The organism is Treponema sp. R6D11 (genome assembly GCF_054786075.1).
Map to the genome: position 1 here is coordinate 1 of NZ_BDHD01000001.1, position 55,789 is coordinate 55,789.

Consider the following 55,789-nt stretch of genomic DNA (forward strand, 5'->3'; position numbering starts at 1 on the left):
AACCCCCCTAAAGGTACCAGGAAGACTACCTGGTCGATAGGTTGGAGGTCTAAGCATGGTAACATGTTCAGCCGACCAATACTAATCTGCCGTGAGGCTTGACCATATTATTGTTCCATGCAAAAACCCCACAGGGGTTTTTGCTTAGGAGTTTGCTTCGCAAACTCCACACAGCTAATTGTATTTACAAATTTATGTGAGTACGATTAGTTATAAAAGAGTATTATTGCCCGGTGATTATTGCGGAGGTGGCACACCCGTTCCCTTTCCGAACACGGAAGTTAAGCCCTCCCGCGCCGATGATACTGCCTCTCTAAGGGGCGGGAAAGTAGGTCATTGCCGGGCTTTTTTATTTTAAATAACTGGCGTGGAGTTTTGCCTAATGCAAAAAGCTACGCTTTTTTTTACCCCCTAACCCCCTTGGGGGGTATTTTTTTTTAAATCATGTATAATGAATATGATGAAAAAGTTTACTATATTTGCTGTGTTTATTTCCCTTCTTCTTTTTTCAGCCTGCACACGGCAGACTGCTCTGAAGGACGGGCTTTTAATCGCCCTTAGCATACAGCCGCAAGCCTGGTTTGTTTCGCAGATTGCAGGCGACAAAGCGACTACCATCACGTTCCTTCCGCCGGGACAAAATCAGCATACTTTTGAGCCTACCCCGAAGCAAATACAAACGCTTGCGTCAGCCGACGCTTGGATACTTTCAGGTGCTGAGTTTGAGATAGGCTTGCGTCCGAAAGTGGAAAAAGTTTTTCCTAATTTGCTCATCGTTGACGGAGCGGAAGGCGTGAAATTCAGGCTTATAACGGAAGATGAAAGCGGCGGTCTTCATAATTCTCTTGAGCTTGACAGGCACACATGGCTTGGCAGAGAACCTGCGAAAATACTTGCCGCTCATGTTAGAGACACTCTTTGTATCTTTGATAAAAAGAATGCGAAATATTATAACGAGCATTACAAATTAACTATTGATTTAATTGATAAAGAATTTGAAAGTTTGGAAATAACATTGGCTCCGTTAAGAGGCAAGAATATTTTTGTTTATCATCCGTGTTTTGGCTATTTTTTTGACGAGTTCGGCATTAAGCAGTCAGCGGTGGAAGTTGGCGGCAAGGAACCCACTCCAAGAGAGCTTAACAATTTAGTAACTAAAATAAATGAAGGACACGCCGTCGCCATTATCGTGCAGACGCAGTTCCCGACAGGAGCGGCAAAAACATTAGCGGCGGCGACAGGTTTGGAAATAATATCTTTAGACCCTTTTGCAACTGATTGGCTTGCGAATATAAATCAAATTGGAAACGCTCTGACAAGGTGCATACGATGAGCGAAATCGCAGTAAATTTTGACTCTGTTTCTTTTTCTTATGGCGATATTAATGTTTTGGATAACGCATCTTTCCACATTCGCAAAGGCGAATTTACCGCTATGGTCGGTCCCAACGGTTCGGGAAAAACTACAGTGTTAAAATTGCTTTTTGGTCTTGAAACGCCAAGTGCCGGAAAAATCGAATTGTTTGAAAACGAGAGGCAGAATAATCAAACTCGTGTAAATATGTCGTATGTGTCTCAAATTATGCCGGCGGACAATTTATTTCCCATAACGGTTCACGGCGTTGTAAGAATGGGGCTTCTTCACCCATTTAACAGATATTTGGGGAAAAAGTATGAGAACGAAGCAGTTAAACAAGCTTTGGAAAATACTGGAATACTTGATCTTGAGTCAAGATTGTATCGAACACTGTCCGGCGGACAGAAACGCAGAACGCTTGTGGCAAGAGCGTTAGCCGCAAACCCAGACCTTCTTGTGTTGGACGAGCCTACGGCAAACATGGACATTGAAAGCGAAATATTGCTCTATAAAACATTGGGAGCTTATAAAGGAAAAGTAACAATCATCGTTGTTACACACGATACAAAATTTGTCACCTCTCTTACGGACAGGGTTTTATCTTTGGGAGAAGGACGCAAGATCGTCCAGAGTGGTGGAGAATAAGTATGCAAGAATTTATTACCGCCTTGTTAAGCCCCAATTTTCCATTTTTGCGTAACGCACTTATCGCCGGCATATTATCCTCGGTTCTTTTTGGAACTCTTGGCTCCATTGTTACAGTGCGAAGAATCGGCAGTCTTGCGGGCGCCGTTTCCCACGCCGTGTTAGGCGGCATAGGAATGGCGCTTTTTCTTTCGGCGACAATTATTCCGGGCTTCCCTCCCATTATCGGAGCGTTTATTTTTTCCGTGTTAAGCGCCTTAGCCATAGGCTTCGTATCGCTCAAAGCAAAACAGCGTGAAGATACTGTAATTAACGCAATATGGGTAATCGGCATGAGTCTTGGATTAATTTTCATGGCAAAAACACCCGGTTACGCCGACCCTTCAGCATGGCTCTTTGGAAACATACTGTTAATTTCCAATACCGATTTAATTTTGCTCTCGATTCTTGACGTGATAGTTATCGTATTAGCATGGCGGTTTTATCCGCAAATAGAAGCCTCGTCATTCGACGCTGAATTTGCCCGCACTCGTGGCGTACCCGTCGATTTAATATTTATTTTACTGCTTGGAATAACCGCCGCCGCCATCGTCCTTCTTCAAACCTACATAGGCATAATGATGGTGATAGCAATGCTCACTCTCCCCTCAGGCTGTGCCACGGTTTTTTCCCGTAGTCTCGGCGGCATGATGGTCTCCAGTTGCTTATTCTCCGTATTTTTTTCAATCTTCGGATTAATAAACGGCTGGTTTTTTGATCTTCCAGTCGGAGCAATGACGGTAATCATTGCGGGATTTGTGTTTTTAGGCTTCTCTGTGTATCGGGCTGTTGGGAAGCGTTAGGGGGTTTTGTTACGAATCATACGAAAAGCTTGCAGATACCTATTGTTATGCGAAATATAAAACTTGATATTTTTTGTAAAATATATTATAGAAGATAAACGGAGGAAATAGTGGTAGAATTTATTAACGAAAAATTAAAGGATAAAATTGAAAAAGTCATTTCAGACTCCTTAGAAATAAAAATAGTTACTGCGTTTTTGAAAAAATCTGGTTTAGATATTTTCAAAATTATTAATCATAATAAAGTATCTGTAATATGCGGTATTGATTTCTTTATAACCGAACCAGATGCATTAAAATATTTGGAAAACAAAAATTTTCAGATAAAAATATTTCATGAGCCTAAAAAGACATTTCATCCAAAATGTATATATGTAAAAACAATAGACAAGGAATATTTAGTTGTTGGTTCTTCAAATATAACTTTTGGCGGTTTGTCTAATAATTATGAAGTTTCAATTTTATTAGATAATGATTTTACAAACCAAAATGTTTTTATTAATTTTAATAAGTATTTTAATAATTTATTAAGTTCAAAATATTGTATAGGTTTAAATCATCAAATATTTATGAATTATTCTGAAAAATATAATGATTTTTGTAAAAACAAAGAAAATTTCGATAAGGAAATAGAAGATAAATTTTATAATAATGATAAACCTGTTACTAATTTAGCAGACTTATCCATAGACGACTGGGTTTATCATGACGATTTTGGATTAGGACGCATTGAAGAAAAAAATGAAGCCAATATAGATGTGTTTTTCATTGAACGTGGTTCAATGAAAATTGGAATTAGCAATAAATTAAATAAGATATTTACTTTTGACAGTAAACTGTTAGATAAATATTTTGAAATAAAAGATGTTAATTCACTTAGTAAAATTATTGACGAATATAGATTAAATGGAAAAAGAACACTGGAAGAAAGAGACATCTTTTATCAAAAATGGAAACCTTGTTTGATGAATGAAATGTCGTCAACTGATATTTATAACTTCTTTGAAGAATCGTCGAAAATCTGGACCTTAATGATGTTAAAAAAGAATATACTTTCAGGTGATGTTGATGAATTTAATGATTATATGAAAATATTAAATAATAATAATTTATCTATTTTGAAACGATTTGAATTTGTCTGTAATAAAGCGAAAAGTGGTAAAATATTTAGTGGTATTAGTTACGGTATTACTTCATTAATTTTAAGTATTCTTTATCCTACAGAATGTATTGTATATAATAATGCAAGCAAAGGTTTTTTAGAATATTTTAATATTAAAATGCAGAAATCAAATAGTAAAAAACAAACAAATAAATATTTTCAATATTCATTATTTGGAAAAATACTAAAAGAAAAATATAATTTTCGTGACTTGGTAGAGGTAGATTGTTTTATAGGTTTTGTAAAAGTTAATTATTTTAAAAAATAATAAAACAAGTGGGATATTACGCATAACAGACAGGTATATACTTCGCTACCTGTCAGCGACTCATCAATTACATCCGTACACGCAATAGTAGCAATTACCGTTTTTTGCTAATGTATCCTTCCTTGTATGATATATCATATATGAGGGATTGTAAATAGTATGCCCCAGAACGCACTAAAGATATAAATCAGTAAAAAGCAAATTAATATTTTACATTTACCTTTATAAATTTTATTAATTCAAATAATAAATCTAATAAAATAGTAGTTTGCGCAATCCCTGCTAAATTTCCGGTAATCAATCTTCTAATATTTGTTGATTCCAGTTTCCCTTTGTATTGCATAAACCAATCTAAAAACATAATTAGCAAAAATATAACACAAATTATTAATGATAATTTTATTTTTAATAGGAATAAAATTATACCTATAATTTGTCCTATTAATATTCCTGTACATCTGCTGCAAATTGGCAACTGGAATCCATTTATAAAAAAACTTCTATCGGTCTTTTGATGACAACCGCATTTTCTGCCTAGTTTAATAAAAAAAAGCCAAACTTTAATCTTTTCCATAAGGATTATTTTTCTTTCTAAAATTTTGTTCCGCAATTATTACATACATAACCGGTTCTTTCATAAGTCCTTGTTTCTGTTTCAGTTTTACCTGAATCGCAAAGACCGCACAATAATCCAACCCATCCAAACACTAAAGCTCCACAAAAAGCGTCAAATAAATTAAATCCTTTCTTTTCTGTATCATTTATAGTATGGGTATAGATAACTTTCGATATATCTTCACTTCCACAATTTGGACAATTCATAAGTTTAATTCCTATACTTAAAATATATCCTTAATATTTTCTTTGTCAATATATAGTAAAATCCTTCCATTTTATTAGTATTGGTTCGGGTGTTTTGTGGCAAAAAATAGTAAAAATTCTTCAAAATATTTTCAAAAACAGTCAAGCAAAATGACGAGTTCGTGCCATATATAGGTGGAGGTTTTTATGAAACATTTGTTTGTTTTTTTTGCGGTTGTTGTTATTTGTGGTTGTGTAGCGCTTACCGCAAGGCGGGGGCTTGGCGAGGGCGAGGGGGAAATCTTTGAGGGAATGGGGCAGGGGTTTAGGGGACCTATTTCCGTACAGGTACGCATGAATGAGGGCAGTATTACAGCGATCGAAATTGTCGATTCTATGGAAGATCGTTTTGTGGGCGGTGCGGCTATGGAAGAATTAATCGATCTTGTCATAATGTATAATACTGCGGATATTGACGCTGTTTCGGGCGCGACAGAAACAAGCGAGGGGTTTTTGGAGGCGGTGAGAAATGCTATACTTAAACAATGATTATTAAAAGAACTTTTAAGCAGTTAGCTCCTCATGTTCTCAATTTGCTTTTTGGAGCGATTTGTTTATCGTTTCTTTTTTCATGCGTTATCAAAAAAAATAATGTAGTTGAGGAATCTTCTAAAGATAATGTTGAGCAGGAAGAAAAAGAAGATAATGCCATTTCGCGTGAGCTTTTAAGAATTTTAAAGGGAGATCCGTACTTATGGCTTCTTGTCGATAAAAATAATCCTATTGGCGATTATGAGCCGCAAGACCTTGTTGTTTTAAAAAGCGCAAATTACGACAACACTGCTGGTATTCAGCTTAGAGAAATCGCCGCCGCCGCACTGGAAGAAATGGCTGTCGCTGCACGGAAAGACGGAGTAAAGTTGGTTGTCAGTTCGGCTTACCGCTCACGTTCATATCAGGCTAATCTATATGACCGTTATGTAAAAACGATGGGTCAGGAAGCGACAGACAGAGTATCCGCCCGTCCCGGTTACAGTCAGCACCAGTTGGGGCTTATCGTCGATTTTTATCCTGTTGATAACGTTTTTGCCAAATCAGCTGAAGGTATCTGGGTTAAGGCAAACGCTTCTAAGTTTGGCTGGTCAATTTCTTTTCCCGATGGTTATGAAAACATAACAGGTTATAGTTGGGAAAGCTGGCATTACAGGTATGTCGGCAAGGAACTTGCGGAATTTATAGATACTTATTTTGACGGCATTCAACAAAACGCGCTTGTGTTTATTCATGAATGGGAGAAAAAAGGGCTTTCTAAAAACGGTATATAATGTTATACTATAAAAATGAGTGATTGTTTATTTTGTAAAATAGCCGAGGGAGAAATCCCAAGCAAGAAACTTTATGAAGATGATGAAATGCTCGCCTTCCACGACATAAAACCGATGGCTCCCGTGCATTTTCTGGTTATCCCCAAAAAACATATTGATAACCTGCTCTTTTTAGATGAAGAAGATGCCGCCCTTGTGGGCAGACTGCTTTACAAAGCGAAAGAGTTGGCAAAAGAGCAGGGGTGTGAAGAAAACGGAGGGCGTTTTGTTATCAACGCCAAAATACACGGCGGTCAAACTGTCGACCATTTGCATATTCATTTTTTGGGCGGCACTCAACTTGGCTTGTCTCTCGGTTGAAGGCGGGATTAATTGGCTATCGAAAAACATATTAACTTTTTTGAACTTCAAAAGGCGTGTGAAAAACCGGGCTGCCCCTTGTGTACAATCGTAAGAGAGCGGGCGTTTAGGTACATCGACAACACATTATTTGAACATGTAGCCGACAGAGGTTTTCGGGCGATTTTCCGAGCCGCGGGAGGTTTTTGCTCTTTTCATTCGAGAGGGCTTGTGTCTTTCCGCGACGGTCTTGCGGTCGCCATATTAAGCCGTGATATTCTTGAAGACCGAATTACTTCCTTTGAAAAAAAACTCCCATGGCGACCAAAAGGACGTTGCCCTGTCTGCGTTGAAAGAGAAAAAATAGAGCAGGAGTATCTTGATTTTTTAAGCAACTCAGGCGGCAACTCAATTGAGGAGCAGGAACTGCGGACATTTTTTACTTCTTCCGACGGTTTATGCGCACCCCACTATGCCGGGCTTTTATTTACGCCAAAGGGTCAAAAAAGAACAGTCCCGGCATGGATCAAAAATTTTCAAGAACATAAATTCAATGAACTTAAAAAAAGACTGGACGTATTTATCGAGCTATCCGCCTACGGCAGACAAAAAGAATTCGCGCAGTTGAGCGAAAAAGACCAGCTTGTATGGAAAGATGCTGCCGCTTGTTTGTCGGAAAATATCGAGTAATAGCTAATACAAGAACCACTCTTATTTACTTAATCTATCAATTACCGGAACCAACGCTTTTAAGCGGACAATCTTGCCGCCGCCGTTTATTTTGTTGCGGAATCTTTCGCCGTCGTCTGCAAAGTTAAAGTCTTCACCTATGAATGGGGCGTAACGTTTTTGTGTCCAATGAAGCGACGGGTCTTTTAATGAAACAGACGGATTAGTAGGATCAAAGTAAATAAATGATTCGTGAACTCCGCGTTCTTCGGGCAGTGAAAAATTATTACAGTGCAGATAACGTATAACGCCTTTTTTAAAATCTATCGACTGTATAATCGCGGAGTGTACTATAGTGCCGTCTACGTCGCGGAAAAGCATAACATCAGCGGGGCGGAGGTTGCGTATTTCATCGTTTACTTGGATTATTTGGGAGTTTTTGGAGCCGAAAAACGAAGTGCCTACATAAGGCGAAGGGCTTCCTTTGACGGATACTCCAAGTACGGAACTTAACGCTCTGCCAAGATCGACTCCGCCCTTTTTCGCCGTATATGAAAGAACATGCCACACAAAAGCGGAACAATCCAATCCCACTAGCCCAATGCAATAAATATAATTGTATACGTCGGTTTCCCTTGCGCCCTTCCCAGAAGTTAAAACGTATGGACGATGCGGAAGCCCCGCAAATGAATCCGCTTTTATTCTTGTAATAATAAAACGATCCGATGATATATTCCATGTCCTTTCAACCAAATCAAAAATAATTACTTTTTCATGCCCCGATGAAAGAGCTTTTATATATTCCGCAAATTCTTTAGAAGCCAATATATCTTCGATAATATCCCAAAGCATTTCAGGGCTTCCCTTACCGTCCTCGACAAAATTTATCGGCGTTTTAAGTAATATGTCGCGTTCCGTATTCATCGCGAACGGAATACGAATATTCATCACTCTGCCGTCGATGATTTTTGTTCTTATGCACTGCCTGTACGCCTCTTCAATGAGTTTTTCCGCTCCGTTACCCCAAAGTTGGGCAGGGTCTGAAAAAGAGGCAAGTTGGTTGGTTTGCGCGAATGTAAATCTGTGACAAAAAACAAAGAAAAATACAAACGCTAAACGCATATTCAAACGGACAGTCATTTTTTCTCCAGTTAATTAATTTTATTACCATTTTACAGAATTTTCAAGAAGCATTTATGCATAGCATATACTTGACAGATTTATTTACAGGGTGCAAAATTAACATAAAATATAATATTTCGATATAGGGGTATTACATGAAAATTTTAATAAGAAACATACTCTTTATTTTCTTGACGGCTATAGTTTTACTTTTAATCGTAACTTGTGTGGAAAATACAGATGAGCCAGACAGCAAAATTGATGATGATGTTATCACATACGGACCTGTAAATTTTGACGCGCTTAATGTTACAGGCGAGCAAGTTTGGATGCCGAATTACAATACAGGAAAAGTAAGCCAGTTGCTTTTAAAATTTGAAGGAGATCGTACTGTTGATGTTGTTGTTGAACTTGTCCAATATGATGGTGGCGGTAATCCCTCTTTTCTTATTAAGTCAGTAGGTTCGGGAGAAATAGAAAAAGGTATTTTAAGTTTTAAAGTTGATGAAGATGAAGTCGAAAGTAATTTACTTGATAGCGATGATTTGCTTAAATATTATTTTAATGATTGGTATGTTGATGTTGATGGTGATGGTAGTATAGATATAACTGTAGAGCCGACAACTGTAAAAGGTAATATAATTACCCTTGTTTCGCAGAAAGATTCCAGTTCAGAACCAGTTGAAGCGGTGATTAGAGAAGGATTTTCAGGTACAAATAATTCGCTTACGGGGCAGTATATTTATTATCTTTATGTAGAGGCTGATTGTACAATTTCCTCGAAAAAAGTAAAGAATACGGATCTGGATTACAAATTCAAGGATTTTAATTTGTCATTAAAAGCCGGATGGAATACAATATGTAAGAATGAAAAATACACAACTACGGGGAAATCATGTTACTCAATAACAGTATCAAATCCTTCAATTAAATGGGTAATGCAGAAGATAAAAAGTAATTAGACAGCAAGCCATTTGCTATTTTCTGCCGGCTAAATACTGTTCAAATTTGCTTAAAATCTCTTTCCTTTGTTTGTAAACGTTTTCCCAAATAACAGGAATACTGTTAGAGCGGATTTCATTGATAGGTTTGGAATCGTAAGGTATTTTGTCAAAATCCGTTCTTACAGAATGCATCCAGCCTGATACAATAGCGTTTTGTCCGTCGGCGCTTAAAAACCAGTTGGAGATTTCTTCCGCTGCCTTTGTGTTTTTGTTGGCGCTCCATTTGCTATTTATGATCATAATAGGAGACGGAATAACAACAGTGCCGTCAGTTGGATATATTACTTCCAACTTGGATTTATTTTTTTCGCGTATACTTAAAATAGCTTCTTCAAGGATCATTACAATCTTACATTCGCCCGATTCCAGTTTTCTTATAGTTTCATCTGAGCCGTAGTCAATTTTTACCCTTTGTTTGCCAAGTGCCTCAAAATAATCATAACTGTATTTGTCTCTTAACGCCGTCACCGCCGCCATAGTAGTACCGGAAACAAGGGGGTTACGCATCGAAATAGCGCCGGCTATTTTTGAGTCAAAGGCAAAAGAGCGGAAGGAGTCGGGAAGAGTGTTTTTTGAAAACTTTTCAGGATTATACGCAAGCACCATATTGCTGATACGAACAGGATACCAGTAACCTTCAGGGTCATAATCAAACGCCAAGTTAGCAGCTTCTTTGGAAATAAAAGGGTGTAGCATTTCTTTTTCTTTTAATTCAAGCGAATATGCGGGATCCGCAGTCATTAAAATATCACAGCCCAATCTGCCGTTTGAGCGTTCTGTAGAGATTTTATTTTCCAAGGTTCCGGTTCCGCCGTAAACAAATTCTATGTTATATTTTGGGAATTTCTTTTTTAACTCTACTTTTACAGAATCAATAACATCCTGATACATAGAAGTATAAATTACTATTTTATTTTTTGAACCTGTATCAGAACCGCCAGAGGCAAAAACAAAGGGAATTGCCGCAGTTATTAATAATATTAAACATATAATCTTTTTCATGTGTTTCTCCTGATTTTATTAGTTTCCAATATTAGGCGCTACAGTTGTTGTTACAATTTCAAAAAGAATCATTTCAACACGGCGGTTAAGCGCCGAATATGAAGTATTATTTGCAAAAAGAGTTTTTTCACCGCCATAGCCGCTACACGATATGCGCCCTTTTAAATTTGGGTTGTCGTAGGTTGCCGGTTGTTTGTCCAATGCGTTATATTCAGCAATAAAAACCCGCTCTACATCTTCTGCCCTGTCATTACTTAAAGTTGTTAACTCAACTTTTTCTTCATCTGTAAATGTAACAGGATTAGCGTGACCATGGAGCATAATAATATAAGTTGGGTTGTCTTTCATAAGCTGCGCCATTTCTTTAATAGTTGACGTATTATAAGCTTTTTCTTGATCAGTAAGATTGGTATTGGCGGCAGAACCGTGATCACCGTTAACCGTAGATGAATCGCCTGCAAATATAACATATTCAATACCGATAATTCTTATACTCTGAAGAATCATACTCGGTGGCTGTTGTTCTATAATGTATTTAATCTGCTCATCTGTAAGATATTCAATAATATCCTGCGGAGGAATATTCTTGATTATTTCTTTAATAACATCTACAGGAATCTCATCTTTAATAATATTTATTATTTTTTCAACATCACCTTTATTTGCCGGGTCTTTAAGCCAGTTTATTATATCCTCTTTGGTTGGCGGCGTTGGTACATCTATATATTTTATTACATCCTGATAAACGGTAATATACTCAGGTACTGTTATTGTTTGATAAATTATTTCCGGGGGAAGTTGCTCATAAACATATTCAATAATTGTCTCCGGTGGAAGATTTACAAAAATAGTTTCATATTGGATTTCTTTATCGATTATTGTATCGTATATTGTTTGGTAGCTTATTATAGGGACATCTTTAATTAACGCAATATATTCAGGTTCTCCATCTTTTGGCTCCGGTTCTTTTTCTTCCCACCATTTTTCCATTATCGGATTTCCCATATCACAAGCTGTAAAACAAATGGCAACAAATACAATTAGATTAAAAATAGACAGTATCGTTTTATTTTTCATTTTTTGTCTCCTATTTGGTCAGGATCAATTTGTATAACTATTAACTCGACGCGGCGGTTTCTGTTTCTTATATCCCACTCGCTTGTAGCGGTTCTTGTGCCTCCATAGGTGATGATAACCATTTGATCTTCACTTACGCCTCTATTTTTTAGCTGTTCCGCCACTGTATTTGACCGCACTGCGCTTAGAGCCATTAAGTCTTCCGCTTCGCTGTGGTTAATCGTATAGGGATTGGCATGACCTTCAAGCCTTACTCGGTAATCTGGATTCTCATTAAGGTCTTTAGCAATTTGATTAAGAACAAGCTCGTTAAGCTGTTGCGCGTCGTGATCAATGCCTATGTTATAACTTCCGATGTCCGGTCCAAATAATATAAATTCAATGGAGGTAATTTTTATTATTTTGATAATCTCATTTGGCGGTATTGTTTTAACAATTTCAATCTTTTTCTCAGGCAATGGGAATTTGTATCCGATTGTAATAGAAGATCCAAAAATATGCGGATACCCGCCCCTGACCAAACCCTCAATATGCAATCTTTGAGTTATCGGCACTGTAACGCCCATCGCTCCATCCGCCAGCAATGAACCGCGCGTCCTTGTTACATCGTCAAAAACATCGTTCCCCCAACCCCTGTACGCCGAAAGCATACCTAGTCCGGCTTGGGCAAAAATATTTACTTTTTTATTTTCATCTTTGCCAAGCCGCAAAAAATTCCAGCGCAGATAAACCTGCCCTTCAAATGTAAGTATGTTGCTGGTATCTTCTTCAGTACTATAGTTTATGCCAAGTTTAGTCCCAACCATTAACGGGGGCGAAAGCCAAAGTTTTGGATCAATAACTAACTGAAACGAGCGTCCGCTGACAAGAATATCGCTCATTCCAAGTCCCGCGTCTAGCGACCAAAAATCTCCTGCCGGAAATTCCATTTGAGCGTATAGCTTACCCGTACATAAAATTGTTAAAAAAGTTATTTGAAGAAAAATAATTTTTAAAACTTTTTCTTTTAAAAGACTCATTATCTCCTCTTATATATAATTATACTAAGAAAATAAACTTCGTCAATTTTACTTTAACATTTTTTTAACTAAAATGTATTTAAGGCTGCTGTTGACTATTTAAAATTTATGCGGATTATTTAGGTTTGTTTATGAGTTATTATAAGTAGCTGTTTATTGCATGAAAATACAGTGAAGACAATACGCCTTTCACTTTAAATACAGTATTTTTTATAGATTAATTACTAGCGTTTTAGTACGGAAACAATCCTTTCTAATACTTTTTTTCTGTCCAAAGGTTTTACGATATAGCTCTTTGCTCCCATAAGTAGGCATTTTTTTACTACATCTTCTTTACCAAGGGCGCTTACCATTATTACATTGGCATTCTTGTCAAATTCAAGAATTTTTTCCAATGCGGAAACACCGTCCATAACTGGCATGGTGATATCCATTGTAACCAAATCAATGTTTGGATGTAAAGCTTTGTATTTTTCTACCCCTTGCGCTCCATCTGCGGCTGTGTCCGCAAGATCGAACCCTTCCGAGGTAAGAATCTGACCTAATTGCTTTGCGATAAACATTGAGTCATCGACAACCAGTACGCGGTATGGCACACCCTCCGGTTTTAATCCTTCAGCGGCCTTTTCATTGATATTAGGCATATCAGTCTTTGCTATCATACCTGTACGCTCCTCTTTTAACTATAATATGATATTATATAAAAATAGTCAAGTGTCGGAAACTCCTATTTGACTATTATTTTTTAAGGCAAATTTGGGGGTAGCGGTGAGTGTGCCTTTTTTATTGGCTCCTATGGCGGAAATAAGCCACAGGGCATTTAGGGAGCTAATTGAGGGTTTTGGAGGCTTTTGCGACGGCTATTTTTCCGAAATGATAAGCGCCGGAGCCCTTTTAGCGGGCGGTCCCAACGAAAAATGGTATATTGACGCCAGTCCGAAGCCCGAAAATGTCGTTTTTCAGGTTGTCGGCGCGGATATTGGGCAGATTTCTGAGGCATCAGCCCTTCTGGACAAGCTTGAATGCGCCGGAATCGACATAAATATGGGTTGTAGCGCCCCTTTAATACGAAAAACAGGCGCAGGAGCGGCATGGTTAGCCTCGATTGACCGCGCCGGAGAGCTAATTTCCCGTGTAAGACCCCTTGTAAAGCGCCGATTGAGCGTAAAATTGCGTATAGGTTATAAGGACGATTTTGAGTATTTGGTTAAATTTTGCAAAAAGCTTGAATCGGAAGGAGTGGAGTTTATTACGCTTCACCCCCGTCTTGTTACGGAAAAATTTAAACGCCTTGCCCGTTGGGACTATGTTGGGCGGTTAAAACGAGAACTAAAAATCCCTGTAGCCGGAAACGGGGACATATCCAACCCTGAGGAACTTGTCCGCCGAGCAGACGGATCATGCGATGCGGTCATGGTAGGGCGGGCGGCAGTGCGTCAGCCGTGGATTTTTGCCCAAGCCCGAAGGCTCGAAGGGGCAAATTCTGATTCGACAAAAACGATTGTCCCAAATATCGAGGAGACCGGACTTCGTTTTCTGGAGCTTTTAGCCCGATACCAACCGCCCGATTTTCATTTTTCCAGAGCCATGCGATTTTTCGGGTTTTTCTGTGACAACTTAAAATGGGGTAATTATTTAAAAACCCAGTTGAACAAGGAAAAAACTTTGTCCGGTATTGAAATGGTTTGGAAGGAGTATTTTAAGGAGAAAGAGGAATAACCACGAACCACACGAACCAGAGCGAACCAAGAGAGCGTCGAGATTTACTACAAATATGTGTGTAGTAGAAAGCAAAAGGGATTAGAAGTTGTTGTTTGAGGGCTTGGTATGGAATTTCACGATAAGATAACGAACAAGAACTACTTAACCCCTCGCTCTTGTCTAACGCACTTATCTGTAGTAGGCTCTAATCCCTCAGTTAGCTCTTTGGTTCGTGTGGTTCGTGGTAGAATCCTTTGCTACTTCTAATGAATCAAATCTTTCTGTTTACGCCGTTCCTTGTCCCCCTTAGCGACATATATCGGTTTCATTGTTCTTGGGTCTAGCCCTGTGTGGTACATTACGGTAGACATGGTTCCGGGGGTGGGGTAAAAGTCTTGCGTTTGTTCCGGGGCAAAGTGTGTTTTTTTTAAGTACTGCGAAAGTTCTTCGGCTTCTTTCATGCCTGCGCCCGGGTGGGAAGTTATAAAGTAGGGTAACAGATATTGTTTTAACCCAAGACACTTGTTTACAGCGGTAAAATCTTCCCTAAATTGTTCATAATTTGAGTGAGGGCATTTCCCCATCGCTTCAAGCACATTTTCGCAGATATGTTCAGGTGCGACTTTTAATTGACCGCTTACGTGAAATTGGCATAAGGTTTCCAAAAATTCTTTTCCTTGTTGCGTATCATGTTGAATAAAATCGAAACGAAGCCCTGAACGGATAAAAACTTTTTTAATACCCGGAATCTCACGCAATGCTTTTAATGTTTTAAGATACTGACTGTGATCCGCTTTTAATTTTGGGCAGGGTTGCGGATACAGACATTCCCTGTTAGAACAAAAACCGCCGTGCTCTTGCTTTTCGCAAACTGGACGGAAAAAGTTGGCGGTAGGTCCGCCGACATCGTGAATGTATCCCTTAAAATCGGGACGTGTGGCAAGAGTACGTGCTTCACGGAGCAGACTTTCTTTGCTACGACCGACAACAGCTCGCCCCTGGAGACTCGTAATAGCGCAAAAAGAACAGCCGCCAAAACAGCCTCGGCTTGAAATTAACGAAAAGGAAACTTCTTTAAGAGCGTCTATGCCGCCTTGTGCGTCATACATTGGGTGTGCTTTTCGTGTAAAGGGAAGCTCGTATAAAGCATCCAGTTCTTTGGTTGAAAGGGGCAGAGCGGGAGAATTTTGAATAACCCAGCGATCCCCATCGTTTTCTTCGATAAGCGGTTTTGCGGTTAAAGGATCGGAATTTTGTTTTTGCATCATAAAATGTTCCGCATAAGCACGTAACGAAGCTTCGTCTTTCTCTTTTACATCTTCATATTTTGGCAGAAAACACACGTCTTTCCATTGTTCGATAGCCGCTCTTCCATGAACACGGACGCAAGTTCCCCTCTCATCACGGATACTGCCAATACTTTGACCCTCCGCTAATCGGCGCGCTATATTTAGTAGCGGTTTTTCTCCCATTCCAAAGACAAGCATATCCGCTTTTGAATCAAGTAAAATCGAGCGGCGTACAGTGTCCGACCAGTAATCGTAATGGGCAAAACGCCGAAGGCTTGCCTCAATCCCTCCGATAATTACCGGCACATCTTTGTACGCGCGCCTAATCCCCTCGACATAAACCAAAGTGGCACGATCGGGGCGAAGTCCGCTTTTCCCTGTCGGCGAATATGCGTCATCGGAGCGTTTGCGTCTTGCGGCGGTGTAATGGGCTACCATTGAGTCCATGTTGCCCGCACCGACTAAAAAAGCCAGACGAGGGCGACCTAGTACAGTATATGATGAGGGGTTTTTCCAATCAGGTTGAGGAATTATTCCGGCGCGAAAACCAGCCGCTTCTAACGCACGGCACAAAATCGCCGCCGCAAAAGAAGGGTGGTCTACATAAGCGTCGCCTGAAACAAAGATGAAATCGCACTGTTCCCAGCCACGCTCGTCCATATCACGGCGGCAGGTTGGCAACAGTTTTTTTTGAAGGGAATCGTTCGGTTTAGACACCGACGACGGCTTTGACCTGGGGTATTTCCTTTTTGAGGTAATTTTCGATTCCCATTTTTAGGGTCATCTGAGACATCGGACAGCAACCGCAAGCTCCGGTAAGTTTTACCGAGACGGTTCCATCATTGTCTACAGAGACAAATTCAACGTCTCCGCCGTCCGCCTGTAAAGACGGTCGTACATTTTCCAATGCGGCTTTTACTTGTTCTTCCATATATGCTCCTTCTTTTTTTAACCACGAACCACACGAACCAACACGAACTTTTACTTCATGTATTGTTGTTGTTCGTATAGTTAGCGATTAAATTCATAAATCGCTATTCGGAGAGAGAGGGATTTGGGGTTCCAGTCGCTGACATCCTGTCAGCTCCTTCCACCCCCGCCTACGCGTTCCCGGCACGTCGTGTGCCGACATCTTTCAAGGCAAGGCTATCGCCTTGGGATTTTTCAAGGAACGCTCCGGTTCAAATCCCTCACACTGCCAACGTGGAGTTTTACGAAGTAAAACTCCTAAGCAAAAAATCTGTAAGATTTTTTGCAACGGAGAGAGAGGGATTTGAACCCTCGGTACCCTTTCGGGCACATACGATTTCCAATCGTACACCTTCGGCCGCTCGGTCATCTCTCCAAAAAATCGGACGGAGAGAGGGGGATTCGGGGTTCCAGTCGCTGACTCCTGTCAGCTCCTTCCACCCCCGCCTACGCGTTCCCGGCACGTCCTGTGCCGACATTTTTCAAGGCAAGGCTATCGCCTTGAAATTTTTTAAGGAACGCTCCGGTTCGAATCCCCCCCACTGCCAACGTGGAGTTTTACGTAGTAAAACTCCTAAGCTAAAAAATCTGTAAGATTTTTTAGCAACGGAGAGAGGGGGATTCGAACCCCCGGTGCCTTGCGGCACAACGGTTTTCGAGACCGCCCGATTCAACCGCTCTCGCATCTCTCCGATTAGGAACTGCATCGCTACACCACCGCGACGATGATTCGCAGTTCGGCGGATATTCCTGTAGAGCTTATTCACTGTAACTAGGGAAAGGGGTTGTGTCAAGGGGACGCGGCAATACAGTCTTTTAATAGCGTATACTAGTGTATTTCTGCCTTTGTAATATGTAATTTTCCGTCATCTTTACGAACGGCTATTTTTCTGAAATAATCGGCATATTGTTTGTCCATTACGGCTATATGACTTAAAACCCAGTCTTTAAGAAAATAGGCGAATTTTTCAAGAACCAGACGTTTACCGGCTTCAAAGTCTTTTACGCTCTTAACAACCGTCAGCGTAAATTCATCGTGAATTTTTTTATGTTCGGCGTAGCCGGGGAATTTGGTTCCAATCATTAATTTTTCTTCCGCCTGAAAATGCTCTTTTATATATTGTACCGCTTGTTGAATAACCGTCGAAAAATAAAGCCTTTCTTTTTTTTCATTTCCGCTGGCATGATTAAACAAATCATTAACAAAATTAATAAGCCCCTTGTGCTAGTCGTCAATTAACTTTACCCCCATAGAATATGTGTTAGACCATGTAACATGATTTTTTGACGTTGGGAGCGCTTCTGCTTTAATAGCCATATTTGTACCTCATATATTAAATATAACGAGATACGAACAAAAAAGAAACAAAAAACGGCATCCGAACTGTTATATTTCCGGACGCCGTTACGCTCTTTTACAGCAATTTAAAGCTCTTCTGCGCGTTTCCTAAAACCTTCGATCAATCTTTGATTAGGTTTTGATTTGCTTTTTTCAATGCTGGCAAATCCGTTAAGGCAGTTTTTCATGCTTTTTCTGCTGTTAGCGTTTGCTTTGTTTTTTTCAAGATCAGGAATGGTCAATGCCATACCCGGCTTGATTTTGTCAGGGTTTATAACCACACCCTGTGAAGCAAGCATAATGATGGGATAATAAAAACCATCGTTATAGGCGCGTTTTGAAATATCAGACAAAGTGTCGCCCTTTTTTACCGTATATGTGCCAGACCCTGTTAAATCAAGCCCTGTGTTGGCATCATACAGGTTTTTGTACTGCTCATCCATGTCCTTTGGATTGGATTGACAGGACATCGTCAGCATTAAGCCGATGATTAATGCTGTTAATACGATTTTCTTCATAAATTTTCTCCTTGCTTATTAAAGTCTGAGTAAAATATAATAAATATTTTTGATTGATTTAAAATTATTATTTGTATTTTGGTAGTATTTACTAAAAATATGGGTTGGGTACTAGGGGTGTTAGTTTCTCTACCCATATAAAAAAAGCCGTCCCGAAGGACGGCTAATAAAATTATAATGTTGTAAATGTATATCAAATTATTTAATACGACCTGTCATAGTATCACCATGAGCACCGACTAATTTGCGGTTGGAAGGATCAACCATAAGGTCCATTTCTTCTAAAGGAATAACGCCGAGTAAGGTTTCTTCTTCATCGGGAAGCACCCAAGCCTGTACGGAAGAAGTCCGCCCGTTCCAGTAAATTTGAACAGGCTCCGTAACATTGCAGGGAGTTTTTGATCCTCCCGCAAGGGTTGCGGAAAATTCATTAACAACGGCAAGCCCTAATTTTTTCCGTAAATCTTCGTTTATAACCATAGTTCTTGCGCCTGTATCAACGAGTGCTGTAACGGTAACGGCTCGTATACTCTGTTCGGTAATATGCCCATCACGTGCCCTGACAAGATCGCCGCCGTTTTTTAGAGTAATTTCAGCCAATACATCACCCATAAAATTATTCTCCTCTGCAATAATTATCTCATAGAAACTAAAAAAAAGGAAGACCCTCATACTGCGGGTTTTTCAGGTTCATTGATAATCTTTGAAAAAATAATAATGCCTATTCTAAAAAAACAAATGTTCGATAACGATTTTTATTCCCAACAAAACAAGAACAGCGCCGCCGATAAATTCGGCTTTTGATTTGTATCTTGTGCCGAAAAGGTTTCCTATTTTTACGCCAGCCATTGATATAATAAATGTTATTGAACCGATTATTATCGCCGCCATAAAAATATTGATTTTAAAAAACGCGAATGTTACGCCTATTGCCAATGCGTCTATGCTTGTGGCTATTGCCAATGCAAGCATTTTTATAAACTGAAAAGAATCTTTATTTGCTTCTTCTTCTTTTTTTGACAGGCTTTCCCTTATCATATTTCCGCCGATAATGCCGAGTAAAATAAAGGCGACCCAATGTTCAAATTTTTGTATTTTTCCCGCGAAATAAGTTCCGGCAAAATATCCTGTTATCGGCATAAGCGCCTGAAAAAAACCAAAAAAAACGCCGGGCGTAATTATTTCTTTGAATCTTGGTTTTTCCACCGATAAACCCAATGTGATTGATACCGCAAAAGCGTCCATCGAAAGCCCTATGGCGATTAAAATAATCTCAAATAGTTTCATTTTGCATTTTCCCCAGTTTAGCTGCTTTTAAAAAAATATCTTTAAAATATTCACCTTCGCTTTCCATAAGTCCGGCTCGTGAAATTATATCACATAAAAAACGAGTTTGCTCCTCTCGGTTTGGATGCCTGTAAAAACCCAAACTTGCAAGAGTATCGGTAATTTCTTCAACAAGGGTAGAAACTTCGCTTTGGTTCATGGGTGTCCACTCTCCTTTAACAGGAAGTTGCGTCTTTAGTGCCAGAAAAAATTCGTAGGCGTAAATCTGCACGGCGTGGGACAGGTTGAGTGAAGGCTGAACATCGGAGACAGGAATATGAGACGCTACATTGCAAAGCTCCAACTCAGAGTCTTCAAGTCCGGTGCGTTCATTGCCAAAAACGACAGCCGCAGAACCGGGACGCTGGGTAAGCCATTCTGCCAGAACGTGAGGTGTCATGGAGACATTTTTTCTGTATTGTCCTCGTCTGCGTGTGGTTCCTATTACAATCGAGCAATCTTTAATTGCGTCATTTAAGTTATTAAAAATTTTTGCTTTTTCCAAAATATCCTCGGCATGAACTGCTCTTATGCGAATTTTTTCCATATCAGGTGGTTTTTCTGCTTTATCAATTACAAGTCTTAATTCTGCAAGCTCCATGTTTTTCATGGCGCGGCAAACCGCTCCGATATTACCTGCGTCTGTCGCTCTGCACAAAATTATTTTTATATCTTGTAAAAACATTCGTTATTATTACTATTTCGTTTTTTTAACGGCTTCTTTTATATATTCCATTGTTAAAACAGGTTTTAGGGTTAATCCTTCTTTTGCCAATATTTCGGACGCATCAGGGTTTCTTTGAATAGCACATAGGACGTTTTCTACAATGCCGCCTCTGTTCCTTATTTCTTGAACGCTTTTTATTATTTGTCCGCCTGTTGTTACAACATCCTCTATTACGCATATTTTTTTACCGGAGACATCAGCACCTTCCGCTATTTTACAAGTTCCGTATTCTTTAGCCGCTTTACGCACAAACGCGCTGGCAATGCCTGTCTCGATTGAAAGTGAGGTGACTAATGGTATCCCGCCCATTTCCAGTCCGGCAAGTAATTCCGTATTTTTTGGAATGAGTAATTTCATTTGCTTTATTATTGCGACTAATAATTTTGGGTCTGCTTCAAACAAATATTTATCAAAATATTCATTTGATCTTTGTCCCGAGCGTAATAAAAAGTCGCCTGTTAAATGCGCTTTTTTGTAAATTTCAACCGCCAGTTTTTTTTTATTCATATTGAGGCTGACACGATTTGAACGTGCGACCATCAGATCCGCAATCTGATACTCTATCCAGCTGAGCTACAGCCTCATTAATCACAGGGGGATTCGGGGTTCCAGTCGCTGACTCCTGTCAACTCCTTCCACCCCCGCCTGCGCGTTGCCGTCGCATCCATGCGCCGACTTTTGTTCATGCAAGGCTTCGCCTTGGGTTTATTACAGCAACGCGCCCCCAGACGAACTATTCTTTTCTGGGGCATTTGTTTGGGGGCACGCTATGCCGCATTTTCCGCAAAACACGCTCAACGTTTCGCGTGCATTCTTTAGCGTGGTTCGAATCCCCCAACGTTCTGCAATTTTTAAAAAAACCTTCTGAAGAAATAAAGAAAAACAAAGTTTTTCTTTATTTCTTCTAAATAACAAAACGCGCCAGCGTTTTGTTATACGGAGCAGGGGGGATTCGAACCCCCGGTACCCTTTTGGGGCACAACTCCTTAGCAGGGAGCCCGATTCGGCCTCTCTCGCACCGCTCCAAAGAGTACAGCCTGTTAGGGCTGCTAATTTTTTAAATAACCCGACGCACTTCTGTAATGAAGGTTTATACCGTTTCCAAAACAGGGGGGATTCGGGGTTCCAGTCGCTGACTCCTGTCAGCTCCTTCCACCCCCGCCTGCGCGTTGCCGGCGCGTCCTGCGCCGACTTTTGTTCATGCAAGGCTTCGCCTTGGGTTTATTACAGCAACGCTTCGGTTCGAATCCCCCAACGTTCTGCAATTTTTAAAAAACTTCTGAAGAAATACAGAAAAACTTTGTTTTTCTGTATTTCTTCTAAATAACAAAAACGCTTGCGTTTTTGTTATACGGAGCAGGGGGGATTCGAACCCCCGGTACCTTGCGGCACAACGGTTTTCAAGACCGCCTCCTTCAACCACTCGGACACCGCTCCAAAGATGTCTGGAATAATTAAACACAAAATTAGGGCGTTTGTCCAGTATTGGAATATTAGCAGAATTTAGGGGGTGGGTCAAGCTCGCTTTTTTATGAACCGCAGATGTCAAATTTATTGGATTATCTATGTAGCATCAAAAAAAATGATAATATATTGTATTTGTTAAAATCTCATAACAGGAACGCCGGACAATTATTTTGAAATAATTTAACCCGGCGTTTTCTATGTTAAGTTATAAACTATTGAGCTCTGGCTGTCTGTCTTATTTGGCTGTCGTCAAAGCCGTCAATTAATTTGACTATTTCAAGCCAATGATTGGCTTCTCTTTCTGATGTGTATGGTCCAAGGCGCACGCGATACCAGACTTTTCCGTTAATTTCGCGGTTTTCGATAATCGAGGTAATGCCTTTGGTGGCAAGTAATTCCCTTGCGTCTTCGGCTCTCACCTGCGCGGCAAAAGCGCCTGTTTGTACCCAAAAGTCATTTATTGTTTTTGTTGATTTTGCGGGCGTAGAAGATTTTGCTGTCGCCGCAGGTTTAGTTGTCGTTGCTGGTTTTGTTGCGCTTGCGGTTTGAGCAGGCTTTGCTACAGGTTCTGGCGTTTTAACCGCGACTACAGGTTGTTCGGGGGCTTTTGGTTTTTCCGATGTCTGAACAGTATCTGCGACTGTTTCTGTGGTGGGAACTGGAACAATAATCGTCAGGTTGTTACCGTCGTTTTTGTCGGTTTCAATAATATTTGTTTTTTGTTCCGGTTCCTGAGAACTGACAATTTCCGTCTGCGCTGGCGTCTGGGTAGGGACTTCATTCCAGTCGTTTTGGACCCTTCCGTTTGAATAAGGAATATTAGCGGCAATTGCGGTATCCTTTGTTTTTGGCGTTAGAACGATAATGGCGACAGTTATGGTTACCAGTAAAAAAAAGCCGACAGAGACGGCAACCAACAGCAGTTTTTTCATTTCTTTTTCCATGTTATTTAATCCCCTTTACAAAGTCGTCAATCCGTCTTTCCAGTCTTTTAGAGCTTGAAAATTCGGAGTTTTCTACTCTATAAATTTCGGCGTTTATTGATAAATATTGAGGGGTGAAATCCTTTTGGCTGGCAATACGCCTTAAAATCTCCCCCCAGGGGAGATTGTCCCGCTTTTTCGCCCTGAAAAGCCGTGTTAAAAAGGGGGCTGTTACAAGGATTAGGCGGTCAAGTTTATGAAAAGCCGAAGATCGGTGGAGCAGGGCGGCGTTTATTACACAGTGGCTCTTTTGGGCGGCTATCCATTCGTCTGTAAGCCGATTTACCGCAGGGTGTACGATGTTTTCAAGGGCGGCTAGTTTTTCAGGCTGTCCAAAGACACGTTGTCCCAATAACCGCCTGTCTGGTGAGCCATCGGGTTTTTTCAGGTCTGAACCGAATTGGGTAAAAATAACGTCTTTTTGGGTATCAAGAACCTGATAGCCTAATTTATCAACGTCCAGAACGGGAAGCCCGCGGGCTTCAAGCAGGGTGGCAATGTGGTTTTTACCCGCACAATAGGTTCCGGTAAGCCCGATAATCATAGTTATTAATCGGCATTATTGACATGGCAAAATATGTCTTTTTGTACTATAATTAATTGATATGAAGTCAAATAAATTACTTTTTACCATTTTATTCGTCTTGATAGGTTGCGGTTCGCTTTTTTTCGGGTTGATATCTTGTCAGTCCGTAAATAGCGCCAAAAAACACGATCCAAAGGATAAATCAATAGCCTCCCTTTTAAACGGTCCCAGAAGCACAACGGCGTCGTTATTAATCCCCGAAGTTGACTCAAACAAGGGTGTCCAAAAGGCTTTAAAAGAAAGAGCCTTACAAATCCGTAATATTTTGGACGCTGTAATGACAATGAACGGAGCAGTCAATCTTTTAGAATCTGAAGCTCTTGCCCCGATTGACTTTGTTTTAAAGAGGCTCACAGGTACGCTTTTATGGATATATTCCGCTTTGGCGTTTCAAAGAGTGCTGTTGTCTTTCTCAGCTTTTCTGATTTTTATAGTGATAATTCCAATTTGCGCGTTAGTAACGATTATTATTTTATGGCGGCATAAAGATAAGACAAAATTATACAAAATTGCTATAGCTTCCGCCGTAATCAGCGTGGTAATTACGTTTGCCATACCTGTTTCTGTAACCGCGTCGACTTTTATGTGCAATAAGATTCTGGCTAAAAAAATAAATACTCTTACCGCATCGATAGAATCCAACGGAAGGAAAGCATACGCTATAGAAAACGAAATATTAAAAGCAAAAAAAGGTAGCAATGTCAATTATACAAGCAGAGTTAAGAATTTAAGCGAAGTGGTTATAGAAGCCGCGATAGATTACAATATTATCAGTCTGTTTGTATTTGTTTTTGTTCCCATTTTAGTGCTGATATTTATTTTCTTCCTAACAAGGTATGCGGTGCGGTTGATTTTGCTATAAATGCCGACTCATTATCTCCTTGGCGTGTTTCTCCATTAACTCTTTCAATATATCATGTTTGCGGCAATATTCAAACGCACGGCAAAGCCGTGTGGTTGAATATTGCCACATAGCATAGCACCAACAAATGCCGCTGTCTGTAATAAAGCAAGGTCGCCTTTAGGCAACCGACAGTGCGAACGAACCAGTAGCGAACCAAGAGGGATTTGAGCTTGCCAGCGATAAAATTGTCAAAAAAAACAGTAAAAAAGGGCGAAATTAATGGGGGTGCTTATAGGTAAATTTACCTATATTTCTGCTGGAAAAAAGGGACGTTTAAATTCGACACCCTTTGTATTTTTTTCATACATTTTTCTTTTGAAATAGTACAAAATATTTTAATATTAGTCAATAAAATTTTAAGTTAAATGCAATATTTCTTTAAACTCTCCATAAATTCTTATAAGAATTACTTTTTAGAAATTCGAGTCCGTTTTTGTGAAATGTCAGATTTAAACGTCCGTTTATTCTCGCGCTTTTTTAGGTAATTTTACCTACATTTTTTTGCCGTTTCCGGCTTATGCGGGAAACATACAAAAACTGACGGCGGGAAAAGACCGCGTGCGGTATAATACCTCTTGTTCTACCGCAAAAAGGAGTTTCTACAATGAAGCTTACAAAAAAACTTTTAGGAATTATCGCAGTTATCGCGGTAATAGGATTTATGGCGCTGCCCCTGACGGGCTGTCAAGACGCGGGAGATGATGAAGACAGCTCAACTTCGGGATCTGCACCGTCAGGAACACAAACTGACGGTGATACGCCGATAACAAGCGTATCTATCTCTATTACCGCTCCAACCCAAGGCAGTACTCCGGTTACAACGGCAACAACAATTATGGTTAATTTTACCAACGCGATAACATGGTCGCCTGCCTTTGATGGAAATGGTAAATTTAAAGCTGGAACGGTATATACAGCGACGATAACGCTGACAGCCCTATCTGGTTTTACATTCACCGGTTTGACCGATGTTAGAATCAACAACAACACACTAAACGCATCAAGTATAAAAGAAAACATCGGCGGAACAGTAAAGTTGGAATACACTTTTCCGCAGACGGAACTATTATTTAACGCTGTCACCTCGTTTGGCACATGGCTCGCTAGCCAAGCCGCCAACGATCCTGCAACCGCCTATCCCGTCGTGCTGAACGTGAGCGGCCTTTCCAACATTCAAAGTTTACTTTCAAGTAACAGCACCAAATATGTCTCCCTTGATCTTTCGGGTACTACCTTTGCCAGCATTGGCGGTGTCGCTTTTCACGGCTGCACCAGCCTTGCCAGCGTAAACATACCTGTCAATGTTAACAGCATTGGGTCTGGTGCTTTTCAAAAATGCACCGAACTTACCAGCGTAAGCATACCTGCCAATGTTACCAGTATTGGAATCGCCGCTTTTAATGGCTGCACCAACCTTGCCAGCGTAACATTCGCAACAGGGAGCAATATCGCGGACGCAAGTTTTGGACAAATGTCCTTTCCTGAAGGAGCTAATGGACAAGGCGGTAACACATTAAAGACTGCCTACGCCAACGGAAAAGAGGGAACGTACACGAGAACGGCAAACGGCTCATCGTGGACGAAACAGTAGGGAAAAATGTATGGAGTTTTGCGAAAGCAAAACTCCAAGCAATCCGGCATAGCCTGATTGCAGTGGGTAGAGAAAGTGAAATGCTATCTGCTAATCACTATTTAATAATTTGCGTTTTTCTGCCTGTACAACGTAGTATTCTGTTGGAAAGTAGGAAAGCGTGGTTTATTTTTAGGTATACATCTTGCTTTCACTTGACTAATCATTTAATTGAGTTGATACTTATAAAGAGGAAACCACCGCTCCCACCTGTTTTCGGAAATCAGAGAATTCGGGCGTGTAGCCGTATCGGGCGATCACCGTCTGTATGGCTTCGGCGGCTTCTTCTTTTTTCTTGTTTATTTTATATCCGGTTATTACAAACTTTTCATACGTTCCTTTTCTTCGGCTTAAGATTGCGATAATTCCGTCTTTTTCAACCCCTGTGCGTTTATCATTGTTTTTTTCTCTAATATTTATACTGTCAGTAATATAACCATTTTTCACAGAGTCCATTATTTTATAAAGTAACGCTGTTATATCATCTTCATTAAGTTTGTCTTTTTTTAACCTTCCTTCAATAATATGTAAAAGCCCATACCCTTCTTTCCCTGTATAGCCTTTATCAATAAAAATATCGCCAAGTTTTTCATTATGGACTGTTTGAGATTTTCCGGTTTCAAGAATCTCTGACAGGCGTTTTAAGTCCTTTTTAATCTGTAGCTCTTCATTTTCATCTTCAGAATCCAAATTCGACATTTTTTCCTCCAAAAAGTATTTTCTCTATATGGGTGTGGACTATGCGTTTTGCTTGACTGTTTTAGGAAAAAATTTAATTTTTTTTTATAATAGCTAATTTACCGCTACAGGTAGCGTACCCTTAAAGGCAAGGTACACTAGTTAATCTCATCGCTCTCTAGATTTTCTCTTTTTTTGTGCTCTTTGGTTCGTGGTTTACTCCTCCCCCAAAAATCGCTTAATAGCCATAATCGAGAACCCTTCGCTTTTTAACAAATACTTTAGCGAGTGTAACTCGCCCTTTGCTTTTTTAGAGTATTTTTTCGCAAACCGCGCGAGCAGGGACAACTCTGTTTCTTCGTCAAGTATGTTTTTTAGAGCCGTTTGTGCGTCATCATGGTCTATGCCTCGCGCGCACAGGGAAGAAAGCAGACGGCGTGGACTGCGTGGCAGATGCAGACGGGATTCAAGCCATAGGCGGGCAAAGCGATTGTCGTCAAGGAGCTTTAATTCTGTAAGTTTGGCAATTACTTCGCCTATGCAGGCGGAGTCGAACCCGCGTCTTTCCAGTTTGCGAGTAAGTCCGCCGGTGCATTGTTCCGCTCTGGCAATTAAACGCAGGGCGGTTTTTTCCGCGCGTAAGTAGGGAGAGGGGTCTTCGTTTTCTTCCAAAATTAGCGTTTGGAGAATTGGAAGCGTCTGCGCGCTCCGGGCTGTCCGTATTTTTTACGTTCAACCATGCGCGGGTCGCGTGTAAGGTAACCGTTACTGCGAAGGCTTGCGTAATTGGTATGATCCACCTGACAAAGTGCGCGAGCAAGTCCGTGACGACACGCTCCAGCCTGTCCGTTACTGCCACCGCCGTATACATTGATTAAAATGTCGAATTTGTTTTCATTGTTGGTTACCATAAGGGGTTGGCGTACCATAAGCACATGCTCGCCCATTGGGAAATATTCGGCAACGTCTTTGCCGTTAATGGTTATTTTTCCGCTTCCGTCACGAATGTAAACACGAGCTACAGATGTTTTTCTTCTTCCGGTTCCTATTCCAAGATTCTTAATCATAATGATTCCTTTTTACGCCTCAATCGGCACAGGTTTTTGGCTTGTGTGCGGATGCTCAAGACCGGGGTAAATTTTTGCGTTTTTCGCCATTTTTCTGCCTAACGGTCCTTTTGGGAGCATTCCTTTAATAGCCTGCTCAAGCGGCATTGTAGGATGCCTTTCTTTTACCTTCTCGTAGGTATGAGCCTTTAATCCGCCCGGATACCCGGAATGGTGGTAATAAATCTTTTGCTCGGCTTTTCTTCCGGTTACAACGATTTTATCGGCGTTAATAACTACAACAAAATCCCCAACTTCTTGATGGGGTACAAAACATGTCTTGTTTTTTCCACGGACAATGGACGCAACCTTTGCCGCAACCCTGCCCAGAACCTTCCCACTAGCGTCGATAATGTACCATTTTCGTTCCACCGATGCGGGTTTTTCAAATACTGTCTTCATATCAATAACCTTTTAATCACCTTTTCAATAAAAATTCTTATTTGTAACGGGAATTTAAGGGTATAAAAAAAACGAAATTGTGTCAAGTACGTTTAGGGGTTCTTTTCCTCTTTTTTTTTGCAAAAAAAATCGATTTTTTTTCATTTTTAGTCAAGCAAAACGAGGGGTACGCACCCATATAGGGGTAAATAAACTTTTGGAGGTTGCTATGAAAAATCTTTACTTTTTACTAGTTTTTGTTTTTGCTCTGTCCGGCTGTTCTAATACCGAACCCGGAACACCCCCCGATGAGCCGGGGATCCTTACCCTGATGACATGGAATGTCAATAACTTGTGCGACGGCGTAGACGACGGCTGTGAATACGATGAATTCAAGCAGTCGGCGGGTTGGTCTCAGGAAAAGTACATGGGCAGGATTAACGCGATATCCGCCGCTATTGGCGGATTAAAGCCACAGCCGGATATCCTTATGCTAGAGGAAATTGAGTCCAATGTGATTCTTGAAGACCTTGCAAAGGCGTTGCCCAAGGACTATGCCTGCTGTCATTTTGCCAATAATCCGGGCGCGGCGATGGGAGTCGGTATACTAAGCTGTTTGCCGCTGACAGAGACAAAAAACCATTCCGTTACCATTAACGGAGAAACTACACCGCGTCCCGTTCTTGAGGCGAGGGTTCAAACGGAAAAAGGGGATATTGTCTTATTTGTCTGTCATTGGAAGTCCAAACTTGGCGATGATGATGTTACTGAAAATATCCGCAGATCTTCAGTCAGGGTGTTGTTGCGCCGGATTCGGGAAATTAAGGAAAATGAGCCTGATACCAGCTTTATTATTGCCGGTGATTTAAACGAAAACCACGATGAGTTTTTCCGGCAGAAAGCAAGTAAGATCTGCGCCCTTATTCCAGATGATCCGTATTGCGTAAAAATGTCCAATGTAAATGTCGAGGGACAAAAAGACTTTTTTGTAATTACCGGAAATAAACCCCCGCTGCCTGTTAATTTTCTGCAGGAGTCAATAGTTTTATTTTCTCCGTGGATGAGCGATTTACAGAACGGCTCATATTTTTACAAATACAACTGGGAGACAATAGATCACTTTTTAATTTCCGGTCATTTCTTTGACAATTCAGAATGGGAATATGAAAAGGTAATTATAGGGAATTATGAGCCTTTTGCCAATTCAAGCGGAATACCGATTCCTTACAACACAAAGACAGGAGTGGGACTAAGCGATCATTTTCCGTTGATATTGACTATTAGGCTATTGGGAAACATATAAAAACTTCAGTTTTTATATGTTTTCATAACCTGTGAAGAATCGGACTTTAGTCCGATTCTTCGTGTAACATCAGAAAACCCAACCGGGGTTTTCTGATGTTACCTAGTGCTTTAACGCGGCGGTTCTAGAGTCAAGGGAGTTAAGAATTACTTGAAGTTTTTCTTTTTCTATTAAGTCAATAAGACGCGCTTCCGTGTATCTTTTGGCTTCTTCCGTGTACTGACCGACGGTAATGCAAATTCCCTTGCCGGCTTTTACTTCTTTTAAATGAGAGTGAAAATCTCTGACAATAAGCTCGCCTATAGAGCCTTGAGTTCTGATAAAACGGAACATGATAGTATCTTGCCATTTTATTGTGTCAATTTCGGCAAGAATATCCGCCCATTCTGCTTTGTTAACGGATATATTTACTATTTTTACTTTTGCTTTGCCGTAGTAAGTCATAACGATTTTTCTGCAAAGGGCGACAAAGTCCGCCGATGAGCCCATCAGAAAGGTTTGAAGATTGCGATTTGCGTTTAATTCAATATATTTGCCTAAAAGGACAGTAACGTCTTTATACGAAGGATTATCATGTTGAAGCTGTTTTAAGTAAGGAATTGCTTTACCTATTTCATTTGTTTTGATTAATGTTGTGGCAAGTTTATAGCGCAATTCGGCTAAAATATCAACTTTTATATTCAGGTGTCTTAAGCCGATTTCAAAATCCTGAATTGCCAATTCATACTGTCTTGTATCAAGATGTATGGTTCCCGCACTGAGACAGCAAGTGGGTCCCATTACCGGGTCGGCGCGCAGGTGGTTATAAATGCGCAGAGCCTGCTCAATTTGATTCGCTTCATGATAACATTCCGCCAAAGTATAAAGCGATTCTTTGTCGTCTGGGGCAAGGTCTATCGCTTTGCGGATAAAAGTCATCGCCTCTTTTGGTTTTTTTAACCTGAAAAGGGCGTGACCAAGACTGCGTAAGACAGCGGGATTATCGGGATCCTGAATGCGCGCTTGCTGTAAAAGCTGAATGGCTTTTTCGTAATTTTTCCTTTCAAATTCAAGAGAGCCAAGCTCGTAATTTACCTCAAAATTATCCTGTCTGTAAGTTCTAGCCGTAGAAAAGCCTTTATAAGCCTGATCCAGCATATTGAGTTGTCTTGCCGCAATACCGTATCTAAGAAAAACCTCGAAATTATCAACGCCTTTTATACTTTTATTTACAGCGAATTGTTCTATCAGATTTTCATAAATTTTCATCGCTTTTTCCCAGTTTTGATCATCAAAAAAAGCGCTGGCTAATATATTTAACGCTTCTGGATCATTGGGATTCTGGGCAAGTCTTTTATTTGCATCTCTTACCGCTGTATCGCGGTCTCTGGATAATTTTCCCGCCCCCAATAAACCACGGGAAGAATTCATAATAAATAAGAAAACGGCTCCTACGAAAATAAGGGCAACAATTCCTAGCACTACTGGAATCATACTTATAATTATCGGATATTTTTGTCATTTCTGATACAAATTTGGCAGTAAATTTGGCGGAAAATGAGCGATTTCTATATAAAAATAGCATAAATTCACGATATAAAATATAAATTAGTATGAATAACCCACTTGACAGAAGGTAAATCCAGCGTATAAACTTTAAAAAGAACCTTTATAAGTTCACTTAAAAGGAGCAGGTTACATGGCATCAAACATTGGCATTAAGATTGCCAACGGTGAATTCTACCCCATAATGGAAGAGAATTCCTCGATAAAAAAAAGAATAATACTTACCACAGTTCATGATAATCAACCCAGCGTTCAAATCGATCTTTACAGAAGTCCGGCGAATACTATGCCTGACGCTCAATATATCGGTAGCTTGGTTGTTGAAAACATAAAGCCGAAACCTAAGGGAGAGCCGTCAATCGAGATGGTAATTTCTTCCGATTACAACGGGGAAATAATTGCCGAAGCCGTTGACCTTGATACGGGGGCTAACGGAGAACATTGTGTATTGACTGTTTCCTTAAAGTCTCTTGATGAATCTGCCCGAGGTCTTAATATTCCAGATTTTGCCTTGGAAGCAAACGAAGAGCCGCCTTCTAGTCTTTATCAACATGCCAAAAAAGTACGGCAAAGCGGTTCTAACTCATGGATTTTAGTCGTGCTTATCATATTGCTTGTTTTAGGGCTTCTTGCCGGTTGGCTGTTCTTCTATAACGGTATGGATACAGTCCGTTCATTTTATAACAATAACATTCACGGAAAATATATTTGGAAGGAGACTGTTAAAAAACAGGAACCCGCTAGAAAACCGGAACCTGTTAAAGAGCCTGAGCCTGTCAAACAGACAGAACCTGTTCAGCAAAAAGTTGAACCCGCGCCCGTGATCCAATCGCCTGTTACCGCGCCCGAAAAACCTCAACAGACGGGAAGAAAACGCAGTCCGGCTCCTGTCGCGTCATATAAAGTTCCTACCACAATTCCAAGAGAGGGTGTGAATTACACGATTCGCTGGGGCGATACGCTATGGGATATTGCCGAAGCGTTTTACCGTAATCCATGGCTGTATCCCAGAATTGCAAAGTATAATAACATCAGAAATCCGAACTTAATTATTTCGGGAAGAACGATACGGATTCCTCCTAGGAATTAATTTTGTTTCGTCTATTGAGGGTTCAAGGTTTTTTTTTACTTTCCCTGTTAGTTTTCTCTTGCGCGTCACAAACAAAAAATAATTATTATTACAAAGGGCTATTGGATAATTCAGTTCCAGAAAAAGCCAGACTGTTTGAAAGAGCGCTTTCCAGCCGCAATGAATATATAAGGCAAGCGGCGGCGGAAGAACTTGCAATTTTAATGTCGCAAGGAAAAACCCTTTCGCGCAAAACAAAAGAACGCATCCGCGCTGAAGTAACAGGTTTTTGGGCTGAAGCTTTTAAGATTGCGGACGCGTTTGACAAAGAAAAAGCGCTTTTGTTTTTCTTTGAACATGATCAAAATTCGCCCTCTTATGAAGAAGCCAGACGGTTTGTCCTTAATACATGCAAAAAAAAAGATATATTTATTTCAGATTGGGAGTTAGCCGCTATTATGGGGCATTATTCTGTTTCCTGCCAGCGTTACAATGAAGCGCTGGATTATTTTCGTGCTTTTAAAATAGGAGACAAATGGTCGGAAGAAATTCCCTATCTTTTTATTAATTATCCAATTTTGATAAATGATTTGGGCAAGGCTTTTCAATACACTCAATCGGGCGGAGAAGGGCTTACCCTTTATTCACAATGGCTAACAAATAAAGAGCTGTCTCTTGATCTGCAGTACAGGCTTAATTTTTATGCTGGAAGAGTCGCGCGCAGAATGGGCGGGCAAAATACAAAGGGTATTGCTCTTTTTGAACAGGCGTTAGCTCTTGCCCCTGACGCAGACCAAATTGACGCCTGTATTTGGTATATTCTTGATTTAACAATAACAGGATCAACCAATACTTTTTTGGAAAAGTTGACAAAATATGTTCCTGATTGGCACAATGGCAGTTATTATAACGATATATTAGAAAGATTTTTACATAAGCTTGTGTCCGAACGCGATTGGAATAAAGTTATAAGAACTTATGATCTGATAAAATACACAAGCGCGTTTTCTTCTAAAATATCTTATGCAAGGGTAATAGCCCGTTCAATAGAAAATAATTATCTGTCAGCTACGGACTTGCGTCTTGCCGCTAAAACGATAGACATTGAAACGGCAGACGCGCTTGCATTTTATCGCGCCGCTTATGACATAGGTATTGTTCCTTCTCTTCCGTCTTTTATTTACCGCTCGCAATGCGCTGATGCTTTAAATGAACCTTTTATGATATTAACCGAAGAACCAGAGCCCAAACCGGGGAAAAAAGAGTATACCCCATATTTTCAATTTATTATGGGTTTTTTTGATAATAAAGCCGTTGATTTTATGCTTCCTCATATCAAAGAGTTGGAGCATAAAATGACTGTTGATGAATTGCGTGTTGTAGCAAAGGCTCTTCATGATGAGGGGTATTATGCAAAATGTATGGAAGTTGTTTCCTCGTATATTTACAAAGGCGGTTCCAGCAGGAACAGGCGCGATTGGGAATTATTGTTTCCGCGTCCGTATCTTGAATTGGTAGAGAAATACGCTAAGGAATACGATCTTGCGCCTTCGCTTCTTTACGGGCTTATTCGCTCGGAGAGCGCTTTTAGGGCTGCGGTAATTTCGCGCGCAGCCCTAGAAGCGCTCTCCGAGCGAATAAGCCCGTAAAGAAGCGAAGGATATGGCGGAGCGTATGCGGCGGAAGGACGGACCTAATTATTTTGGAGAAAATGATTTAGTTGACTCTACAAATCCTGCGCATAATATTCATATAGGCACTTATTATTTTAAATATTTATGCGATTATTTTGATGATCCAATTCTGGCGTTGATGGCTTACAACGGCGGACAAAATAGGATACGCAGATTGCGTTCCGCCAACAGCAAAATGCCCATTGATCTGTTTGTGGAAACGGTTCCTATTCTTGAAACTAGGGATTACGGCAAAAGGGTTCCGGCTGTCGCGAAGATTTATCAGGAATTATACTACAAAGAATAGTATCCGCCATTATGGGTAATGATTGGTAATTACTGCAAAAGAGCGGCTTCAAGTTGTTGGCGGGGATTGCCTTTTTTTGTAATTTTTTTTGCGGCATTAATAAAAGCGGGAAGGTTCTTCCCTGAACGCTCATAAAGTTCCGTGTAAAAATTATCCTCTGTGTGGTATAGCCTGAAAAGCTCCAGATACGCGTTGTTTACCGGTAATTCCGCAAAACCCTTGTAATTATCGTTGGAAAAACGCCTATCATACTCGGTATTAAATCGCTCTTTCGTGGCGTTAATTATTCGCTCTTTTTCCGCTAGTTTTTCTTCCCTGCCGACTTCACTTTTATAAAGGACATCAAGTTCCGCGATTAATTCCTGAAGAAATTCTACATAGTTTTGGCTGTCTTTGTCGGATGTAAATATCTGCCTGTATTCGTCGGAATCTTCCCCGTATCGCTTTGCTATGAAAAGTCTTGCCCCCTCGCTACCGATAAATTCAGCCAGTTCTTCGTTAAAATTAACCTGCCCTTTTATAAATACTGTAGCGTGAACAAGTTCGTGGATAATTAAATCCGCCAGTCTTGAAGGAGGGTAATCCAACATATAGGAATAAAGAGGGTCTTTAAACCAACCCAGCGTACTGAAGGCGTCCACTCCGCGAATCCAGACATCAAGGTCTTTTTTTTCCAGTTTTGCCCGCTCTTTACGCGCGTCCTCAACATTGAAAAAACCCTTGTAGGGCATACGTCCCACAACGGGAAAATTCCACTCGTGGCGGCGGAATGAATCTTTTGCCGAGGCGGAAACAACAGCGGCAAGGTAGTTTCTGTCCAGTTTCACAAAACGTGTGTAATTTTGGCTTTCTTTAAGCCCCAATTCGTCCATTGCAAAGGCGCGGATTTCTGTAACAAGCTGTATAAAGTCTTTGTTATCAATTTGTTCCAGCGGGACTGCGCGATTCAGATACCCCAGTAAGGTTACACCCTGTTTTAATGTGTAACAGCCCGATAATAACCCGCAACCTGCCAGTAGTAAAATGGCGGAGATAACAGGTAAAATAGGTAACAAAAAATGGCGGTTTTTCGTATTCATACTCAATTCTCTTGAATTTTATTTGTTATTATTCTATTATAGCCAAATAGCTTTAGTCAAAGGTATTTATTCGATATAGGAGGAAAATATGTCAAGACCTGTAACTTTATTTTCTAGGCAGTGGGTTGATATACCCTTTGAGAAATTTTGCGAAAAAGCAAAAGCGTTTGGTTATGACGGGGTTGAAATTGCCTGTTGGGGCGATCATCTGGATTTAAAAAAAGCCGCGACTGATCTTAAGTATGTGGAAGAAAAGAAAAATATACTTAAAAACTATGGTCTTAAAGTTTGGGCTCTTGGAACTCATATAATAGGGCAGTGTGTCAGCGACAGCCACGACCCCCGTTTGAACGCTTTTGCGCCTTCAAACCTTGCCGGAAAAAGCGAGGATATTCGCAAGTGGGCGATTCAGGAAATGAAGTATGCCGCGGTAGCCGCGAAGAATTTCGGAGTAAAAACAGTTACCGGTTTTATGGGCAGTCCCATTTGGGCTTACTGGTACTCCTTTCCCCAAACCACGGAAGAAATGATCAATGACGCTTATGCGGCGGTAATCAAGCAATGGACGCCCATTTTTGACGAGTTTGATAAAAATCAAATAAAGTTTGCGCTTGAAGATTACCCCGCCCAGATTGCTTTTGATTATTACACTGCGGAACGCCTGTTAAAAGAATTTAAAAACCGTAAAACACTTGGTTTTAACTTTGATCCGTCCCACCTTATCTGGCAGGGCGTAAGTCCGCAAGTTTTTATCAGGGATTTTCATAAACAAATTATCCATGTCCATATTAAAGATGCCGCAGTAACCTTGGACGGCAAGGCGGGACTTCTTGGCTCTAACCTTGGTTTTGGCGATTTAAGGCGCGGTTGGAATTTCCGCTCGCCGGGACACGGAGACGTTGACTTTGAAAATATTATCCGCGAATTAAACGCGATTAACTACAAAGGACCGCTCTCAGTTGAATGGGAAGACGCCGATATGAACAGGGAAGCAGGCGCGAAAGAAGCCTGTGATTTTGTGAGGAACATAAACTTCTCACCATCCGACGCGGCTGATGACGGACAAAAAGCGGAGTAAGTTTATAGGACGATTAACTCAGTGGGAGAGTGCTACCAAGCGACCTGCGGTCGCACACTGTAAGGAAGGATTAATCGCCAATAACCTAATTGCATTAGGTTATTGGCGGCAGTGACACCCGGTAGAAGTCACGGAATATTTGAAAAGTTGATTTTGTGGACGATTAACTCAGCGGGAGAGTGCTACCTTCACACGGTAGAAGTCACTGGTTCAATCCCAGTATCGTCCACAAAGTTAGTTTTTATCCGTGTACGTCGACTAGTGAGGCTTTGTTTGAGTTACTGTAGGCGGTTCTGCCGCTTGCGGCGTAGGGGTTGTTTCGCAGGGTTTTAATTTCCTGACGAAGTTCCAGCATACGCTTGGAGAGCAGTTCTTTGTTCTTTGTTGATCTTATAACGGCTTCGCTTTTTAGTTTTTCAAGCGACGATTTAAGGCTGGGTACTTCTTCTTGACCGTCTGAATTTTCCAACTTGATTGCCAAGTTTGATTGGCTCTGCTCGGAGACTACCGAATTGTACATTTCTTCAAGCGGGTCGATAACTTTCTGGATAGAGAAAATATCGGCGACTATTTTTTCTTCGATCTCTACATAGGTTAAAAGGTCTTCGGCGCTGCCGGACTCGATTACATTCTGTTGTTTATCAAGTAAGTCAAGATAAGATTTAAACCTTTCTCTCTGCTGTGACAACAGGATTTTAAATCGTTTTAAAATTGCCACCCTTTGGGCAAGCTCCGTAGAATCAATATCTGTTGTTGTGTTTACCTCTTCAGTAAAAATTTGCATATTTCCTCCCTAACGGTTTATCCGGCAATGTTAAGTCCTACTGCCGTCTCTCTATTTGGATTTTCGGCTGTCTTTTGATTTGCGATCGTACTCCATGTGTTTTTAAGGTCTAAAAGCATATCTTTTACAGTTAACATTCTGTTTATATCTTGATTAATATTCGCTTCTACAAGCTCTCTGTTAAACCATGTATATAGAGAAAAAAGGTTTTTAGCAATCTCGCCGCCATTGTCAAAATCCAGTGAAACAGTTAATTCGGTAATGATTTCCTCGGTTTTTAATACCGCTTTGGATATTTGTTCAATTCTGCCAGGATCTCTTTTATCGTGTATATTTAAATGAAGAAGTTCTGTCGCTTTTGTCAGTTGTTTTACAGCTTCATCGTATAGCATGACGATAAGCTGCCCCTGACCGGCAGTTTTTACTTTGGCTTCTTTATATGATGATGACGCGTTTTTATATGACATTATTCCCCTCAAAAAATTATCGGCATTTTCTGGGATTAATATAACATATTTTCCCTCAGAAATCAGGTATTTGCCAAAATTAATCCGACGGTCTGATAACCAAAAGATGACGTTCCTCCTCAAGAAACGGCGTCTTACATGGAATTATTTCCCAATTTTTGCAGTTTTTTTCTAACGGCGACATTTCCGCCTTAATTTTTTCGCGCCTGCCCTTGTAAGCTGCAATTACGCCCCCTGGGGCGCAGATTTTAAAAAGGGTTTTAAGTAACTTGGTCTCTAGCGGTTTAAAGGCGCGAAAAGTTACAAGGTTAAAACGACCGCTTCCCGCTTTTTCCAATTCGCTTTCTTCTACATTAATGTTGGAAAGAGATAATACCGCTTTTGTGTTGAATAAAAACCCCGCCCTGCGCCCCATTCGCTCGATGAGGGTAAAATTACACTGAGGCAGGGCAATCGCCAACGGAATGCCCGGCAGTCCTGCGCCTGAACCGGCATCCGCTATTTGCGGGGTATTTTCCGTGTGAATATTTTTAATCAGTTTAATAATTGTTCCAAGCGGCGCAAGTGAATCCAATATGTGTTTTATTATCAGCTCATTTGTGTCGTTTGCTCCGACAAGTCCGTATGCGGAATTAAAAAGTTCTATTTCTTTTATGTAATTGTTAAGGAGGGCGATGATTTTTTCACGGCAGGGGACGATGAGGTTTTTTATTTCCTCATCGCTTTTGCAAAGAATATCAATGCCTTCGGCTAATAAATTTTTTCCGTCCATGCTTAAATAAAATGTACCAGATTTTTTTCCTCGATAAAGCCGTTTGTCCGCGCCAGAACATAGGTGCAGAAAGAGTTAAGCATTACATCTATAAAAGCGCCTACAGCCGCCAAGTAAAAAGCCATGGGCTTTAAAATCAGGTAACCTGCGCTGTATGCGCCGCCGCCGTAGGTAAGGCAAAGAGCGGCTAAAGCGATGAATGCTCCGTCACCCGGGTGGCGCGCAAGAACAAAAGAAATTAAAAAGGCGTATATGCCGATAGTGAATAAATCAATCGTACCGATTCTTAAATACGAATAAGACTTAATAATAACAATAAATGCCGCCGCCGCTACCATGGCGCTTCCGCATCTGCAAAAAGTCGCAAATAACGATAGGGATATGGAGCTTGAGCGGCGTCTTATGCCGAAATTTTCTTTTGAATGGCGCATAAGCACTGGAATTGCAAAATTAATGTCTCCGGAAAAGAATGCCGCTATTGCCGGTCCCAAAAAACCGTACAGAATATGCCAAGGATTTGTTTTTGGTTTTAGTAAGTATAAAAAGAGCGGCATTATGCCAAAACACAAAACAATACTAAAAATTCCTAAAAGGGCGATTAAATCCTTGTAAACTTTTGCCTGTAATAAGCCGTGAAAATGCACTGCCCAAAACGCTGCAAGGACAATTAATACGAACCCTAAAATTTCGGAAAAGAAGGAAGCGATATGGTAGAAAATGCGCGAGAGCGAATCTACAAGCGATATAACAGGTTTTGAATAGTTACGGTCATAATCAAGACCTAAGCCAAGAAAGAACGCGAATATACACGCAGGAAAGAGGTATACTCCGCCTGTCGAAATAACGCTGAGCATATTGGACGGGAATATATCAAGCAAATTATCTCCGACATTCAGACTTAACACTTCCATTTGCTCTATTGTTCCTATCGGGATTCTTCCCGGCGTAAAAATCATTGTTACCGTAATACCGATAAAAATCACAATGGCAGACGATACCAAGATAAAAAGGATATTCTTAAAAATGATTGGCCAAAATTGGTCGTCCATGCGGAGTTCATAAACCGCTACCGTTAAAGAAAACACCAAAACGGGAATAACAGTGTAACGCCCTATGCCGATGGCAAATTTTTCAAGCCATGAAAGAGCCGCAAAAACATTTGCGTTATCCGGCAAAAGGAAACCGATTATCATGCCCAAAATTGAGCCAATTAAAAATTTAACCCATATTTTCATAGTTATAGATTAGCGTATTTTAAAAATTTATCCTAGAGCCTGATAATGTGCGCAGTAGTAAGAACCTCGCTCCCTGTTTCGGTAATAAGCACGTCATTTTCCAGCCGGCAACCCCCAAGTAACGGGTCATAAAGCCCCGGCTCTATGGTAAAAATCATTCCCGGCTGCAGTACCCATTCATTATCGCTTGAGTTTCTTATTAACGGAAATTCATGCTCCTGAAGCCCTATGCCGTGTCCCAACCCATGGGGCATTTTCTTTCTTGATTTGGAAAAAAGCGTATCTACCGCCGCCGCAACGTCCTTTGCTGGGCAGTCGTTATGTGTCATTGAGACGGCAAGTTTAGCCGCTTTTTCCACAAGGTTGACAAGTTTCTCTTGCTTTTCGTTTAGCTCGCGGGCAAAAGTGAGGGTTACATCGGTGCTGTATCCGCCGAATTTTACTCCAAAGTCCAGAATGGAAAGTCCCTGCCCGCCAAAGGGGGCGCATGTCCAGCTTGGAAAAGCGTGAATAGCGAAACTCCTATCCGGTCCGGCGGCAAGGGTTCCGAAACTTGTACCTTCGCAATCACGTCTGCGCGCTTCCACCTCGATAAACAACGCAGCATCGGCTTCTGTTTTTATCTTCCCAGATATTACATTTTTTTCCAGTTGATCAATTAATTCGTTTGTGATTCCTGCGGCTTTACGCATAATAGCGATTTCTTCCTCGTCTTTGACGGCGCGCAATTTGTTTATTTCTGCGGCAGCTCCGTTTTCCCTGCAAATAATGTCGTAATCGGTAAGCTCGCTTACATAGTCAAGAAAAGCAGGGTAGGGCGTTACAGACGGAATCTCTATTTTTGCTCCGGCGGGGATACCGAATTTTTTAGCGATAAGGGAGATGGCTTTAACAGGCTTTCGATCAAAATCATTGTAACTGGCGATCATTGCAGGCGATTGCACGGCGTAGAGTTTGGCAAGGTTGATGTCCCATGCTGTAAGAATCGCTTTTTTTTCTACGGAAAGAAAAAGGAGAGCGTCCGCTGGGTGTCCTGTAAGCCAACGGATATTTTGGTCTCGTCTTGATTCGGTGTCTTCCAACATCAGGAGAGATATGCCTTCCTGAGCCATCCAATTATAAATTTTTTCAAGCCGCGCGGAAAAGACAGAAGGATTTTTTTCCATGAAAAACCTATCTTTTTTCCTTCATCTTTTCTTTTTCTTTGGTTATTTTTGTCTCAAGTTTATCAATCATCTTGTCTATGGCTTTGATAAGATCAAAATCTTCCTCGGCAACATGAATAGAAACACCCCAGCGGAAATTTACCGTTGCCTCTACATCAAAATCTTTCTCTTTTTTTAAAGTTATTATTAAATCTACAATCATATTCTCGGCGTTTTTAAGCCTTTCGATTTTTTTATTAAGATATTCTTTTGCGTCGTCGTGCAGTGAAAAATGTACTGCTTTAATATCCAAGTTCATTTTGAACCTCCCAATTTTTATTGCTACAACCTGCGGTCTACAATCTGCGATTGTTACAACTTTCGGTTGTAGGAGGAACCCATATCCAGTTCCTTTCTATATTTTGCCACAGTTCTGCGTGCTAGTGCAATTCCCTTTTGGCTTAAAAGAGCGGAAATTTCCTGATCCGAAAGGAGGCGGTTTTCATTGGAAATTATCTCTTTTATTATCTCTTTTACGCTTTCCTTGGAAAATTGCGATCTGTTCGCGCCTGAGCCGCTTATTGAATTTGTGAAAAAATATCGAATTTCATAAATTCCCCATTCCGTCTGCATATATTTGCCATTTGCGGTGCGGGAAACAGTAGTCTCGTGGACATTAAGCTCTTTCGCTATGTCTGCAAGTGTAAGCGGGGCGAGGTATTTTGGACCATTTATAAAAAATGACCGCTGAAATTCAAGTATTGCATTTGCAACCCTTATCAATGTCTGGTTTCGCTGGCTTAAGTGGCTGATAAAAAGTCGCGCTTCCCTTATATTTTCCCGCGCGAAGTCCCTTGCCGCTTTGTCAGTACTATCGCTGAATTTCTCAAAGTTGCGATTAATGCCTAGAACGGGAAACGCCTCATCATTCAGATTGATTGTAAGCCCATCGTCATTTCTGATAACTTTGATGTCCGGTACAACATAGCGTACCTCGTTGGAGGCGAATGTGCGACCGGGGAAGGGATAAAGTTTTTTTATGTATTCGCAGATGATGCGGATTTCTTCTTCGTCGTCAATGCCGATTTTTTTAGCTAGAGCGCTGTATTTTTCACGCTCTACAAGATCAAGGTTATCCAAAATTTTTTCTATTACGGATATTTCGCAGGGAGCGTCGCCTAACAGTGCGATTTGTGTAAGGAGCGATTCCCTGTAATCGCTTGTACAGCACCCCGTAGGCTCAAGCCCCCTTACCAATTCCATAGCTTCGGTGAGTCTTTGTTGCGGCTGTGTAAATAAACTTTCCGGTTTTTCTTTGTGAAAGCCGTCGTCATTTAAATTTTGAATAAGCGTCTCGGCTATTTTCCGTAACTCTTCATCGACAGGTTCAAGTTGTAATTGGCGTAACAGGTGTTCCTGTAAAGTTTCGGGACGCGAAAGCACGCCTTCTATAAAACGGTTGTGTTCTTCCGCCGCTTGAGCGCCGCGCCGCCCGGGGTCAGAGCTGGTTTCAAAATATTCATATACTACTTCTTTTGGTTGCGTCTCTTCTTCGGCGTTAAGGGTGACTGTGCTTTTATCTTCGACTATTTCCAAAGCGGGGTTGCGTTCCAACTCTTGCTCAATTCTTTCGCGCAAATCTACAGCCGGCAATTCCATCAATTTAATGGATTGAAGCAACTGTGGGTTCATTTTGAGGTGTTGTTCCTGCGCGAAGGACGGACGCTGGTACTGCATAACTATATATTATAGCGTATTTAATATTTTGTAATCTCTAAAAACTTCAGTTTTTAGAGATTTTCATACCCAAGGGAGAAAATTGCATTTGTGTAATTTGTTATACCATAAAGGTTTAGCAATTTTCTCCAAGGAACCTATGAAAACCCAACCGGGGTTTTCATAGGTTCCATTTTTCAATTATAACTGACATTAATAAAAAAAACTGATAAAATACCCTTATGGATTATCAACAGAAATTTAACCAACTGGGACTTGAAGTCCCTTTTATTCTCCTGCCAAAGTCCGCGCAGTCTTCTCCGTCAGAACTGGCAAAATGGGCTGTAATTGCGTGTGATCAATTTACGCAGGATCGTGATTACTGGGAAAAGGCAAAAACAATAGCCGCAGGTTCGCCTTCTACTCTTAATTTGATTTTTCCCGAAGTATTTCTTTCCGATGACGGAGTCGCTAAAAGGATTGCCGATATACACTCAACAATGAGGCGTTATCTGCAAGAAAATGTTTTTGCCCAACCTAGGCAGGGATTTATTTATATCGAAAGAGACACTCCGTATTATAAAAAAAGGCGCGGCTTGATTGCCGCTGTCGATTTGGAACAGTACGACTGGCATCCGCAAGCCCGCCCTTTAATCCGTTGTACGGAAGGCACTGTTCCTGAACGCCTGCCCCCGCGAATGGATATTCGCAGAGCCGCGCCTCTGGAACTCCCCCACGTTCTATTGCTTATTGATGACGAGACGGAAAGTATCCTGTCCGCCATTGGCGAACAAGTAAAAAATACGGCTCCCTGCTACAGTACGCCTTTAATGATGGATTCCGGAAAGGTGACGGGCTGGTTTTTGGACATTGAAAGCGGCGAAAAATCATTATCTTTTATTGCGGAAAAATTTGACGAGCTTTATAAACGTTCTACGGGGCGTTATGGCGGCGAAGGGAAGCCATTTCTCTTTGCGGTAGGAGACGGGAATCATTCTCTTGCTACGGCAAAAGGTATTTGGGAAGAGTACAAAGCTGAACATTCCAAGGTGGGGGACGCGCTTCCCGTTCACCCATGCCGTTACGCGCTTGTAGAAATAGAAAACATCTACGACCCCGCAATTCAATTTGAACCGATACACCGCCTTGTCTTTGACGTTGGTTTTGATGAAACCTTAAAAATTCTTTCGGCTCTGCCAGATTATTCCTGCCGCTGCGTAAACAGCGTACATGAGCTTGCAAAGTTGTGCGCGAAAGAGCCGCAAAAACCCGCCGCAAATCACTTTGGCGTTATCTCGCAGGGACGTTATGCGCTTATCGAGACTTCTGCAACTGGAATCGCTACCGCCTGCCTTCAGCCGCTGTTGGATAAATACGCAGGAGACAACCCTCAATTAATCGACTATATCCACGACGAAGAAGAGTTGTTCCGTTTATCGGGCGAGGGGGGAAAAGCGGACACAAACCGCAAGGCGGCTGGTATTTTATTGCCGCCTGTTCAAAAATCAGGGCTTTTTGAGACTGTCGCCCGACTTGGTCCCCTGCCGCGAAAGAGTTTTTCCATGGGACATTCTGTTGAAAAGCGTTTTTATTTTGAGTGTAGGGGATTGTTCCAGTCGGTATAATTGGGGGTTGGATTCTTTTAAGAATCATGCTATAATATTTATATGTATTTTCGTAAAAGAAGTATTTTATTATTTTTTATGTTTATTTTAGCCTCTTTATGCGCGGTTTACGCCCAAAGGGTTCCAGTTGTGGGTGTTGCCGCCTTTGACATTGCGGGAGGCGGCGTTACAGCCGCAGATGCCGCAAGTATAACAAATAAGGTAATTTCAGAATTAAATTCATGGGGAACTCTCAGCGTTGTGGATCCGTCAGGGGCTGAATATATTATCCGAGGTACGCTTTCCAAAAGTGGCGGTAAGTATGTTGTGTCGGCGTCAACATTAAGCGCTGGCAACAAGAGAACATTAAATGAATATTTTGAGCAGGGAAATACGGTAAACGGTATTTCCATTACCACGCTCTGCGCCAAGGCTGTTGAAAGAGTTCCCCTGCCTAATTATCTGCTTGGGACATGGCAGTCTACTATCAATATGCCTGACGGTCCTGTAGTATGCATTGTGGAATTTAAATCTGACAGAAGCGCGCGCGTGGAAAGATTTGATACATGGGAACACAAACAAAATAACGCCTTGCGCTACGAAGGATACGGAAAAGGCGATTATTCCTATGCGGGATACGCGAACAGGATTATAACAGTTAATTCACGGCAAATCAGAATAGATGCGGTAATAAACGTCAATTTGGAATTAGAGGAGACTGTGTCGGAACAAACAAAAGTTGATATTAAAGGCATAAGTATTGTGTTTAACGCCGATAAAACAACTTTTGAAATAGTTAACGGCTCGTTGTTATGCGGCAGAAATTTTGACGGACCTTCGGTTTATCCTGCCGCTGTTATTGGTTTTTCGCAGTTTATAAAAATCCGTTAGTAAGGAAGATAAAATGATAAAGAACAGAATTGTTTATTTTAATATGATGATATTTTTTCTTTTTTCTCTGACAGGCTTGGCGGCGCAACAGAAAACAGCGCAGAAAACAGATAAAGTAGACATGGAAAAAGTTCTTGTCGGAGCCGCGCCGGTTTGGGATACGCAAATTAATGATACAATTCGTGGAACTCCGCACTTGCAAGCCAGTTCTGTTGTTCTTGCGGGAGAAAAAGGAAGCGTTAGGTCATTTTTTATGAGCGGTACGCCTCTTTGGGATTTTAACGCCAGAGGGACAGCCGTTCCGCATATTGCGCGTTCTTATGAAGCTGCCAGTTATGTTTGCAATACCGACGGTGTTTTTATGGCAATAAATCGCGTAGGACGGGAACTGTGGCGCTTAAAACTTGACAGACCTATTACTCACCCGCCTGTTGTAGGTTGGGACGGAAGACTCTATATTTCCGTTAATTCCGTAATGACTTGCCGCACAGCGTCGGGACATTCTCTTTGGACAATAGATTTGGGAAGTCCGATAGCTTTTCCTCCTATTCTTGACAGAACGGGAAGCGCGGCGACAGTTCTTCAAAATATGGACTTTATTAAAATAAGTCAATTTAGCCAAACAGAACGCATTAAGTTGGACAGGATTCCTGTTTTAATTGTCTCTTTAGATGAAGGAGAGAAAAAAAGTTATGCGCTTATGTATCAATCAGGCGAAATGGAAAAAATAGTCCTTAATGAAAAAGCAAAAGAAGGAAGCAGGCTTTCAAAATCAAGTTTAAGAAGACTGCCTGGACAGCCTGTAGCCGCCGCAAGCAGGGAAGATCGTTTTGTCGTAACATTGAGAGACGGAAAAGTTCTGTGTCTTAATGCCGGTGGCAATGTTATTTGGACAAAAAACAGCCATGAAGCTACAGAAGAAAGAGGAACAGGTAATATTTCCTCCGAACAAACAGCGATGATGTTTGATGAAAGAGGTATTTATACATTAACGATACACGGCGTTAGTTCTTTTGCTCCCGAAGGAAGACGTCGTTTTGTACATAGGTTGAGTTTTGAATGTTCGGGTATTCCGGGTTTAAGTGATGAAGGTATACTTTATGCCTGCGGAAGGGATAATGTACTACGGGTTTACAAAATTGACGTAAAAGAGCGGAGTATTCCGCGTCATAAATTTTATGGTCCTGAGCCTGAAGGCGATTATGGAATGGGTAACCCTCCTCCTTCGCCGTGGGTTGGACAGCCCAGCCGTTACCATGATATTGAACAAGACAGAACCTACGAAGAAATAGCGACTATTATTCAAAGCGGACAAATCGGAGAAAATGAACCTGTTTATGTCGCGTATATTATGGAGATGGTAGGCTTTTTTATTGGTAATCCTCATTATTCCAGAGTACGCCCGGAAGTTAAACCAGAACAACGCATCAGGCTTTTAAAATTATTGGCTCTTGTCGGTTCAAGGGAAACTATTCCTTTCCTTTGGAATATATTCGACGTTGACCCAGAGCCGTCTGTACGCAGAGCCTGCGCCGACGCGATTGGCGTTATTGGTGTAGACCCTACTGGAAGATCGTTCTATTCATATAATTACCTGCTTACGCCGAATAATCCAAATAATGATCCTCAGCTTGTATTGGCGGCTTCGTCTTCAATTGCCAAACTTTGCCGTTTTTCGGGTCCTCCGCTGGCTCCGGAAGGGATTCGCGTTTTGCGCTATTTTTCTAATTTAAATACAGTGCCTAACGGCGTAAAAGAACAAATACGCAATGAACTTGACGGGTTGTTTAAAGAAGGCTTGGATAAGCTGATTGAATAGGCTGATCGTTTAAAAGCGGTCAGCGTTGCAGGCGCTTTGCAGAATCAAAGTCCGCGGCGGCGCTTTCGTTGTTTCCCATAAATTGAAAGATTTTTCCCCTGCTTGTATAGGCATCAGCGAATAAGGGATTTATGGCAAGACATCTGTTTAAATCCGCAAGAGCCTTGTCTAATTCATGTTTGTTGTACCATGCGTTTGCGCGGTTGTACCATGCGACGGCGTAATCGCTTTTTATTTTTATTGCCTGCGAAAAATCCGTTATAGCCTTATCATCGTCTTCTCTTGCGTACCATGCGCTTCCGCGCCTGTTCCAAATTACCGCATTTGCCGGTTCAAGGGCGATAATTTTGTCGCAGTCTTCTATTGTTCGCGTAAAGTCTCCCGTTTGATAATATGCATAAGAGCGATTTACAAGAGCGTCAACATATTTTTGATTTATCGAAATTGCGTGCGTATAATCTTCTATAGCAAGATTCATTCCGTTAAATTTGTTTCTTGCGGCTAATTCCGCTCTGGCAAATCCTCGGTAGTTGTAAACTTCCGCTTTTTTCCCGTCAAGTTTTATAGCTTGTGTATAATCGTCAATGGCACGATTGTATTCGCGTTTTTTCAACCACGCGTTTCCGCGTGATATATAACTTTGCGCAAATCCGCTATAACGGTTTATTGACATTGTAAATTCCGAAATAGCTTTATCAAAATCGGAATTACGGTAAAATTGCTCTCCCGCTAAGTAAGAAATTAAATAGGGGTCTGCGCCCAGCTGTTTTAAAATATCAAGATCAGGGTTTTCAAAATTGACGGGATCAATCTCTGAAACAAGCACGCCCATTCCTCGAAGTCTGCCTAAATCGGATAACGATGATAACGGACGGGAAACCGTACGCGACTCAAGAGCCTGCTTTTTGATTTCAGATTCAATAATAGCGGCTTCTTCTTCTGTTTCTTCGGCAATTACAGGTTCTTCAATCTGCAGAACTTGAGTATCTTTTTTTTCGCATTTAAAAAGAATACAGCATAATACTATTATTAATATTATTGCCAAAATACCCGCAAGTAAAAGGATAAACTCACGTTTATTCAACAATCGCTCCCGCTTCGGAACTTTCTTCGATAGATTCCACTACCCTGTAAATTATTCTTACGTTTTCCGTAGTTACACGATGTCTGAGTTTTAGTATAAGAGTTTGCTCTTCAGGATAGTATACCCACCCCGATGAGTCGTAACGTTCAAACTGGCTGTCTGTTCTCCAGTCCATGCCGTGAATTTGAATTCTTAGGAAAGGACGCACTCCGCGAATAATAATAAAGTGAGCCATGCTTGCCGGAAAAGAAACAGAGACGTTAAGATTGCCGTCTGCGGAGTAATATGCTCTGGCAGTCGGAGAAACAGTCCACGCCCAAATTCCCTCATTTGTAAGCCATGACGCTCTTGGGTAATAATCCGTAGGATTCAAAATATTGTGGAGTCTTCCGGCGTTTCCGGTTGTAACTGCCGATATAATCAAGGAACGCCCTATCCCCGCCCATTCGGTATTTTGAGTTGACTCCGCCCAGAAAACTAAAGCTTTTCCAAGTCTCATGCTATATTCGGAATTATTACTTTCCTGACTTGACGCATAAACGGCGTCTTTATCTACGTCGCGGTTTAAATTATCTGAAATAAGCGAAAGCATCTGACTTGTCAGATGTTCAATCGGGTTAGTTGAATCGGTTCTCCATCGTTTTAAATCATAATAAACTTCCAATAGCCCCGGGCAATAATCGGAAACTAACATATCAGGACTGGCGTTATTAATTATGTTGATTACTTCATTTGCAAGGACTAGATTATTCCTTGTAAAAAGGAAATCAAGAATGTGTTCTTCCTTTAAAAGGGCTAACGATTTTTCTTTTACTAAACGATTAATCAAACTGTTTTTTTCATTTTCATAAGAAACTAATGAACGATACGCATTTGCCGTTCCTCCGACAAATGCAGCCGATCTATAACTTTGTTTTGGACTATTTATAAAATTGACGGGGATTGATTCTATCGCGTTTACATAATTGCCGCGTAAAAGCGCTTGTGCGCTATATGCGATTATATCATCTTCATACTGTAAACCTGCAGTGTTTTGATTCCAGCGGTTGTAATTTTCGGTTTGCCAATTTTTTAAAATACTGTCGTAATTACCTACCTGCGTAATTATGTAATCCGCCGGATCAAACGCTCTGTGTTTGCCTTTAGATCTATAAGATATAAATGAGCTGTCCCTTGAAAGCGTAAGGTAGCCTTTTTCCAACTCTTGTCCCAAACTGCTAAAAACATACCGCATACCGCTGTACATAATTCCAAGCTGTCCTGAATCCTTTATAAGGGAAGAACGGCGGGGAGAAACCGGTATTGTAATTTCGGAAATATTTGACGCAAATTCCGCATTAATATGCAGTTCCTGTCCGCTTGCGGAACTAATTGAGCTAAAAGAAATTATTGTTCCTTCGGGTAAAATAAAATTAACTGAATTATCGCTTAGTAGCATCTTTTGCGGGTTTACCGGCATATTTGTTCCGTTGACGCCTGTCAGAATTAGACCTTTTCCTCGTTCTTCTTTTAATGAAAAATCAAGCCCGCCGTAGAAGATTTTTACACCGCCTGTAATATCCTGCGCTTCCTGTTCCGCTGATTGTTGTTTTTCAAGGTAACGCCCTCTTATGCTCATTCCTCCTGTCGAAACAGAGAAACTTCCCATGTTGGAAAATTGTAAAATTACCAATATACAGAATACTATGCAATAAAGCGATGCAAGACCGATTATTCGCGATGCTAAAGGCTTTTTCATAAAATATATCAACCCCTTTGGTAAAACACGGCTTTTAATGTAACTTGCCGATTTATTGATTATTGTATACTATATATTAACATGAAAATAGAATTCAATGGAAGCAGTACATTTCCCCGTTGGCTATTGCTGTTTTTTCTTATTTTACGGCTTTCTCCCTCTATTTGGAGTCAACAAAACGATACAGAAGCCATTCTTGCAAAGGTTGCTGGTCATCTTGCCCGTAAGGAATATTCTTTAGCTCTGGAATTGTTTGACAAACTGCCGCCAGAACGCCAAGAAACTACTGATATTCTTATTATGCGGGCTACAATTTTGAACGCCGCAGGCAGAACCGCCGACGCTAAAAAGATAGCAAACGCCATTGTAGCCGCCGACGCTAAAAACACGCAAGCCCTAATGATACTTGCCGATGCCGCCGCTATTGAAGGCAAAGAAAAAGACAGGCGGGCGTTTCTTGACAAAGTAATTGCGACTGAGCCGAACAATGTAAGAGCGCTGAATGATTTGGCTAATATAAACATTAAAAACCAAAACTTGCGCGTTGCATCAAATTATTTTGACAAAGTCCTGTCCGTAGAACCCGATAACGGAGAGGCTTTAGTAGGCAGAGCGGTAATTTATCGGTATACAAGAGAGCCAAAGAGCGCAGAACGTCTTTTAAACCGCGCCGCAACGATATATAAAGATTGGGCAAGACCGCTTCATGAAAGGGCAAGACTTTATAAAAGCGCAGGTTTTAATAATGACGCGCTTGAAGATTTAAAAGCGGCTCTTGCAATTGAACCGGATAATTATATGGTGCTTGTTGATTGCGGAGAACTTTTAATGGAAATGAACCAAAAGCAGGAAGCATTAAAATATCTTAACAAAGCTATAGAAATTGAACCTGATGTTTTTATGGCGTATATTTACAGTGCCGCTATAAAAGACGAGTTACGCGATTATGCAGGCGCAGAAAAAGATTATTCTGTTTTGGTAACGTTAAAATCGGATTATTATTTTGGATTTGAGGCGCTTGGCGTTCTTAAAATGAGAAATAAACAGTGGGCGGCGGCAAGAGACGCTTTTCTTGCCGCTTACAAGCAAGCGCCAAAAGAATATTCTTATGCGCTTTTAGCCGCAATAAACTGGATGCGTGCCGGCAGACAAACAGACCCAAAACAATTTTTGGCGCAAGTGCTTCGTACAGTTCCAAGAGATACGACGGAATACGCCGTTATAAGGCTTTATCATGATCTTTCAGGCGATTCCAGCGTAGTTACACTTGTAGAAAATGAAAAAAACTTTTATACAAAATCGCAAATGCTTTTTTATCTTGCCTCTTTTTATGACATCAGAGGAAATAAAACATTGGCGGACAAATATTATTTAATGGTTAAAAATCTTAATTCGGTAGGTTCGGTAGAATGGCAGTTAAACGAAATGATGATTGCTGAACGCGGTCTTGGCGTAAAGGCGGATAAATGAGCGATAATACAACGATAGTTTTGTTGAATGGAAATGAATTTAAACTGATAGGGACAGCGCATGTTTCACGCGAAAGCATTGAAGAAGTGCGGAATATTATCTGTGAAGAAAAACCCGATATGGTCTGCGTAGAGCTTGATCAAGCGCGGTATAATTCAATCACGCAAAATGATAACTGGGAAAAACTTAACTTGACAAAAGTTTTTAAAGAAGGCAAAGGATTTCTTTTAATAGCGAATCTTGTTTTGGCTAGTTTTCAACGCCGTCTTGGAAACGAGTTAGGAGTAAAACCCGGCGAAGAAATGAAAATGGCGGTACAAGCCGCTCAGGAAATGGGATTATCATACAGTCTTTGCGACCGTGAGGTGCAAACAACTTTAAGCAGAGCGTGGTCGCGCTGCGGTTTCTGGAGCAAGGCAAAATTATTAGCCTCTCTTTTAGCGAGCGCTTTTACAACGGAAAAATTAAGTGAAAAAGAAATAGAAGAATTAAAAAACAAAAATGAGCTTGACGGCATGATGAGCGAGCTTGCAAATTACTTGCCCGCAGTTAAAGAAGTTTTAATAGATGAGAGAGACCGCTATCTTGCCGCGAAAATATGGGCGTCCGTACAGCATAAAACAAATCAAAGAATTATCGCGGTAATGGGAGCGGGGCATATTCAGGGTATTAAAACATATCTGGAAAAATTAAGCAAAAGCGAAGAATCAACAGATGTAAGCGGATTGGAAAAAATTCCTCCGGCGGGTTTGTTTTCCAAAATAGCGCGATTTATTATTCCTGCCGCCGTTGTCGCGCTTGTAGCCGCCGGTTTTTATCGCGCTGGAGCGGGGATTGGTCTTTCCATGATGCTTCAGTGGGTATTGTGGAACGGCTCTCTTGCGGCTTTAGGCGCAATCATCGCCCTTGGTCATCCGCTTGCGATTATTGTGTCTTTTCTTGGCGCGCCGATAACTTCGCTAAACCCGTTTATCGGCGTTGGAATTTTATCCGGTATTGTTCAAGTTGCGTTAAAAAAACCGCGAGTCTCTGATGTTGAGCAAATGACGGAAGACGCGACAAGCATTAAAGGCGTTTACCGCAACAGGATTACAAGAGCGTTATTGGTGTTTTTCTTTTCCAGTCTGGGTAGCTCTATTGGCACTTTTGTCTCGATACCAGCGATTATAGGCAAATTTTCAGGATAATTAGCCGTTTTTAAAGCTAAAAAAAATGTCAAAAAATCCCCAAAACCCCTTGACTTTTTCTTGCCCTTGTATTACAATCTGTAATATGAAAGCAAATTATGTTATTAACGAGGTTATTACCACTGCCAGGCTTCCCATAGAAATAAGGAATAAGCTCCTTATCCTTGCCAGAATTAAAAATATGACAAAATCCGAGGTTATCATTAAATCTCTGGAAATGTATTACGACCGTGAGGAAGGCGATATAGACTCATTTTCTCTGGGCGAGAAGGTTTTTGGCAAATACGGCTCCGGAGACGGCGACCGCTCTGTTACCTATAAAGAACGGATTAAGAAAAAACTTTCAGACAGGATGAATGCTTGGTAGATTCGGTTCTTATAGACGCAGGTCCTCTTATTGCTCTTTTTGACTCAAGCGATAAACACCATCGCAAGATATGTTCTTTTCTTAAGGAGAACCCGTTTAGGTATGTAAGTACGGTTGCCGTGTTTACGGAAGTTTCCCACATGCTGGATTTTAATACTGCGGTACAGCGGGATTTTTACGAGTGGGTGATGTACAAGGGAGTAATTATCAGCGATATAAATCAAAATGATTTACTGCGTCTTATAGAACTGACAGATAAATACTCCAGTCTGCCTATGGATTTTGCCGATGCAACTCTTGTTATTACTGCGGAAAAAACCGGTATCCGTCAAATTATCAGCATAGACAGAGACTTTGATGTTTACAGGCTTCCCGGTAAAGAACAGATTGAAAATATTTTTAAGGTATGAGCTTGTCCGCTATTAGACCGCCGCTTATTTTCCGTTAAGAGAATCAAGTTCTTTCTTTGCCTGTTTCCTTGCCGGCGGAGGCTGATCGGCTGTGCATAACATATTCAGTATTTTGATGCCCGTTTCGCTTAACGGCGGTCCTGAAAAACGGCACAAAGCACCAGTTGCCACCGCTATTGATGTCAGTATTTGATCATCTTTTACGCTACCGTCGTAAATTAACGACTGTAAAAATGTTTGAATCGCAATTCCCTGAGGATCTACTCCTATGCTTCCTATTGCTTTTACGGCTTCCGATCTTATTAATGGCTCATTATCATTTTTAAAAATATTTACAAGCCAGGGAATTGTTTCCTGTGAGCCTATTTTTCCCAAAAGTTTTATAGCGTCAATTCGCAGAGTAATATGATCCTGTCCTGCGGAAACTGTAAGCAAGAAAGACGTCCATTCATGCTCATTTACTCCGACTCTGCCTGAGTTTATTCCCTGAGTAATTTGTTCAAGTTTTATTTTTTTTTCTTCTTCGTTAAAAGGAATATCAAACTTGTCAGGAATTAACGGGCGTCCCATTCCATAATTACCTTCCGGTATTGGTCCATACAGGGCATTTTTTACCGGCATAGCGCGATCTTCTATTTTATATGAATAAAGAATCCAGTCTTTTCCGCCTGAATATAATACTCCGTCGTTTCCAAAAGCGGGTATTGCGGCGGCGTTTTGCAAGTTTGTAAACCAAAGCCTTCTGCCGTCAGCGGTAAAACCCGCCGCTCCATTTTTACTTAAAACATAAATTCCCCTTTCATCAAAAAGCATTTCTGCTTCCATCTCTGGTCTTCCGCCTGTTTTAATCATTTCTCTTATGTGGCTGTCGCCTAACCAAACTATTTCTTTTTTATTTATTGATATAAACGCTATTCTTCCGTCATTCATGGTAACGGCTATATTGCCATTTCTTTCTATTGCCGCAAGCGGAGCGGAAGGAAGTTTTGGAAACTCAAGAAAATTATTTTTATTTAATGAAGACTGATTTTCGCTTTTCGCCGCATTTATTGCTTCTATTGTTCCGTCTTTGTAAAAAGCATAAATAAGCATTTGCGCCGTTGAAACAAGAACGGCTGGAGTATTTTGAAGCGTCCATTTATTGGCTCTCCCAAAATGATCAATATGGTAAACTTCGTTATTGTTTAAAGCGAAAAATATACCGCCTCCGTGATCCGTTTTTGGCGCGATAGAAAACGGCGCTTCAAATCTTATTGTCCATAAAAGATTTCCCGACGCTGTGTAACAAAGAATCTTTTTTTCAATGGGAACAAACAATCTGCCGTCCCAACCTGTAACCACTCCGGCGCAAAGAGCGGAACCCAAATCGCGCCGCCATAATTCGCGTCCTGCGCGGTTAACCGTAATTAAAATGCCGTTAGTTCTAGAAAAATAAGTTGACCCTTCTCTTGAGCGCGTAACATAAGGGCTTATTTTCCCCCTTGCCGAATAGTTCCACAGTGATTTTCCCGCCGTAGAGTACGCCCTAATGCTTCCGCCGTCAAGGGCGACAACCGCAGACTGCGCCTGAACAGAAGGCAAAGAAAGCACCGCTCCGCCCAAAGCCTGCCGCCAGAAAGGGTCGCTTGTTACAAGACCCTGCTCGCGGGTGTTGCCCTGAGAAAAAGCTGAGACAGCGGAAAAGAAAAATAAAGCGCAATATTTAAGGAAAAGTTTCATTATTTTAAGTATACTACATTTAATGGCAATTGGAGATGTATACAAATTACGCCTTGAAGGTATTGCGCCTGGGGGAGACGCGCTAGGTCGTCTTGAGGGTAAGCCTATTTTTGTAGAAAGCGGCGCGCCAAATGAGACTGTATGTTGCCGTATTGTACAGGAACATAATACATGGGCAAGGGCGGAATTATTGGAAATTATCGAGCCGTCTCCTTCGCGTATACCGCCAGTTTGCGCTTTTTACGGCAAATGCGGCGGTTGTAATCTTCAACATATTGATTATGAAACCCAACTTTCTGTAAAAACCGCTATTTTAAAAGATTCGCTTGTGAGGATTGGAGGATTACAACCGCCACAGACGGAAGTTGTTTCTTCGCCGCAATGGGAGTACCGAAACAGAATGCAGTTTCATTGTTTAAGGCAAAAAGTAAAAGGCAGTGAAATACACCAATACGCTCTTATGGGACGCAAGAGCGGGGAAGTAATACAAATTAACGATTGCCCTATAGCTGTTGCGGGTATTAGAGAACTTTTAAATGTCCCAAAAGGTAAAAAAAATGAAGAAAACAAATTACCCATTCCGATAGAAAAAGACAGGTTTACGGTATTTTCCAAAGACGATGTTTTGTTAAGCGAAGGCGGCAAACAGAAGGGAAAAATTAAATTGCTGGAAAAAGAAATTTCTCTTGATACAAGTTTGTTTTTTCAGAGTAACTGTTTCATGCTGGAAAAACTAATTACAGAGATTCGCGTAATTGCCAAAGATGCGGATACCAATAAGCCTATGGCAGATTTATACTGCGGCGTAGGGACATTCTCTTTTTATTTAAAAGAAAGTTTTCCTAAAATAATTCTTGCGGAAGAAAACAAAACCGCTGTAAGCCTTGCGAGGGAAAATTTAAGAGGAACCGACGCTGAGTTTTTCGCAGTCCGCGACACAAATTGGCAGAACGATCTGTTGCGCCGAAAAGACTCGTTTGGCTTTGCCGTTGTTGATCCGCCTAGGGCGGGGCTTGCGCCGAAGACGGCGGAGGCATTGGCGCGGGAGGGACCGCCTGTACTCGCCTATGTTTCCTGCGACGCCGCTTCCCT

The 55,789-nt window shown here is 41.0% G+C and carries 58 protein-coding genes, 6 tRNA genes and 2 rRNA genes (1 of these 66 cut by a window edge); 28 read left to right on the forward strand and 38 right to left on the reverse strand.

All coding sequences use genetic code 11. The features are described from left to right. From ACYVTD_RS00005 to ACYVTD_RS00030, 6 genes are all read left to right on the forward strand, one after another. Positions 1 to 106: ribosomal RNA gene (locus tag ACYVTD_RS00005) — 23S ribosomal RNA — on the forward strand; the annotation flags it as partial. 123 nt (positions 107 to 229) lie between these two features. Further along, positions 230 to 345: ribosomal RNA gene (gene rrf, locus ACYVTD_RS00010) — 5S ribosomal RNA — on the forward strand. A gap of 112 nt (positions 346 to 457) precedes the next feature. Then, positions 458 to 1,333 carry a metal ABC transporter solute-binding protein, Zn/Mn family gene (locus ACYVTD_RS00015; RefSeq protein WP_461245727.1) on the forward strand — a complete coding sequence of 292 codons (876 nt, stop codon included), beginning with the start codon at positions 458 to 460 and terminating at the stop codon, positions 1,331 to 1,333. Then, positions 1,330 to 2,001: a metal ABC transporter ATP-binding protein gene (locus ACYVTD_RS00020; protein WP_461245728.1), complete on the forward strand. Its 672-nt coding sequence runs from the start codon at positions 1,330 to 1,332 to the stop codon at positions 1,999 to 2,001. The genes ACYVTD_RS00015 and ACYVTD_RS00020 overlap by 4 nt, the downstream gene beginning before the upstream one ends. A 2-nt stretch (positions 2,002 to 2,003) precedes the next feature. Then, complete coding sequence (locus tag ACYVTD_RS00025) at positions 2,004 to 2,843, forward strand: metal ABC transporter permease (RefSeq protein ID WP_461245729.1); 840 nt, start codon at positions 2,004 to 2,006, stop codon at positions 2,841 to 2,843. Positions 2,844 to 2,953: 110 nt separating this feature from the next. Next, positions 2,954 to 4,273 carry a phospholipase D-like domain-containing protein gene (locus ACYVTD_RS00030; RefSeq protein ID WP_461245730.1) on the forward strand — a complete coding sequence of 440 codons (1,320 nt, stop codon included), beginning with the start codon at positions 2,954 to 2,956 and terminating at the stop codon, positions 4,271 to 4,273. 202 nt (positions 4,274 to 4,475) lie between these two features. On the opposite strand, the gene ACYVTD_RS00035 is transcribed toward ACYVTD_RS00030, so the two are convergent. Both ACYVTD_RS00035 and ACYVTD_RS00040 read right to left on the reverse strand, forming a co-directional pair. After that, a complete protein-coding gene (locus ACYVTD_RS00035) occupies positions 4,476 to 4,847 on the reverse strand; it encodes a DUF2085 domain-containing protein (RefSeq protein ID WP_461245731.1) in 372 nt (123 codons plus the stop codon). 17 nt (positions 4,848 to 4,864) lie between these two features. Further along, a complete protein-coding gene (locus ACYVTD_RS00040) occupies positions 4,865 to 5,095 on the reverse strand; it encodes a hypothetical protein (protein ID WP_461245732.1) in 231 nt (76 codons plus the stop codon). A 186-nt stretch (positions 5,096 to 5,281) separates the two neighbouring features. Here ACYVTD_RS00040 and ACYVTD_RS00045 point away from each other — a divergent pair, with 186 nt between their 5' ends. The 4 genes from ACYVTD_RS00045 to ACYVTD_RS00060 are packed head-to-tail and all read left to right on the forward strand — an operon-like array spanning position 5,282 to position 7,428. Beyond that, entirely contained in the window at positions 5,282 to 5,623 is a 342-nt protein-coding gene (locus ACYVTD_RS00045; RefSeq protein WP_461245733.1) for an FMN-binding protein, read from the forward strand. Beyond that, entirely contained in the window at positions 5,620 to 6,399 is a 780-nt protein-coding gene (locus ACYVTD_RS00050) for a M15 family metallopeptidase (RefSeq protein ID WP_461245734.1), read from the forward strand. Before ACYVTD_RS00045 ends, ACYVTD_RS00050 begins: the two co-directional genes overlap by 4 nt. Positions 6,400 to 6,414: 15 nt before the next feature. Further along, on the forward strand, positions 6,415 to 6,759 hold the full coding sequence (locus ACYVTD_RS00055) for a histidine triad nucleotide-binding protein (RefSeq protein WP_461245735.1): 345 nt from the start codon (positions 6,415 to 6,417) through the stop codon (positions 6,757 to 6,759). Positions 6,760 to 6,771: 12 nt separating this feature from the next. Beyond that, on the forward strand, positions 6,772 to 7,428 hold the full coding sequence (locus ACYVTD_RS00060; protein ID WP_461245736.1) for a DUF6062 family protein: 657 nt from the start codon (positions 6,772 to 6,774) through the stop codon (positions 7,426 to 7,428). A 21-nt stretch (positions 7,429 to 7,449) separates the two neighbouring features. Here ACYVTD_RS00060 and ACYVTD_RS00065 read toward each other — a convergent pair whose 3' ends face one another. Continuing rightward, positions 7,450 to 8,547: a peptidoglycan endopeptidase gene (locus ACYVTD_RS00065; protein ID WP_461245737.1), complete on the reverse strand. Its 1,098-nt coding sequence runs from the start codon at positions 8,545 to 8,547 to the stop codon at positions 7,450 to 7,452. A gap of 173 nt (positions 8,548 to 8,720) precedes the next feature. On the opposite strand from ACYVTD_RS00065, the gene ACYVTD_RS00070 reads away from it, so the two are divergent. After that, positions 8,721 to 9,491: a hypothetical protein gene (locus ACYVTD_RS00070; RefSeq protein WP_461245738.1), complete on the forward strand. Its 771-nt coding sequence runs from the start codon at positions 8,721 to 8,723 to the stop codon at positions 9,489 to 9,491. A 15-nt stretch (positions 9,492 to 9,506) separates the two neighbouring features. Here the strand turns inward: ACYVTD_RS00070 and ACYVTD_RS00075 are convergent, their stop codons facing one another. From ACYVTD_RS00075 to ACYVTD_RS00090, 4 genes are all read right to left on the reverse strand, one after another. Further along, positions 9,507 to 10,535, reverse strand: a complete 1,029-nt coding sequence (locus tag ACYVTD_RS00075; protein ID WP_461245739.1) for an ABC transporter substrate-binding protein — start codon at positions 10,533 to 10,535, stop codon at positions 9,507 to 9,509. An 18-nt stretch (positions 10,536 to 10,553) separates the two neighbouring features. Further along, entirely contained in the window at positions 10,554 to 11,612 is a 1,059-nt protein-coding gene (locus ACYVTD_RS00080; RefSeq protein ID WP_461245740.1) for an OmpA family protein, read from the reverse strand. Next, positions 11,609 to 12,631: an OmpA family protein gene (locus tag ACYVTD_RS00085; protein WP_461245741.1), complete on the reverse strand. Its 1,023-nt coding sequence runs from the start codon at positions 12,629 to 12,631 to the stop codon at positions 11,609 to 11,611. Before ACYVTD_RS00085 ends, ACYVTD_RS00080 begins: the two co-directional genes overlap by 4 nt. Before the next feature lie 224 nt (positions 12,632 to 12,855). Next, a complete protein-coding gene (locus tag ACYVTD_RS00090; protein ID WP_461245742.1) occupies positions 12,856 to 13,293 on the reverse strand; it encodes a response regulator in 438 nt (145 codons plus the stop codon). 106 nt (positions 13,294 to 13,399) lie between these two features. On the opposite strand from ACYVTD_RS00090, the gene ACYVTD_RS00095 reads away from it, so the two are divergent. Then, complete coding sequence (locus ACYVTD_RS00095; RefSeq protein WP_461245743.1) at positions 13,400 to 14,350, forward strand: tRNA dihydrouridine synthase; 951 nt, start codon at positions 13,400 to 13,402, stop codon at positions 14,348 to 14,350. A 245-nt stretch (positions 14,351 to 14,595) separates the two neighbouring features. Here ACYVTD_RS00095 and ACYVTD_RS00100 read toward each other — a convergent pair whose 3' ends face one another. The 15 genes from ACYVTD_RS00100 to coaE form a co-directional block, all read right to left on the reverse strand. After that, on the reverse strand, positions 14,596 to 16,338 hold the full coding sequence (locus ACYVTD_RS00100) for a YgiQ family radical SAM protein (RefSeq protein WP_461245744.1): 1,743 nt from the start codon (positions 16,336 to 16,338) through the stop codon (positions 14,596 to 14,598). Further along, complete coding sequence (locus ACYVTD_RS00105) at positions 16,331 to 16,552, reverse strand: NifU family protein (protein WP_461245745.1); 222 nt, start codon at positions 16,550 to 16,552, stop codon at positions 16,331 to 16,333. The genes ACYVTD_RS00100 and ACYVTD_RS00105 overlap by 8 nt, the downstream gene beginning before the upstream one ends. A gap of 327 nt (positions 16,553 to 16,879) precedes the next feature. Continuing rightward, positions 16,880 to 16,966 (reverse strand) — tRNA-Ser (locus ACYVTD_RS00110). A 231-nt stretch (positions 16,967 to 17,197) separates the two neighbouring features. Then, a tRNA-Ser gene (locus ACYVTD_RS00115) sits at positions 17,198 to 17,282 on the reverse strand. A 137-nt stretch (positions 17,283 to 17,419) separates the two neighbouring features. Beyond that, on the reverse strand, positions 17,420 to 17,803 hold the full coding sequence (locus tag ACYVTD_RS00120) for a bacteriohemerythrin (RefSeq protein WP_461245815.1): 384 nt from the start codon (positions 17,801 to 17,803) through the stop codon (positions 17,420 to 17,422). 212 nt (positions 17,804 to 18,015) lie between these two features. Then, entirely contained in the window at positions 18,016 to 18,447 is a 432-nt protein-coding gene (locus ACYVTD_RS00125; protein WP_461245746.1) for a LysM peptidoglycan-binding domain-containing protein, read from the reverse strand. A gap of 198 nt (positions 18,448 to 18,645) precedes the next feature. Continuing rightward, on the reverse strand, positions 18,646 to 19,059 hold the full coding sequence (locus tag ACYVTD_RS00130) for a clan AA aspartic protease (protein ID WP_461245747.1): 414 nt from the start codon (positions 19,057 to 19,059) through the stop codon (positions 18,646 to 18,648). 114 nt (positions 19,060 to 19,173) lie between these two features. Continuing rightward, positions 19,174 to 19,734, reverse strand: coding sequence for a manganese efflux pump MntP (locus ACYVTD_RS00135; RefSeq protein WP_461245748.1), 561 nt, complete (start codon positions 19,732 to 19,734; stop codon positions 19,174 to 19,176). Beyond that, positions 19,721 to 20,458 carry an RNA methyltransferase gene (locus tag ACYVTD_RS00140; protein WP_461245749.1) on the reverse strand — a complete coding sequence of 246 codons (738 nt, stop codon included), beginning with the start codon at positions 20,456 to 20,458 and terminating at the stop codon, positions 19,721 to 19,723. The genes ACYVTD_RS00135 and ACYVTD_RS00140 overlap by 14 nt, the downstream gene beginning before the upstream one ends. Before the next feature lie 12 nt (positions 20,459 to 20,470). After that, on the reverse strand, positions 20,471 to 21,007 hold the full coding sequence (pyrE, locus tag ACYVTD_RS00145) for an orotate phosphoribosyltransferase (protein ID WP_461245750.1): 537 nt from the start codon (positions 21,005 to 21,007) through the stop codon (positions 20,471 to 20,473). A 2-nt stretch (positions 21,008 to 21,009) separates the two neighbouring features. After that, positions 21,010 to 21,083 (reverse strand) — tRNA-Arg (locus ACYVTD_RS00150). A 354-nt stretch (positions 21,084 to 21,437) separates the two neighbouring features. Next, positions 21,438 to 21,525, reverse strand: a tRNA-Ser gene (locus ACYVTD_RS00155). A gap of 327 nt (positions 21,526 to 21,852) precedes the next feature. Next, positions 21,853 to 21,937: transfer RNA gene (locus tag ACYVTD_RS00160), tRNA-Ser, on the reverse strand. A 242-nt stretch (positions 21,938 to 22,179) separates the two neighbouring features. Continuing rightward, a complete protein-coding gene (locus ACYVTD_RS00165) occupies positions 22,180 to 22,911 on the reverse strand; it encodes an SPOR domain-containing protein (protein WP_461245751.1) in 732 nt (243 codons plus the stop codon). Between the two features lies 1 nt (position 22,912). Continuing rightward, on the reverse strand, positions 22,913 to 23,494 hold the full coding sequence (coaE, locus tag ACYVTD_RS00170) for a dephospho-CoA kinase (RefSeq protein ID WP_461245752.1): 582 nt from the start codon (positions 23,492 to 23,494) through the stop codon (positions 22,913 to 22,915). A gap of 61 nt (positions 23,495 to 23,555) precedes the next feature. On the opposite strand from coaE, the gene ACYVTD_RS00175 reads away from it, so the two are divergent. Together ACYVTD_RS00175 and ACYVTD_RS00180 are read left to right on the forward strand one after the other, a co-directional pair. Further along, a complete protein-coding gene (locus tag ACYVTD_RS00175; protein ID WP_461245753.1) occupies positions 23,556 to 24,398 on the forward strand; it encodes a hypothetical protein in 843 nt (280 codons plus the stop codon). Between the two features lie 646 nt (positions 24,399 to 25,044). Further along, positions 25,045 to 26,031 (forward strand): leucine-rich repeat domain-containing protein, encoded by a 987-nt coding sequence (locus tag ACYVTD_RS00180; RefSeq protein ID WP_461245754.1) that lies wholly within the window; start codon positions 25,045 to 25,047, stop codon positions 26,029 to 26,031. A gap of 222 nt (positions 26,032 to 26,253) precedes the next feature. Here the strand turns inward: ACYVTD_RS00180 and ACYVTD_RS00185 are convergent, their stop codons facing one another. The 4 genes from ACYVTD_RS00185 to rplM all read right to left on the reverse strand — a co-directional run bounded on the left by ACYVTD_RS00185 (position 26,254) and on the right by rplM (position 28,256). Then, positions 26,254 to 26,769 (reverse strand): hypothetical protein, encoded by a 516-nt coding sequence (locus ACYVTD_RS00185; protein WP_461245755.1) that lies wholly within the window; start codon positions 26,767 to 26,769, stop codon positions 26,254 to 26,256. 195 nt (positions 26,770 to 26,964) lie between these two features. After that, the gene (locus ACYVTD_RS00190) at positions 26,965 to 27,420 is read right to left on the reverse strand and encodes a regulatory protein RecX (protein ID WP_461245756.1); all 456 of its coding nucleotides are present in this window, start codon (positions 27,418 to 27,420) and stop codon (positions 26,965 to 26,967) included. Between the two features lie 2 nt (positions 27,421 to 27,422). After that, on the reverse strand, positions 27,423 to 27,815 hold the full coding sequence (gene rpsI / locus ACYVTD_RS00195; protein ID WP_461245757.1) for a 30S ribosomal protein S9: 393 nt from the start codon (positions 27,813 to 27,815) through the stop codon (positions 27,423 to 27,425). Between the two features lie 12 nt (positions 27,816 to 27,827). Then, the gene (gene rplM / locus ACYVTD_RS00200; RefSeq protein ID WP_461245758.1) at positions 27,828 to 28,256 is read right to left on the reverse strand and encodes a 50S ribosomal protein L13; all 429 of its coding nucleotides are present in this window, start codon (positions 28,254 to 28,256) and stop codon (positions 27,828 to 27,830) included. Positions 28,257 to 28,464: 208 nt separating this feature from the next. Here rplM and ACYVTD_RS00205 point away from each other — a divergent pair, with 208 nt between their 5' ends. Further along, positions 28,465 to 29,538, forward strand: a complete 1,074-nt coding sequence (locus ACYVTD_RS00205) for an endonuclease/exonuclease/phosphatase family protein (RefSeq protein ID WP_461245759.1) — start codon at positions 28,465 to 28,467, stop codon at positions 29,536 to 29,538. 102 nt (positions 29,539 to 29,640) lie between these two features. Here ACYVTD_RS00205 and ACYVTD_RS00210 read toward each other — a convergent pair whose 3' ends face one another. Next, positions 29,641 to 30,948: a tetratricopeptide repeat protein gene (locus tag ACYVTD_RS00210; RefSeq protein WP_461245760.1), complete on the reverse strand. Its 1,308-nt coding sequence runs from the start codon at positions 30,946 to 30,948 to the stop codon at positions 29,641 to 29,643. Between the two features lie 268 nt (positions 30,949 to 31,216). On the opposite strand from ACYVTD_RS00210, the gene ACYVTD_RS00215 reads away from it, so the two are divergent. Genes ACYVTD_RS00215 through ACYVTD_RS00225 form a run of 3 tightly spaced genes read left to right on the forward strand, consistent with a single transcriptional unit; the run spans position 31,217 to position 34,132 of the window. Then, positions 31,217 to 32,173, forward strand: coding sequence for a LysM peptidoglycan-binding domain-containing protein (locus ACYVTD_RS00215; protein ID WP_461245761.1), 957 nt, complete (start codon positions 31,217 to 31,219; stop codon positions 32,171 to 32,173). Positions 32,174 to 32,175: 2 nt separating this feature from the next. Further along, entirely contained in the window at positions 32,176 to 33,801 is a 1,626-nt protein-coding gene (locus ACYVTD_RS00220; protein WP_461245762.1) for a hypothetical protein, read from the forward strand. A gap of 13 nt (positions 33,802 to 33,814) precedes the next feature. Continuing rightward, the gene (locus ACYVTD_RS00225; protein ID WP_461245763.1) at positions 33,815 to 34,132 is read left to right on the forward strand and encodes a transglycosylase SLT domain-containing protein; all 318 of its coding nucleotides are present in this window, start codon (positions 33,815 to 33,817) and stop codon (positions 34,130 to 34,132) included. 29 nt (positions 34,133 to 34,161) lie between these two features. Here the strand turns inward: ACYVTD_RS00225 and ACYVTD_RS00230 are convergent, their stop codons facing one another. Continuing rightward, entirely contained in the window at positions 34,162 to 35,211 is a 1,050-nt protein-coding gene (locus ACYVTD_RS00230) for an aminopeptidase (protein WP_461245764.1), read from the reverse strand. Positions 35,212 to 35,299: 88 nt separating this feature from the next. On the opposite strand from ACYVTD_RS00230, the gene ACYVTD_RS00235 reads away from it, so the two are divergent. Together ACYVTD_RS00235 and ACYVTD_RS00240 are read left to right on the forward strand one after the other, a co-directional pair. Next, positions 35,300 to 36,289 (forward strand): sugar phosphate isomerase/epimerase family protein, encoded by a 990-nt coding sequence (locus tag ACYVTD_RS00235; RefSeq protein ID WP_461245765.1) that lies wholly within the window; start codon positions 35,300 to 35,302, stop codon positions 36,287 to 36,289. Positions 36,290 to 36,446: 157 nt separating this feature from the next. Beyond that, a tRNA-Val gene (locus tag ACYVTD_RS00240) sits at positions 36,447 to 36,518 on the forward strand. Between the two features lie 12 nt (positions 36,519 to 36,530). Here ACYVTD_RS00240 and ACYVTD_RS00245 read toward each other — a convergent pair. The 7 genes from ACYVTD_RS00245 to rpoN form a co-directional block, all read right to left on the reverse strand. Further along, entirely contained in the window at positions 36,531 to 37,073 is a 543-nt protein-coding gene (locus ACYVTD_RS00245) for a flagellar biosynthesis protein FlgN (protein WP_461245766.1), read from the reverse strand. Positions 37,074 to 37,090: 17 nt separating this feature from the next. Beyond that, on the reverse strand, positions 37,091 to 37,540 hold the full coding sequence (gene fliS, locus ACYVTD_RS00250; RefSeq protein WP_461245767.1) for a flagellar export chaperone FliS: 450 nt from the start codon (positions 37,538 to 37,540) through the stop codon (positions 37,091 to 37,093). 79 nt (positions 37,541 to 37,619) lie between these two features. Next, entirely contained in the window at positions 37,620 to 38,312 is a 693-nt protein-coding gene (gene rsmG, locus ACYVTD_RS00255; RefSeq protein ID WP_461245768.1) for a 16S rRNA (guanine(527)-N(7))-methyltransferase RsmG, read from the reverse strand. 2 nt (positions 38,313 to 38,314) lie between these two features. Then, the gene (locus tag ACYVTD_RS00260; RefSeq protein WP_461245769.1) at positions 38,315 to 39,547 is read right to left on the reverse strand and encodes a dicarboxylate/amino acid:cation symporter; all 1,233 of its coding nucleotides are present in this window, start codon (positions 39,545 to 39,547) and stop codon (positions 38,315 to 38,317) included. Between the two features lie 32 nt (positions 39,548 to 39,579). Further along, on the reverse strand, positions 39,580 to 40,713 hold the full coding sequence (locus tag ACYVTD_RS00265) for a M24 family metallopeptidase (protein ID WP_461245770.1): 1,134 nt from the start codon (positions 40,711 to 40,713) through the stop codon (positions 39,580 to 39,582). Positions 40,714 to 40,720: 7 nt separating this feature from the next. Beyond that, positions 40,721 to 41,011, reverse strand: a complete 291-nt coding sequence (gene hpf, locus ACYVTD_RS00270; RefSeq protein WP_461245771.1) for a ribosome hibernation-promoting factor, HPF/YfiA family — start codon at positions 41,009 to 41,011, stop codon at positions 40,721 to 40,723. A 53-nt stretch (positions 41,012 to 41,064) separates the two neighbouring features. After that, positions 41,065 to 42,429: an RNA polymerase factor sigma-54 gene (gene rpoN, locus ACYVTD_RS00275; RefSeq protein WP_461245772.1), complete on the reverse strand. Its 1,365-nt coding sequence runs from the start codon at positions 42,427 to 42,429 to the stop codon at positions 41,065 to 41,067. A gap of 221 nt (positions 42,430 to 42,650) precedes the next feature. On the opposite strand from rpoN, the gene ACYVTD_RS00280 reads away from it, so the two are divergent. The 3 genes from ACYVTD_RS00280 to ACYVTD_RS00290 are packed head-to-tail and all read left to right on the forward strand — an operon-like array spanning position 42,651 to position 46,722. Then, positions 42,651 to 44,033 carry a DUF1015 domain-containing protein gene (locus ACYVTD_RS00280; RefSeq protein ID WP_461245773.1) on the forward strand — a complete coding sequence of 461 codons (1,383 nt, stop codon included), beginning with the start codon at positions 42,651 to 42,653 and terminating at the stop codon, positions 44,031 to 44,033. Between the two features lie 42 nt (positions 44,034 to 44,075). Further along, complete coding sequence (locus tag ACYVTD_RS00285; protein ID WP_461245774.1) at positions 44,076 to 44,903, forward strand: hypothetical protein; 828 nt, start codon at positions 44,076 to 44,078, stop codon at positions 44,901 to 44,903. A 13-nt stretch (positions 44,904 to 44,916) separates the two neighbouring features. After that, positions 44,917 to 46,722: a hypothetical protein gene (locus tag ACYVTD_RS00290; protein ID WP_461245775.1), complete on the forward strand. Its 1,806-nt coding sequence runs from the start codon at positions 44,917 to 44,919 to the stop codon at positions 46,720 to 46,722. Between the two features lie 19 nt (positions 46,723 to 46,741). On the opposite strand, the gene ACYVTD_RS00295 is transcribed toward ACYVTD_RS00290, so the two are convergent. Together ACYVTD_RS00295 and ACYVTD_RS00300 are read right to left on the reverse strand one after the other, a co-directional pair. Then, the gene (locus ACYVTD_RS00295; protein WP_461245776.1) at positions 46,742 to 47,806 is read right to left on the reverse strand and encodes a tetratricopeptide repeat protein; all 1,065 of its coding nucleotides are present in this window, start codon (positions 47,804 to 47,806) and stop codon (positions 46,742 to 46,744) included. Then, positions 47,799 to 49,544, reverse strand: a complete 1,746-nt coding sequence (locus tag ACYVTD_RS00300) for a hypothetical protein (RefSeq protein ID WP_461245777.1) — start codon at positions 49,542 to 49,544, stop codon at positions 47,799 to 47,801. Before ACYVTD_RS00300 ends, ACYVTD_RS00295 begins: the two co-directional genes overlap by 8 nt. 81 nt (positions 49,545 to 49,625) lie before the next feature. On the opposite strand from ACYVTD_RS00300, the gene ACYVTD_RS00305 reads away from it, so the two are divergent. From ACYVTD_RS00305 to ACYVTD_RS00320, 4 genes are all read left to right on the forward strand, one after another. Next, entirely contained in the window at positions 49,626 to 51,014 is a 1,389-nt protein-coding gene (locus tag ACYVTD_RS00305) for a tetratricopeptide repeat protein (RefSeq protein ID WP_461245778.1), read from the forward strand. Next, positions 51,011 to 52,201: a TraB/GumN family protein gene (locus ACYVTD_RS00310; protein ID WP_461245779.1), complete on the forward strand. Its 1,191-nt coding sequence runs from the start codon at positions 51,011 to 51,013 to the stop codon at positions 52,199 to 52,201. Before ACYVTD_RS00305 ends, ACYVTD_RS00310 begins: the two co-directional genes overlap by 4 nt. An 85-nt stretch (positions 52,202 to 52,286) precedes the next feature. After that, positions 52,287 to 52,568 (forward strand): CopG family transcriptional regulator, encoded by a 282-nt coding sequence (locus ACYVTD_RS00315; protein ID WP_461245780.1) that lies wholly within the window; start codon positions 52,287 to 52,289, stop codon positions 52,566 to 52,568. Next, positions 52,562 to 52,978, forward strand: coding sequence for a type II toxin-antitoxin system VapC family toxin (locus ACYVTD_RS00320; protein WP_461245781.1), 417 nt, complete (start codon positions 52,562 to 52,564; stop codon positions 52,976 to 52,978). The genes ACYVTD_RS00315 and ACYVTD_RS00320 overlap by 7 nt, the downstream gene beginning before the upstream one ends. Positions 52,979 to 53,002: 24 nt before the next feature. Here ACYVTD_RS00320 and ACYVTD_RS00325 read toward each other — a convergent pair whose 3' ends face one another. Continuing rightward, positions 53,003 to 54,697 carry an outer membrane protein assembly factor BamB family protein gene (locus ACYVTD_RS00325; protein WP_461245782.1) on the reverse strand — a complete coding sequence of 565 codons (1,695 nt, stop codon included), beginning with the start codon at positions 54,695 to 54,697 and terminating at the stop codon, positions 53,003 to 53,005. A 22-nt stretch (positions 54,698 to 54,719) separates the two neighbouring features. Between ACYVTD_RS00325 and ACYVTD_RS00330 the strand changes: the two genes are divergently transcribed. Beyond that, positions 54,720 to 55,789, forward strand: partial view of a class I SAM-dependent RNA methyltransferase gene (locus tag ACYVTD_RS00330; RefSeq protein ID WP_461245783.1) — the 5' portion only. The gene runs 115 nt beyond the window's last position; the window shows 1,070 of its 1,185 coding nt (coding positions 1-1,070); it begins with the start codon at positions 54,720 to 54,722; its stop codon lies off the right edge, out of view.

What these genes read in the sequence shown, in the direction of transcription:
- ACYVTD_RS00210 (WP_461245760.1), bottom strand. Translation starts at nt 30,948, where the DNA reads ATGAATTCTTCCCGTGGTTTATTGGGGGCGGGAAAATTATCCAGAGAC.
- ACYVTD_RS00085 (WP_461245741.1), bottom strand. Translation starts at nt 12,631, where the DNA reads ATGAGTCTTTTAAAAGAAAAAGTTTTAAAAATTATTTTTCTTCAAATA.
- ACYVTD_RS00245 (WP_461245766.1), bottom strand. Translation starts at nt 37,073, where the DNA reads ATGCAAATTTTTACTGAAGAGGTAAACACAACAACAGATATTGATTCT.
- ACYVTD_RS00075 (WP_461245739.1), bottom strand. Translation starts at nt 10,535, where the DNA reads ATGAAAAAGATTATATGTTTAATATTATTAATAACTGCGGCAATTCCC.
- ACYVTD_RS00315 (WP_461245780.1), top strand. Translation starts at nt 52,287, where the DNA reads ATGAAAGCAAATTATGTTATTAACGAGGTTATTACCACTGCCAGGCTT.
- ACYVTD_RS00090 (WP_461245742.1), bottom strand. Translation starts at nt 13,293, where the DNA reads ATGATAGCAAAGACTGATATGCCTAATATCAATGAAAAGGCCGCTGAA.
- ACYVTD_RS00020 (WP_461245728.1), top strand. Translation starts at nt 1,330, where the DNA reads ATGAGCGAAATCGCAGTAAATTTTGACTCTGTTTCTTTTTCTTATGGC.
- ACYVTD_RS00265 (WP_461245770.1), bottom strand. Translation starts at nt 40,713, where the DNA reads ATGGAAAAAAATCCTTCTGTCTTTTCCGCGCGGCTTGAAAAAATTTAT.
- ACYVTD_RS00180 (WP_461245754.1), top strand. Translation starts at nt 25,045, where the DNA reads ATGAAGCTTACAAAAAAACTTTTAGGAATTATCGCAGTTATCGCGGTA.
- ACYVTD_RS00140 (WP_461245749.1), bottom strand. Translation starts at nt 20,458, where the DNA reads ATGTTTTTACAAGATATAAAAATAATTTTGTGCAGAGCGACAGACGCA.
- ACYVTD_RS00235 (WP_461245765.1), top strand. Translation starts at nt 35,300, where the DNA reads ATGTCAAGACCTGTAACTTTATTTTCTAGGCAGTGGGTTGATATACCC.
- ACYVTD_RS00215 (WP_461245761.1), top strand. Translation starts at nt 31,217, where the DNA reads ATGGCATCAAACATTGGCATTAAGATTGCCAACGGTGAATTCTACCCC.
- ACYVTD_RS00280 (WP_461245773.1), top strand. Translation starts at nt 42,651, where the DNA reads ATGGATTATCAACAGAAATTTAACCAACTGGGACTTGAAGTCCCTTTT.
- ACYVTD_RS00055 (WP_461245735.1), top strand. Translation starts at nt 6,415, where the DNA reads ATGAGTGATTGTTTATTTTGTAAAATAGCCGAGGGAGAAATCCCAAGC.
- ACYVTD_RS00125 (WP_461245746.1), bottom strand. Translation starts at nt 18,447, where the DNA reads ATGAAGAAAATCGTATTAACAGCATTAATCATCGGCTTAATGCTGACG.
- ACYVTD_RS00230 (WP_461245764.1), bottom strand. Translation starts at nt 35,211, where the DNA reads ATGAATACGAAAAACCGCCATTTTTTGTTACCTATTTTACCTGTTATC.
- rplM (WP_461245758.1), bottom strand. Translation starts at nt 28,256, where the DNA reads ATGAAGACAGTATTTGAAAAACCCGCATCGGTGGAACGAAAATGGTAC.
- ACYVTD_RS00285 (WP_461245774.1), top strand. Translation starts at nt 44,076, where the DNA reads ATGTATTTTCGTAAAAGAAGTATTTTATTATTTTTTATGTTTATTTTA.
- ACYVTD_RS00045 (WP_461245733.1), top strand. Translation starts at nt 5,282, where the DNA reads ATGAAACATTTGTTTGTTTTTTTTGCGGTTGTTGTTATTTGTGGTTGT.
- ACYVTD_RS00025 (WP_461245729.1), top strand. Translation starts at nt 2,004, where the DNA reads ATGCAAGAATTTATTACCGCCTTGTTAAGCCCCAATTTTCCATTTTTG.
- ACYVTD_RS00325 (WP_461245782.1), bottom strand. Translation starts at nt 54,697, where the DNA reads ATGAAACTTTTCCTTAAATATTGCGCTTTATTTTTCTTTTCCGCTGTC.
- rpsI (WP_461245757.1), bottom strand. Translation starts at nt 27,815, where the DNA reads ATGATTAAGAATCTTGGAATAGGAACCGGAAGAAGAAAAACATCTGTA.
- ACYVTD_RS00015 (WP_461245727.1), top strand. Translation starts at nt 458, where the DNA reads ATGATGAAAAAGTTTACTATATTTGCTGTGTTTATTTCCCTTCTTCTT.
- pyrE (WP_461245750.1), bottom strand. Translation starts at nt 21,007, where the DNA reads ATGAATAAAAAAAAACTGGCGGTTGAAATTTACAAAAAAGCGCATTTA.
- ACYVTD_RS00050 (WP_461245734.1), top strand. Translation starts at nt 5,620, where the DNA reads ATGATTATTAAAAGAACTTTTAAGCAGTTAGCTCCTCATGTTCTCAAT.
- ACYVTD_RS00225 (WP_461245763.1), top strand. Translation starts at nt 33,815, where the DNA reads ATGGCGGAGCGTATGCGGCGGAAGGACGGACCTAATTATTTTGGAGAA.
- ACYVTD_RS00260 (WP_461245769.1), bottom strand. Translation starts at nt 39,547, where the DNA reads ATGAAAATATGGGTTAAATTTTTAATTGGCTCAATTTTGGGCATGATA.
- fliS (WP_461245767.1), bottom strand. Translation starts at nt 37,540, where the DNA reads ATGTCATATAAAAACGCGTCATCATCATATAAAGAAGCCAAAGTAAAA.
- ACYVTD_RS00300 (WP_461245777.1), bottom strand. Translation starts at nt 49,544, where the DNA reads ATGAAAAAGCCTTTAGCATCGCGAATAATCGGTCTTGCATCGCTTTAT.
- ACYVTD_RS00040 (WP_461245732.1), bottom strand. Translation starts at nt 5,095, where the DNA reads ATGAATTGTCCAAATTGTGGAAGTGAAGATATATCGAAAGTTATCTAT.
- ACYVTD_RS00165 (WP_461245751.1), bottom strand. Translation starts at nt 22,911, where the DNA reads ATGGAAAAAGAAATGAAAAAACTGCTGTTGGTTGCCGTCTCTGTCGGC.
- rpoN (WP_461245772.1), bottom strand. Translation starts at nt 42,429, where the DNA reads ATGCAGTACCAGCGTCCGTCCTTCGCGCAGGAACAACACCTCAAAATG.
- ACYVTD_RS00135 (WP_461245748.1), bottom strand. Translation starts at nt 19,734, where the DNA reads ATGAAACTATTTGAGATTATTTTAATCGCCATAGGGCTTTCGATGGAC.
- ACYVTD_RS00185 (WP_461245755.1), bottom strand. Translation starts at nt 26,769, where the DNA reads ATGTCGAATTTGGATTCTGAAGATGAAAATGAAGAGCTACAGATTAAA.
- ACYVTD_RS00130 (WP_461245747.1), bottom strand. Translation starts at nt 19,059, where the DNA reads ATGGGTGATGTATTGGCTGAAATTACTCTAAAAAACGGCGGCGATCTT.
- ACYVTD_RS00105 (WP_461245745.1), bottom strand. Translation starts at nt 16,552, where the DNA reads ATGGAAGAACAAGTAAAAGCCGCATTGGAAAATGTACGACCGTCTTTA.
- ACYVTD_RS00080 (WP_461245740.1), bottom strand. Translation starts at nt 11,612, where the DNA reads ATGAAAAATAAAACGATACTGTCTATTTTTAATCTAATTGTATTTGTT.
- ACYVTD_RS00305 (WP_461245778.1), top strand. Translation starts at nt 49,626, where the DNA reads ATGAAAATAGAATTCAATGGAAGCAGTACATTTCCCCGTTGGCTATTG.
- coaE (WP_461245752.1), bottom strand. Translation starts at nt 23,494, where the DNA reads ATGATTATCGGGCTTACCGGAACCTATTGTGCGGGTAAAAACCACATT.
- ACYVTD_RS00205 (WP_461245759.1), top strand. Translation starts at nt 28,465, where the DNA reads ATGAAAAATCTTTACTTTTTACTAGTTTTTGTTTTTGCTCTGTCCGGC.
- rsmG (WP_461245768.1), bottom strand. Translation starts at nt 38,312, where the DNA reads ATGGACGGAAAAAATTTATTAGCCGAAGGCATTGATATTCTTTGCAAA.
- ACYVTD_RS00175 (WP_461245753.1), top strand. Translation starts at nt 23,556, where the DNA reads ATGAAGTCAAATAAATTACTTTTTACCATTTTATTCGTCTTGATAGGT.
- ACYVTD_RS00290 (WP_461245775.1), top strand. Translation starts at nt 44,917, where the DNA reads ATGATAAAGAACAGAATTGTTTATTTTAATATGATGATATTTTTTCTT.
- ACYVTD_RS00310 (WP_461245779.1), top strand. Translation starts at nt 51,011, where the DNA reads ATGAGCGATAATACAACGATAGTTTTGTTGAATGGAAATGAATTTAAA.
- ACYVTD_RS00065 (WP_461245737.1), bottom strand. Translation starts at nt 8,547, where the DNA reads ATGACTGTCCGTTTGAATATGCGTTTAGCGTTTGTATTTTTCTTTGTT.
- hpf (WP_461245771.1), bottom strand. Translation starts at nt 41,011, where the DNA reads ATGAACTTGGATATTAAAGCAGTACATTTTTCACTGCACGACGACGCA.
- ACYVTD_RS00035 (WP_461245731.1), bottom strand. Translation starts at nt 4,847, where the DNA reads ATGGAAAAGATTAAAGTTTGGCTTTTTTTTATTAAACTAGGCAGAAAA.